We start from the raw sequence: 56,966 nt of genomic DNA, 5'->3' as shown, positions 1-56,966 counted from the left end.
AGAGCCGATTATCTGGGGAGACGAAACGATGCCTGAAACGAAAGGTATGACGATTTTGCTGATGAATGATGCGCATGAGACAGGGTTGTCGTGCGCAGCGCATTCACCAGCGAAAAGAGCATTGCGCCAACGGTAAAAGCGACACAGGGCGCTAGGATAATGGTGAGTAAGATGATTTGGTCAATCATGATATTCACCCACTTATTCCGCGCCGTCGTCCTGAGACTCTGATTCGTTCAGGTCTTTGATCTGAACATCAGCAACATAAAACTCTTCACTCTCTTCGATATCAAACGTCAGTCCCGCCGTTAAGACTGCAGCCTGCACGTTATTGTGAATTTCATACTGTGCCTGCGCTACGGCATTTGACAGCATGAGTCCAACAAATTTTTCCAGACTAATTTCCTGTGCACTTACCGTCGGCGCTGCAATTAGGCCAGCGACAAGTGTGGTGGCGAGAAGTGATTTTTTACTAAACATGGTAATTTCCTTTTGGCTTTATATTTAATAGCGTTACTGCTTAAGTCGCAGACACTATTGCGATAGTTGTGCCAGATCAGGAAAAAACTTTTATCTTATTGTTATTTAATGATTTTTTTGATTTTTAAGAATGATTGAATAATGTAGAAAAAACGCCAACACTGCAAAAGATGGTATTTTTCGCCACCCAGTTAGCTAAATTCACTACTGCGAGACTGGGTAAAGGATTCGGCTGCTGCTTGCGCCTGCAACACCGCATTCAATGCATCCTTCAGTAGAGTATGATCTGCGTCGCGCTTGGTGCCATGCTGGCTCAGATGACGACGCCAATGTCTGCCTCCCGGCTGTCCCTGAAAAAGTCCCAGCATGTGGCGGGCAATATGCCAGATGCGGCAATCCGATGCGGCGATTTCTTGTTTAGCATAGTCAATCATTTGCTCAACAACCTGCTCTCTACCGAGCACCGACGGTTGTTCACCATAAATAACATGATCGACCTCAGAAAGCATAAAGGGGTTGGCATAGGCCTCGCGGCCAATCATCACGCCATCAACATGTTGCAGATGTGCTTTGGCCTCCTCCAGCGTCTTGATACCACCGTTAATCGAGATATGCAGGTCTGGAAACTCGGATTTGAGCTGGTAAACCCTGTCATACATCAAAGGAGGGATCTCACGATTTTGCTTTGGACTTAATCCCTGTAGCCACGCCTTACGAGCATGCACAATAAAGGTCGTACAACCAGCGGAGGCAACGGTGTCGATAAAGCGACTAAGATCCTCATATTCATCCATATCATCAATACCAATACGAGATTTCACCGTGACTGGAATGTCAACTGCAGCCTGCATTGAGGAGACGCAATCGGCAACCGTCTGTGGTTCGGCCATCAGACACGCACCAAAACGACCATTCTGCACGCGATCAGACGGACACCCTACGTTGATGTTTACCTCATCATAACCTCGGTGCTGAGCCATCTCGGCACAACGCCTCATATCACTGACATCACTGCCTCCCAGCTGCAACGCGACAGGGTGCTCCTGCTGATGAAATCTAAGGTAGTCTCCTTTCCCAAAGATCAGCGCCCCCGTCGTCACCATCTCTGTGTATAACACCGAGTGTTGAGTGAGCAAACGCATGAAGTACCGGCAATGACGGTCGGTCCAATCCAGCATTGGGGCAACGGAAATAGCGCGGTTCAAATGACTACCCGGTGAATTGATGAACAAGGCGGCGCATTTTAGCTCAACTACCGATACAGCTCCAGTCAGCTTTACTCTTAAGGTCAGATACCTTCTGTGCTGACGCTACGAATACTTTTTCTTAAAGCAATGGTTAGGTACACTACGCGACCTTCGGGTTTGGTAGGGAATTCCAGTTGATGCGACATCTGTTCAGCAACATCATCGGCGTATTGTCGATTCTTGGTTACGGGATCAATACGCTGTTCTGGGTTATCCCGCTATTAATTTTTTCGTTTTTTAAACTGATCATTCCCATTCAGGGATTTCGCAAAGCCATCTCGCACTTAATAGATGGCTGCGCCACCTGTTGGATCTCGGTCAATAATTTCAATCAACGTGTGACCAGCCGCACACGGTGGGATGTACAAGGAACCCAGGACTTGCGCCCCAATGATTGGTATCTGGTCATATCAAACCATCAATCCTGGGTCGACATCGTTGTATTACAACGCATTTTCAATCATCGCCTGCCATTTCTAAAATTTTTCCTCAAGAAAGAGCTGATCTGGGTGCCTTTTCTTGGGCTCGCCTGGTGGGCTTTGGATTTCCCATTCATGCGTCGCTACAGCAATTCGTTTTTAGCCAAGAATCCACATCTTAAGGGTAAAGACTTGGAAACAACGCGTAAGGCTTGCCAGAAATTTCGCTTTAAACCCGTTAGCGTGATGAATTTCGTTGAGGGCACGCGATTTACGCAAAGCAAGCATGATGCGCAGTCATCCCCCTACAAGCATCTGCTCAAACCGAAGGCGGGAGGTGTCGCATTTGTACTCAGTGCGATGGGAGAGCAACTGCATAAACTGGTCGATGTGACAATCCATTACCCGCAGGGCGCACCGTCGTTTTGGGACTTTGTGTGTGGAAAAGTGCGTAACGTGCAGGTAAGAGTGAACGTACTGCCGATAGAGGAGCTGTTTTCCTCCGGCACATTTTCAATGGAATACTTTGATCATCCAGAGCAACGCATAAAATTTCAGGCGTGGCTTAATCAGCGCTGGCTCATCAAAGATCAGCTCATCGAACAACTTATCACGAGATAATCCCCGACATGATGTATTTAAAGGGTCTGTTTGTTTTCCCTGTGCATTTAGCGCTGCAATTAGTAAATCTTGCATTGTGGGCCATACTGGTCATTTCTTTCGGACTGATAAAGCTGATTATTCCGTTTAAGCCTTTAACCCGCGTATTAAATACTGTGATGAATTTCTGCATGCTGGCATTTGGAAAATGTAGTGTGTTTTTCATCCGTCTGTTCAATCCCGTTACATTCGACTATAGGGTACATGGCGAAATTCGTCGTCGCGGATGGTATTTGATGATGGCCAACCATCTCAGCTATCTGGATATCATTTTGCTGATTGAGTTTTCTTCAGGGCGTATTCCTGCGCCTAAATTTTTCCTGAAAAAAGAGCTTATCTGGCTGCCTTTTGTTGGGCTTGGCGCGTGGGCGCTGGATATGCCATTCATGCGCCGTTACAGTAGCGCTTATGTCACCAAGAATCCTCACCTGAAAGGCAAGGACATTGAGACAACCCGACGCTATTGTGAGAAATTCAAAGCACACCCAACAACGGTGATCAATTTTGTTGAAGGCACCCGCTTTACATACCACAAGCACCGCAGCAAACGAAGTCCTTACCAGTTTTTGTTGCCGCCTAAGGCTGGAGGAATAGCCTTTACGCTGGCCGCAATGGGTGAACTGTTTACCAACATTTTGGATGTCACGCTTTACTATCCTGACAATACAGCCCACCCAATGCTGGCGATGCTAAGTGGAGCGATGCGTCGCATATGTCTGGACGTGAACATTGTTGAAGTTGATAACAACGTTATCGGCGATTACTTTAACGATGAACATTTCAAGCAGGCATTCCAGGGCTGGCTGAATAATAAATGGCACGATAAAGATACGGTGATTGAACAGTTGCTGGAGAACCAAGGATGATAGATTTAACAACCCCTCAAGAGTGGCTGCTTCAAGGCCTATCGGCTGTCGGTCTCGATATCTCGCCAGAACACACCTTATATAAAATAGGCGCATTGCTGACGATGGGGCTGATTAGCTGGTGTTGTGCCAAGGTTTTTCGCTTGCTGCTGCATTATAAGATCATCAAAGTGGTGAGCAAAACGTCGCCGCATTGGGATGATGAGCTGCACAGCCACGGCTTTTTCATTCGCCTCGGCCACCTTGTACCAGCATTGGTCATTTATCTGTTAGCGTCACCACTACTGCACCAGGATGAAACACTTCTGACTAACATCCAAAAGATGTCAGTGCTCTACATGTTACTTGCCTCGCTCTATGCAGCCAGTGCGTTACTTAACACTATCGAAGATTTGTATAACGAATCTCACTTGTCGCAAAAAGCACCGATCACCGGCTTCATCCAGGTAACAAAATTGGTGTTGGTGATTATTGTTGGGCTGTTATCTATTTCACTACTGATGGAAAAGAGTCCCCTTTTGCTGCTTTCCGGCCTGACAGCAGTAGCAGCGGTATTATTATTGATATTCAGGGATACCATATTAGGCTTTGTAGCAGGGATCCAGATTGCAGCAAACCGTATGGTAAACACAGGAGACTGGCTGGAAATGCCAAAATACGGGGTCGATGGTGAGGTGCTTGAAGTCGGTCTGACCGTAGTAAAAATACAGAACTGGGACAAAACCATATCAACCTTACCTACCTACACCCTAACATCCGATTCAGTGAAAAACTGGCGTGGCATGTCCCAGTCAGGTGGTCGACGGATAAAGCGCGCCATTAAAATTGATATTCAGAGCGTGACGTTTTGCGATCAGGATATGCTAGACCGCTTTAAACGTATACGTTTTATCAGTGAATACATTGACAGAAAAGTGCAGGAACTGGCCGAGTACCGCCAACAACAAAGCATTGATGAAAGCGACCTGGTAAACAGTCGTCGCTTAACGAATTTAGGCACGTTCAGGGCATATTTGACCGAATACCTGAAGCATCATCCCAGTATCAACAAGGAAATGACGTTGATGGTGCGACAGCTGCCACCGAGTGAAACCGGTGTATCACTAGAACTCTACTGCTTTAGTGCAAATAAGAACTGGGTCGCGTATGAAGGGATCCAGGCTGACATCTTTGATCATGCTCTGGCAATGCTGCCAGTGTTCGATTTGCGAGCCTATCAGCGCGTCAGTGACCGAACTCACTGATCGCGCCGTTGGCACTATTTTATATGGCTATCGCGAGCAATAAACAGCCAACCAGGCCTGTCACACCAAAGAAACCGTATTCGATTTTTTCCTTCAGACCGGCCTCAGGCTGAGGCATAAAGCCCATAATAATGCTGGTCATACCCAGCACAAACGCGACTAACGCAAATCCGAATAAAATCGCATCTCCCCACAGACTCATTTTCGCTCCAACCGTTAATTATCTAAAACGCGCGTATTATGCCGAAGATGGCGGTCACTGTGAATGCCGCAAACGCCTGTTTTCTGCCCAGATGTGGACATTTTGATCATCATCAAACAATTTCCCTGTTATCACATCACTAAGTGCAGTCTCCTGTAGAGGGTTTTACGTGAGAAATTGCACAAACATCCACGCTCCTGCCGCAAACATTACGGCATTTTCAAGAAAGGATACCGCGCCTAATGGCACATTGGAGTCGCCTCCGACGCACGCACATTTAAGTTCCCGTTTATCAATGTAGACCGCTTTAAATACAGACACTCCGCCTATCCCACCAATAAATAGCATGATGATCATCGACAGGGCTGGCCATAGTCCGCTTACCATCAACACTCCGCCCAGCGTTTCTGCAAACGGATACACAAACGCATACGGCACATATTTTTTGGCAAGTAGGTCATAGCCTAGAAAGCTGTTCGCAAAACTGTCTACATCCTGCAATTTTAATAGCCCAAGCATACACATAGAGAAGCCGATAAATTGCATAATCATGTTTGACCACAAGACCTGCGTGGCATTGAAAGCAAGTCCGGCAGTCAATAATGCGGCAACCGTAAACAAAGACAGTACCGGGAAGTAGCTGGTCTCATCTGACTCCCCCTTACCAAAATGCGCTTCCAATGCGTCAAATCCACCAATGCGTTCACTCCCAATAAACACCTGTGGTGTAGTTTTTACGCCCAACTTTTCTTTTAAGTTGTCCACTTCCTGTCGGGAAGTAAGCGTGCGGTCGTCCACTTCATATCCTTTACGAGTAAGCAGATCTTTGGCACGTAAACCAAACGGGCATACATGGTCGTCCATTTCCATTCGATACAGTGTTGCTTTGTTCGACATCATTTCTCCCTAAAAGAACAGAATGATTAAGTGGTCATACTCACCAATTGTTAGGCAAATAATTAACTCATTGATTCAATTATTACTCTCACTCTCTAATAAGGATCGTTAACATACTGTTTTTAATAACTTTTAATAACTGGCAAGGAGGTTGCAACGGGTCATATGTTCGCGTAAATACTGTTGAGGAAATTATGAAACGTACATTGATTGCTGCTTCCATTTTACTGACCGCCGGCGTTGCTCAGGCTAATGATTGTAATATCGACCTTGACGGGTCACTGACATTTGAAAAAGGTGTCCTTACCGTCAGCAGTCCAGGCTCAGCAAAAATGACTATCACCCCTGATTATACTCTGCTTATAGATGGGCAGGCCTACAGCACTAATGCTGACCAGCAGCGCGCCGTTGAGGATTACTACAACAGTATGTCGAAAGCCTTGCCAATGACTGCAGATATTGCCGTTGAAGGTGTTCAGCTCGCTACTACAGCGCTCAACGAAGTATTCGGTGAACTGATAGGTTACAACGATGATGCAGTACTAGAGTTAAATGAAGCGCTGTCTCGCATCGGCGAAGACGTCAATAACAGTTTTTACGCTGAAGACGGCAGTCTGCACATTCGGTCTTCGGATTTCGACAATGGCGTGTTTGAAGATCACTGGGAAGCAGAACTCGAACAGGCAATCGAGAAAGCTGTATTTTCATCAATGGGAAAGCTATTGATCGCCGTTGGCACAGAAATGCTATTCAGCGGCGGTGATGGAAACGCGTTCGAAGCACGCATGGAAAATTTTGCAGAAGATCTGGAACAGAGGATCGAAAACCAAGCTGATGGTCTGGAGTTTAAAGCAGAGCAATTATGTGATGTGCTACACATCGCCGATATTGCAGAGGCTGATTTAAACAGGGAGTTCAGTGAGCTATCAGACTTGAACCTGCTAGAAGTCACCCGCGACTCTCACCGGATGTGATATTCTTGCCCGACATTTAACGACATGTTCGGGCAGTATGAAAATTAGCATCGTCGGCTGTGGCTGGCTTGGGTTGCCCCTCGCCAGTCATTTCATTTCAAATGGCCATATCGTCAGTGGCACAACACGAAGTACTGAAAAATCATCAGCACTTCGTCGTGCCAATATTACTGCCTATCAGTTCACTTTGGGTGACGACCTGTCTGACAAAACACTCGACTCGCTGTTTTGCGTTGACGCATTAGTCCTTAATCTGCCGCCCGGGCGAAGAACCATGGACGAGCAGTGGTTCACCGAACACATGCAACAATTCATCGATATCAGTCATGAGAGGGGCTGCAAAAACCTGCTTTTCGTCAGCACAACGTCTGTGTATGGCAGCGCGGAAGGCAAGGTCAATGAGCATTCCGCCGTTTCTCCAGATACCGCTTCAGGCAGGGCTCACGTTGCGCTCGAAAAACACCTGTTTGAGGTTTTTGCAGAGCACGGGGCGGTGATAAGGCTTGCCGGTCTGGTAAATGAGACGCGACATCCGGTGAAGTTTTTATCTGGTCGCGTAGACATTCCCAACCCCAATCAATGCGTAAATCTGGTTCATCAACACGATGTCATTGCCGCTATTGACGCGATCATTACAGCTAACAAGTTTGGTAAAACCTATGTGTTGTGCAGTCATGAACATCCTTCCCGTAAGGATTACTACACCTGGGCGGCAACACAGTTAGGGTTACCCAGACCGGCATTCACAGACGAACAATCGAGTGATGTAACTGGGAAATTAGTCGATGCGGGTGAGAGTCTGCGTACACTAGAGTTGGAGCTTAACTACCCAAGCCCCTACGATATGATTAGCAGACCTGATTAAATCAGGTCTGCATTAGCACGCTTTACCCTATGAGGGCGGTGCCGAAATACTTCAGTGCCACCGTATTTACAAAGATCACCAACAAAATTAGCGGAATAAAGGTACCGACGGAAAAATCCACATACTTTTCAAACCAGCTACCGCGGTATTTTGGGGAGCCCTTGTCGAGTTCAGCGTTAAAATTAGCTTTCTTCCAACGATAAATTACGAAGATGCAGATCAGCAGACCGTTCAATGGCAGCACGGTATCGTAAAACACGTCGTAAATCACATCGAACAATGACTTAGACTGTCCTGCATAGCTGACAAATTCTGTCAGCATTGGACTAATACCGAAAGATAGGGCCGCCAGCGACGCCATCACCACTAACATAATACCCAATACCACCAGCGCTTTTTTACGGCTGACCTTACGCTCATCCATGTAGGCTGCAACCGGCACTTCAAATATAGACACGAGCGAGGTAATCGCCGCAAAAAACACTAACAGGAAGAAGAAAGAGGCGACAAAGCTGGCACCAACGTAGCCAATTGTGGCTTGCAGTGCGAGGAAGATCTTAGGCAAGAAGGTGAAAATCATGCCGACTGAGGATTCACTCAATTCATCAGGATTGGTAGCAGGATTAAATGAGAAAATCGCCGGCAGGATCATCAATCCGGCGATAAATGCCACTGCCGTATCGGTCAATGCCACCAACTTTGCTGACCCAGGCACGTCGTCTTGATCACTGATGTAACTACCATAGGTGATCATGATGCCCATCCCTAGTGACAGCGAGAAGAACGCCTGAGACAGCGCACCATTGACCACGGCAGCGTCAATTTTACTGATATCAGGAACCAGGTAGAACTTGACCCCTTCCATCGCGTTATCCTGCGTCAACACAAATACGACCAGGATAATGAGCATCACAAACAGCGTCGGCATAAGCAGCTTGGCTGCCTTTTCAATACCCTGTTTAACACCGCCTTGCAGGATCAGATACACCACGGCGAGTACTGCCACCATATACACAAAGATCCAAGGCGCGTTGACAAATTCACCGAAGGTATTGGGGTCAGCAAGATACGTTAAGTTACCCGTAGCAGACTGAAACAGATAGCCGAATAACCATACGGTAATAACCAAATAAAACACCGCAATCATAAAGGGGGTGATGATCGACAACCATCCTGCCAGCTTCCAATGACCGGCCCCGCTAGACAGCGTGGAATACGCACCCAGCGGATCTTTATGGGTTTTACGCCCTACCGACATTTCAGCCATCATCACGGGCAAACAAATCAGAAAAACAAAGATGGCATACATCAATAGAAACGCACCGCCACCATTCTTTGCGGCACCGACGGGAAAACCAACCAGGTTGCCGATACCTACAGCCGAACCGGCTGCGGCGAGGATAAAGCCCAATCGTGAGCCAAATTGTTCGCGCGAAGCGCTCATACACTTGTTCCTATGTCGTTATCATTATTATATCTGTGGGCTGTGCGCCCTTTTTTGTGAGCGGAATGTTAACAGCCACACAAAAAAAAGTCTCTGTCTCGGAACACAGATTTTCGCACCAAAGGAACAATTGCTTACCAGTCTATAGCCTGTCCCTGCCAGTCAAGATAAAAAGGTCCCTGCTGTGGGTCCAGATCGGGTAAAAATGACAACAACTGCTGTGCAGTAAAGGCCGGAGTGAAAAGCTTTTCGGGTTTGACGTTGCGCTGGAACGGTTTGGACAACGCTGTATCCACTGTGCCTGGATGATAGGCCACCAATGCCACATTTTTAGCGCGCCGCTGATATTCAACCTGGGCAGTTTTGATAAACATGTTCAGGGCGGCTTTGCTGGCTCTGTATCCATACCATCCGCCTACCCGGTTATCGCTGATACTGCCCACTCTCGCACTGAGCACCACGCAGTGCGCTGGCCCCTGATCAGAGAAATGTTCTGCCGCGTGTTTGACCCACAGAGAAGGTATGATGGTGTTAACCGCAAAATAGTGGCTGAGTTGATTGGCGTTTATATCCTCTAATCGCTTTTCTGGTTTGATGCCTTTTGTATCATCATGCAAGGTCCCTACACAGCAAATCAGCGTTGTCAGTTTGCCATATTCAGAGATGATGTGGTTGAGGCATATCTGAATCGAGGGTTCGCTGTAATCCTCGATAGCATAGGGCCTAATATTACCTGCTGTTGCCTTACACTGCTGTCTGCCCACAGCAATGACCAGCGACGACGGCGAAGCGCTTGCCAGGGCGTTGACCAGCGCTGCACCAATGCCTCCCGACGCACCAACAACAACGTTTACCGTGCTCATGATTGCCCCTTGAGCTCACAGCGTGGACAGCGTTTTTGACCGGTCAGCCAATAAGAAATCCGATAGCGATGTTTGGCAAACAGAAGATACGCCTTATCAGCAAACCATCGTATAACGGGCCAGCGCATCCAGCCATAAACCCACCCTTTGCCGACCAGACGCCAGGCGTGATAGGTCACGTCCAGCCCCTGTATAACTGAGCCGTCCTGCCATTGCCCATGGATACGATCATTAAGATGCTGCCAATTCAGATCCGGAAAGCGCTGCGAAAAGTCATCCGCCATGATGTCTTCGAAACGCAAACACCCATCCCTATTTAGCTTCATTAGGTGTGACATTTCTTTCATACACAGCGGACATTGGCCATCATAGAAAATTGTCAGAGTGTGTTGATAATTATTCATAGTAATAAGTATTACGCTAAAAAAAGCCAACCGGATGACTTGATAACATGTCAGAATGTTACCAAGTACTGGACAATTCTTTTTCGCAATACGAGGCCCTTATGGCAACTATTCAACAGGCTACCCTGGCAGGCGGCTGCTTTTGGTGTATTGAATCAGCATTCAACTCTGTCGACGGCGTGATAAGCGCCTTTTCCGGTTATGCGGGCGGAAACACAGACAATCCAACCTATGAACAGGTATGCACAGGCGACACTGGGCATGCAGAAGTCGTTCGCGTGAATTTCGATGCAGATAGCATCTCTTTTAGGGAAATTCTGGAAATTTTCTTTGCATTACATGACCCAACGCAGCTAAATCGGCAGGGCAATGACATCGGCACTCAATACCGCAGTGCGGTGTTTTATCACGACGAGGCGCAGCGACAGGAAGCGGAAAAAATCATTCAGGAAATGACCGAACAGCAAATCTGGGAAGCGCCTATCGTTACCCAGGTAGAAGCACTACATAATTACTATCAGGCTGAAGATTATCATCAGGACTATTTCAGTAACAATCCGCAAAACCAGTATTGCAACATGGTCGTGGCACCGAAGCTGGCGAAATTTAAGAAGACCTTTGCAGCCAGACTTAAGTAACGTCCTTCACGTGTGGTGTCGCGAACCAGGCTGGATTGATATCCAGCCAAAATAATAGCGGCGCCATCGCCTTGTATCTTTGTTCATTGGATGCACACGCAATATTCTTTTCGTAATTGCGTTTCCACGGGTCGTTTATCAGCCAAATACGCTGCTTATCGATGGCAATACCTTCCAGTGACGCGTTGTCCATCAATTCGAATGCCGGACACTGTTCGCTTAACGTAGGTGCCTCAAACGCCAAGTCAACGAAGATGGTTGGCTGAACACCGGCAGCATCAATAAACCAAAGCTGGTTATCGTTGCGCGCAGCAGCAACCAGATAATGCACCTGTGTTGGCGCGTGGTAATACGCACTCAATCCATTAATGGGGTGATTGCCCTGTTCAAATACAGGGGTGTGTAATTCTGGTGCCTGCACTTGAACAAAATCACTGGAATCCCAAAAGTCAGCATCAATATCAACGCTGAATATGCGAGGCTGGCCATGAGCATCTTTTTCCAGACCCAGATAGAGAGTTCGCGACGTAGACAATTTATCCGAACCATTGATAGCAAAGGTCATTCCCTCGATACCATCATTAGGAAAGTCCCCTACTTCCATCTCGGCGGCAAATTGCAGCGGTCTGACATGGGTCATGGTCAGCACCCCTTCACGGTTACGCTTAACCCTGACCAATAAGGTCGGATAGTCGGTAGAGCCGGTATTCTGAAAACGTTTCTGACACCTCGTCGTCAATGCGCCAGTGCGGGTGGCATCCTCAGTAACAAGAATAAACACTGAGTCATCATCAGGATCGACCACCAGCGCCTCAAAATCGGGTTCATCTCTAAGGTATGGGCCAAAGCAGCTGCGTCGCACGCCGCTGGCGATGCGCATCGGGCCACTATCTGGTAGGAGTTTTGCAACCTGAGCACCCTGCGCGGGCGGGCTTATTTGATGTAACCTGAGCCGTTGTTGCTCTACAGCAGAACCGTCCGAAACTGACATCAGAGTGTTACGCCAGAAGATCAGGCCCGATGTTTGCGGATCCAGCATCACTTCCCCATCAGCATCGACGATCCATTGTCCCTGCAGGGTGTATTGGGGGTTTTCAGGCTGTGACGGCTCGTTAACGTCCGGCGCGTCGGAACACGCTGACAGCACAAAGCCAATCAAAAAGAGCGCAGCGATGCGAACAACCATGCAAACATCTCAGTAGTGTAAAAGGATGGGTGAATCTAAATGATCTGTTTCGTCATGGTCAAGGACAAAGGTGGGTTTTTCATGCTAACACGTTGATTGCTCAACCACTTGTAGGGCAGACTGGAGACTTTACATACTATCCGGTGGGGGAACGTGACAGATCCGAATCAAGCAGAGCTGCCCTTATTAATTCTGGGTCCCATGCTCAGACGGGTGGATTCGCAGCAGGTGGTCCTGCAGTGTGCGACATCTCAGCCGTGCCAGATCACCCTGTCACTGACCGAGTATTCCCAGCAGGGGGTGCTATTTTCGCAACAGCTTGATTCTGGACAACACCGCTGCATCCCATTAGGGCAGAGGGCTTACCTGCATTGGATACAGGTGACACTTGACTCACCTTTGCCTGTTGACACAAAAATTCACTACGACCTGTCATTTTCCATCGAGGATCGACACCCTGCGTCGTTACGCGAACTGGTTCCGACATTGTTATATGAAGAGCACAGCGACTGTCACTTTTTTTACCAGACCTCGCTTACCAACGTGATGCATGGCTCTTGCCGCAAACCACATTATGACGGCGATGATGCACTGGCTGGCCTGGATGGATTGATGGCTGAAGAACTACAAGGCGGCAAAAAGCGTCCCGACCTGTTGATCATGACCGGCGATCAGGTCTATACCGATGATGTATGTGGTCCCCTGCTTCAGGCTATTCATCAGACTGTACAACTATTGGGTCTGCATGATGAAAAATTAGAAGGCGCTGTCGTAAACAACGCCAGCGAGCTGTTTTGTCATCCACTCTCGTTCTACCAACGTGAACAATTACTTCCAGGCCTTGAGGCAAATGAAGGCGTAGCAAGCACGTTCTTTGCTGCCAAACGAAAACCGGTTTTCACCTCAGTCAACGCGCAGAACCATTTGATCAGTGCGGCGGAAATGATAGCGATGTATTTGCTGGTGTGGTCACCGCAGCTTTGGCGTTATATCGAGATAACGGATGACTGCGTAGCACAGAAATACAAGCAGAGATTCGCCCGTGAGAAGGCAGTACTGGAAACGTTCATTAAGCAGCTCGAGTCTGCGCAGCGCGTTTTCGCACATATGCCAACGTATATGATTTTTGACGATCATGACGTTACCGATGACTGGAACCTGACGCGTAGCTGGGAAGAGGCCGTATATGGCCACCCCTTCTCAAAGCGCATTATCGGCAATGCATTACTCGCCTACTCTCTTTTTCAGGGCTGGGGTAATGACCCAGAGACGCTCGCCCCTCTGGCCGAGCGCATTAGCGCTCATTTCAGCAAACAGGGGATAGCTGAACACGACGCGCTGCTCGATGAACTATATGAATGGCCACATTGGGACTATAAACTCGACACCTCTCCTGTCGTGCTGGTACTGGATACCCGCACTCAGCGATGGAGGTCTGAATCAAATGGCAATAAGCCGTCTGGTTTGATGGACTGGGAAGCCTTGTGTGAACTGCAGCAGAATATGATAGGTCAACAGTCGGTGATTATGGTTTCAGCAGCGCCGATTTATGGCGTGAAGCTTATTGAGGCTATTCAGAAAGTGTTTACCTTCTTTGGTAAGGCATTGATGGTGGATGCCGAAAACTGGATGGCGCACAAGGGTACGGCCAGCGTTATTCTTAACATATTCAGGCATATTCGCACGCCGCCACTGTTTGTGATCCTGTCCGGTGATGTGCATTACTCATTTGTGTATGACGTGTCGCTGCGCTTTCGACGCAACAGTCCTCGCGTCGTTCAATTTACCTGTAGCGGCATTAAAAATTGCTTCCCAAACACCCTACTGCGCTGGCTGGATCGCCTTAATCAACTGTTATTCGCAGAAAAATCACCGTTAAACTGGTTTACGCGACGTCGCTACATGCGTATCAGCCACCGCTATCCAGAGGGCCATGAAAATACCTCATTACTGAACCAGCCGGGGCTGGGACTACTGGAAATCTCCAATGACCAAAAAACGGTCAACTGCTCAGTAATCGATGCGAAAGGCCATCGCACCACATTTTTGGCAGACGACTAACCCATCAACGATTTTGTAATCATGGCCACCGCCAACACGCTGAGTATGCCCTTCAAGAAGCGTTGAAAAACCTTATCTTCTACTTTACGCCTGATTACCGTGCCAAGCCATGAACCCACGATAGCAGCGATAATCAGCGCTACCATCAACCATAAATAAGGGGTATAGACAAAACCCGCTACCACAAAAGCCGCCGTTTTCAGAATATGAGTAACCAGCATCATCATCGCGCTGGTTGCCACGATTTGGTCCCGACTGCTCAGTTGTTTGGAAAGTAGGGTAAGTGTAAGTGGCCCGGTAGCACCTACTACGATACCTAATCCGGTTTGCAAAAAGCCCGCAGAATAAAAAGTCTCTGCGCGCCGCAGCATGGCACTAAAAGGCTCGTTCCATAGCGTTAGCAGAATGTAGGAGCCAATAATCAGCGGTAACCAGCGTTCAGGCAGTAGCGTCCAGATCAGCGTAAACACCGCCACGCCGGCGATAGAGCCCACTACAAAGGGGAACAAGAAACGCCATTGCACTGCCCGCCAGGCAAACCCTGCCCGTGATGCATTGCTGGCCATCTGCGCGATGCTGTGCACAGGTACAACCGCTGCTGCAGGTAATACGAACGGCATCACCGCAATCAACATCAACCCGCCGCCAATGCCCATAATCGCGGCCACAACAGATGTAAAAATACTGAATGGTACGAGTAACCAAACCAAGCTCATCGCGCTTCCATTGATCGAAATCTGAGTCATTAACGTTGAATCCGGCAACAAGGTTACGCAAAATACACGCCCTTTGACCACCCATGGAGCAAAAATGTCAGATCCAGCGTTTCACATTGGCTTATTTTACGGCTCGACGACCTGTTATACAGAGATGGCTGCCGAAAAAATTCAGGCCGAGCTGAATCAGTTGTTTGATGCTCACGTTGTCGAACTGTTTAACATCAAAGACACCCCGCTTACCCGCGCCGAGGCTTATGACATTCTGATTTTTGGTATTTCAACCTGGGACTTTGGTGAATTACAGGAAGACTGGGAGTCCCACTGGGACGATATCAAATCACTGAATCTGCAGGATAAGGTGGTTGCGCTGTACGGCCTGGGGGATCAAATTGGCTATGCAGACTGGTTTCAGGATGCACTTGGCATGCTGCATGACGAACTTGCCGTTTTAGGATGTCATTTTATTGGTTACTGGCCAAATGAAGGCTATGAGTTTGCCGCCTCAAAAGCACTTACAGAAGATAAGACCCAATTTGTTGGCCTGTCACTGGATGATGAGAACCAGTTTGATGTCACCGACGAGCGTATTCAGCAGTGGTGCACCCAACTTTTGACTGAACTGGAAGACTGATCACGCGCCTTTAAATCGCTGCTGTGCAGCTTTCGCTTTGGCCGTTTTGAGTCGTTCAACATGCTCTATCAGCGAGTCGGTGGTGTTCTTGAGCAGCTCCAACTCTTCCAGCGATAAATCGTCTAGCTGTTCAAGATTGTACTCAATGGTATTGATGATTTGTTTATATGGCCGTTGCATGGGGCGCATGAAGTAGGCAGTTACCGTCGCCATAATCGCCCCAAAAAACACCAGTGAACCAATAACAATCCAGGCTCCCCCGATAAATACTGCTGCGCCAGTTTTCGGCATATCTGCAATCCCTGCAGTTGAAAAGGCGGCGATTCCCCAGTACAGCGCGCGTCCATAGGATGTGATGCTGCTGCCCTGCGCTTCCTGCTCGGCAACGTATAGACCTGCCGCAAATAACAGCCACAACACAATTAACAATAATGACGACTTAATGATTGGCGTGTGAAGAATGACATCATGAGTAAAGCGTTTGCCGCGATTCAATAGTCCATGGGGTTGTTTACGCATCAATCTTGCTCCCTGTAATTGAAACTACCTTTAGGTTAATAGATGATCATAGAACGTAAACGGATTAATACACGACTTCCACTGATAATGTTTATCCGTTACCAGCCAAAACTGAGAGGAACCTTAAGGTTTTTAATTTAATTGATGGGTGACCATGACGTCTTCTTATCCCAAATCTCGACTGCATCGCCATTTTTATAGAAATGGTCCAAGTCATCGCGACGGCGCTGATGTGACCTTTGGCGACATCGTGAAGATTTTCGCATTCAGAACCGTAAATATTGGCAGGTGGGTCACCGCCCACGAACAACAAATCGCCGCTAACCTGTTTTTTGACGCGCTGTGCGATCTGATGTCTATCTTATGTGTGCCAGAGCGTGTTATTTCGCTAAATGGCACCTTGTCGCTGGCGTTTGGAAAAGGTGGGCAAAAATTTAGCTCTGCGCATTACAATGCTGCGACACGCACCCTGGCCTTAGCAAAAAATGCCGGTGGTGGCGCACTGGCCCATGAGTGGTTTCACGCCTTCGATCATTTTATCAGCACCCGCTTTTTTACGTCGGCCAGCCATCACGACTTCGCTTCTGCGCTTTGGCTAAAAAACGCTCAGGTAAAAGAGCACCCACTCAATCAACGACTTGAAGCATGCTATCAGCATATTTTTTTACAACCAGATAGCGACCAACCCAGCGATCTGTTTGTCAGAAGCAGTGCTGCCGACCGGGCGATGGGGACATTTTATTATGCTCAGCCACAGGAGGTTTGCGCCAGAGCGTTTGAAGCCTTTATTCAGGATCAGCCTTTGAAAAACGCATTTCTGGTCCAAGGTACCAAGCAATCTGCCGAGGCTCAGGTTGGAATTTATCCAGAAGATGCTCACAGAAAACGCATTGGCCATTACTTTATGCGTTATTTCTCGTTATTGGGTACTGCATTGGAACGACAAGACGGGTAATTTTTTAACCTAACCAATTAAAAAACATCCGACCTGTTAAAAAATTGGCAAATTCGTTTACATCCCCCCTACCTATTTTTTATTGAGGCGATATACTACGTCGTCTGATGTAACTAAACAGTATCGAGATGAAAAGAAAAAAGCATACCTCTGCCGATGACGACGCACAAATCGACATGACTCCTATGCTGGATATCGTGTTCATCATGTTGATCTTCTTTATCGTGACAACATCGTTTGTCAAAGAGAAAGGACTGGAGGCAAATCGCCCGAAAGAAAATCAGCAGTCCACCAAGCCAAGTAAGGCTTTGTCTATCCGGATTAGCGAAACCGGTGAGATACAGATGGATAACCGCGTGGTTGACATTCGTCGCATCGTGGCAAACATTCAGAGTTATCTTGCTGAAAATAACACTGACGCTGCAGCGATTCTGGCGCACAAAAACACCGAGCATGGTGTTGTGGTTGAAGTAATGAACCAGGCGAAAGAAGCTGGTATACAGCAGGTTTCTGTACTCGTTCAGTAGAGCACGATTGAAAGACAATAAAAACCGACGCCTTAGCGTCGGTTTTTTTATGTCAGGGATTTATCTGTTTCACGTGCCAGTTGGCCTCTTGCCATGTATAACTCTCTCGCTGTTGAGGTGAGGCTTTCAAATCCAAAAACTGCACCTCAGTTGGCACAATCCGCAGCACGCTAAAGTACGGAGACAGTACATCGATATCCGCGTTGCTCGGTTCATCCTCGGTGACCTCACGGCCAGGATGAGGCCAGTAAAACTGGCTGCGAGTACCAGCAGATAAGCTACTCCAGAAAGGTGTCAGTGCTGTTTTCGTTATCACCTCATTATGAGTATCAACCACGTTTGTGGTATCCGTCTGTGCATCAATCAAAATGGCAGTGTTACCTTTAAAGCGGTATTGCTCCCGACTTTTCGTAAAGTACCACACCACGCAGGCAGCCGGGTTACGCTGTAGTTGAGTGAATTTTTCACTGCGGGTATCTGTCACAACCAGCAATCCGTCGGATTCGTCACTGAATCCACGGAATACTACAGTACGATTGTCCGGCATGCCGTCCAGACCAACCGTTGCGAGCTGAAAATATTTGGCTTCCGGCTTACTGCGTGATAAATGCAGACTTCTGGTTAGACGCTGTTTCCATGGTGCTGACATGCAATGTTTCCTGAGGTTGTGACATGAATACAACTGTTTGTCGCTTATTCGCGTACAACAGCATATCAGATCACTACACTCATAAAGCATAATGGTCTATCGCAATATGATAATGGCACTGCTGCTGTTTGCGTCATGCAGTACGGCACAGGTTAATTCACTGGCCGAACTCATGTGGCAACACCGTGTTTTGGTCATTGATAACATGACTAAAGCGCACATGCTGCTAACATCCAATAAGGCAGCAATAGAAGAGCGAGACATTCTATGGTTTGTCATCGACAACGACGAATTGATATCCAATGCCCCATTTGCAATATCCGCCTCGCTGAAACAGCTACTTCACGCGCTTATCAAACGGGAGGCATCTGCTGTGGTACTCATCGGCAAAGATGGTGGGGTTAAAAAAACCGACAACTCACTCAACCTGAATGTATTGTTTGCTGTCATCGACCGAATGCCGATGCGCCGCGCTGAGATGGCGCAGCAATCACTAAAGCAATAATTTAGTCAGATGATGACGTGGGCCCACGGGCTACGCGGGGCGTACCACGGTCTTGTCTCAGTTTGATCACGATGCTGGCCAGGTTACTGATATTAAATACGCTGCCGAATATACTGCCTACCATAACGGCGTAAATTAAGCCCAGCACTTCGGCCACAATAAACCACTGCCGAATACGCGTGGCATCCTGCAGTACGATAGATCCTACTGTGAAGATGAGCGAAGAGGCATAAGCCACCAAAATCAGCCAGCCGTGCTGTAATGCAAACCATTCATAGGCAAGAAAAGCCAGGTTTGCCGCAACAAAAAACCACAGAACGCCGTAGCTGCGATAGCGCATGGCAATAATATTTCTGACACTGGCCAACAAGCAGCCTATTCCGGCCGCCATGGCGCCAAGCAAAAAGAAATGGGTACTGACACTGGCCAGCGCCAGCGCAGATATAAACCGATAGCGGTTGACGTCGTTCTGTCGGTAGCCAATAAAATTGAGTACCACAGCTAACGCGCCAAAGGCCTCAGCAATAAATGGCATATCTGTATTGTCCTGTCTGAAGGTCAGCCGAACTCGTTGCGCAGTCGACTAACAGCGTTATGCGTTAAGGGCAGTTGAATGTCGTCGCTGTAATGATCAGCCGGATGTCCGTAGAGTCCAAAACGTCCTTCTTTAAACATGCTGACGATAACCACATACTTGGGTGCAGGATCGATGTCCTGACTGATAGGGTCGACAACCGGCACATCATAACGACCCAGACGCATCATTGCTATGGTTTTACCATTGTGTTTAACCAACCGCTGAAAAACTGGACTGGGAATGATCGCGTAGATGGCGAATTTAGGTACCGTGAAAGCGACCCCGTGCAAGTCAAAGTTGACCAGGTACAGGGAGGACGTCAAAGACTGGATTGAATCAGGTAATGCAAACTCAGCCATATTTGTACAGTCTCACGGCAATAGGCTTACCTCAAGAATGGCTCACTGGTACTCCCACTGTCAAGTTATGCTTGATGCTCAGAAATTAAGGTAAAAATTCCGGCATAGTCTTTTATACGCATCACTATATCCGCCATCTGTCTGATGGATAACGAGGCTAGCAGATTGACAGGGTCTGTATTGATGGGAAAAGTTCAGGAGCTTTCGAATGGGTGGTTTACCCGCCCGGCTACTCACCTGTAATTCTCTTGTAAGATAAAGGTGTTGCTGAGTGGCCAGATGAGTCAGTTCATCAGCCTGTGCAATCGGTAACACACAATAAAACTCGCCCTCATCAGTAAGCAGTTTGCTTACGCTTTCGCTAAGTTCAGCAAGCGTCAATGTTTGCTGGGTGCGTGCTCGCTTCCTGGTTTCATCAAGCCCATGATAAGCGCGGGTTTTTCTGTTGGGAATATCAAAAAAAGGAGGATTACTGACAATCAGATCGAAGCGCTCGGACGTGTTCGAGCTGAAATCGATAATGCTGTCGTGCAACACCGAAATGGATGCTGACCAACGACTGGCGAGTGCATTACGCTGCGTCTGCGCTACGGCGTTCTTATCGATATCCAGCGCAATGATGTGACTCTCATTCGAACAACGTTGCGCCACCATCAGCGTGAGCACGCCGCTTCCGCAGCCAATATCTAATGCGTTTCGGGCGTCGGATTTATGTACCCAGCTACCAAGCATAATGGCATCGGTGCCAACTTTCATCGCACACAGGTCGTCGTCAATATGAAACTGCTTAAATGTGAACCCCACGATAGCGTTTCTATGCAAGCATCATCAAAAAACCTGCAAACGGATCATATTGGCCGCTACAGTTGCAGCAGATACCGGCTTGTATTTTGCCAATGGACCGAACATCAGAGGCGCTAACAGACGGGAGAAATGAATGCCAAATAGCTCTGCTGGACGGGAATCATTTCTTTCGCCCAGAAGTAATGATGGTCGCACTGCGGAAGGGTTACGCAGGCCGGGCATCGACAGAATCGCATTCTCCAACTCTCCCTTGACGCGCAGATAAAAGTTACTACTTTTGGCATCGGCTCCGACCGAAGAGATCCATACGAAACTTTCTGCACGCTGGCCTCTGGCAAGCTGCGCAGCGATATGCACAAACTCAAAATCAACCCTGCGGAAGGCTGACTTTGAGCCGGCTTTTTTCATCGTCGTGCCAAGGCATACATATACATGGTTAACGCCAAAGTATCCCTGATAATCCTGCAACTGCTCAAAATCGATGACCAGCGGGTGCAGCTTTTTCATTGGGTCATGCCACTGGCTGTGCTTGACCGGCTTTCTGAGCAGACACGTCACCTGGGTATAACGGGAATCGAGCAACAATTGCTGCACCAGCGCCGAGCCCACCAGACCAGTTGCCCCTAATACAACGGCCGTATAGGTTTTGTCTTGTCCAGCATTGTATACTTCTACCACACCACGATCTCCGCAGGTACCACGATAACGAGATTCATATTACACTGGCCCGCGATCCGATCACTAGCCAACAAAAATAATATGATGAAGAAATATTTTATATGCATGCTCGCTGGACTTTCGTTTAGCGCAGGCGCAGAAAAGCTCAGCATAGAGCGCATCATGGCTTCCCCTGCACTGGATGGGAAGGCACCTAGAGAGCTACAAGTAGCTCCAGACGGAAAGCGCGTTACCTTTATTCAGGGCAAGCAAAATGATTATGAACGCTATGACCTGTGGGAATATCACATTGAAAGCGGTGAAACCCGCTTGCTGTTTGACGCCGATGATTTACATAGCGGTGATGAACAGCTGTCTGACGAAGAAAAAGCACGGCGAGAGCGCATGCGAGTATATGGTAGCGGGATCCTGAGCTATCAATGGTCACAGGACGGCACAGCGCTGTTGTTTCCGCTCGGTGGCGACGCCTACTATTACAAGCTTGGTGATAAAAAAGCCCGTCAACTGTTGGATACACCAGAGTTTGAAACAGACGTAAAACTCTCTCCGAAAGGCAATTATCTGTCATTTATTCGCAATCAGAACCTGTTTATTCTGGATATTGCCAGTGGTGAAGAGCGGCAACTGACCCAAGAGGGTGGCGGTAACATTAAATTCGCCATGGCGGAGTTTGTTGCTCAGGAAGAAATGAGCCGCATGACGGGTTATTGGTGGTCACCCGATGAGAGTCATATTGCGCTCACCCGGGTTGATGAGTCACCAGTACTGGAAATCACCCGTTCTGAAATCTACGCCGATGAAATTAAAACAATCACGCAAAGATATCCCAAGGCAGGAACACCAAATGTACTGATTGATTTAGGTATCATGTCGGTGCAAAGCGGCAAAACTCGCTGGCTTGACCTAGGTGAAAACAAAGATATCTACCTCGCCAGGGTGGCGTGGAATAACGATGGGTCAATGCTGACCTATCAGTGGCAAAGTCGAAACCAGCAGCAATTAGAATTACGTGCAGTATCAGTGAAGGATATGACGCAGTCTATACTGGTCAAAGAAAACAGCCCCACATGGATTAACCTGCATGATGATTTGGTATTTTTAAAAGACAACAAACATTTTATCTGGGCGTCTGAGCGAGATGGTTACAAGCATCTCTACTTATATCAACTCGACGGTACACTGCAAAAGCAACTGACTGCGGGCAGTTGGATAGTCGATAGCATAGAAGCGGTCGATAATACGCGTAGACTAGTATATTTCAGCGGCCGTAAAGATACTCCGCTTGAACGCCACCTTTACGCTGTCAGCTTCGACGGCGGCGAAATCGACAGGATCAGCAGTCGCTCAGGCATGCATGGGGTAAGCTTCAGTAAAGACGCCAGCGTCTATGTTGACCGCTTCTCGACAGCGAATACACCACCGCAAGTTAGCCTGCACAGCGCCGATGGCAGCATGCTGACGTGGCTGGAGCAGAATGCTATCGACGACGCGCACCCTTTACACAAGTATCAGGACGAGTGGGTTGCACCAACGTTTGGCTCAATCAAGGCCGACGATGGCACGGATTTGTACTACCGTCTCTACACGCCAATGGATATCAGTAGCAAGCGCCCGGTGATTGTATATCTTTACGGAGGCCCGGGGGCACAGATGGTCACCAACGGTTGGGGACGACGCGGTTTGCTGGTTCAGCACTGGGTGAGTAAAGGTTACGTTGTTTTTACCCTGGACAATCGCGGTTCCGAAGCACGCGGTAAAGCGTTTGAAGATCCGCTGTATCAGAAAATGGGGCATGTCGAAGTGGACGATCAGGTTGCTGGGGTGAAATTCCTGCGCACATTACCCTATGTTGATGCCCAGCGGATTGGCGTATACGGCCATAGCTATGGCGGGTATATGGCACTGATGACCATGTTCCGTGCCAATGAGTATTTTCAGGCAGGCGTGGCGGGAGCTCCTGTGACGGACTGGCGTTTGTACGATACCCACTATACCGAACGTTATATGGGTAACCCCAATGAAGTCGACAAAGCCTACACCGATGCCTCAGTCTTTCCTTATGCCAAAGACTTAAAAGGCGACTTGCTGATATATCACGGAATGGCCGATGACAATGTCTTGTTCACTCACAGTACCAAGTTGTACAAGCACTTGCAGGATCTGGCATTGCCGTTTGAAGTAATGGACTATCCCGGTAAAAAACACAGCATTCGCGGTAAGCAAACCGGTATACATCTTTATCATACCATTACCAATTTCTTCGATCGGCACTTACAGCCGTAATGCAGGATCACATTCAAAGGCGCTTTTATGCGCCTTTCTTTTTATCCATTAATCAGTAAATGCACCCAAATACTCGCGCCATAGCCCAGTGCAATGACTGGGGTCCAGATCAGATGTTTAGCAAAGGTATAGTAACCTCTGGCCTGCCCCATCAATGCCACGCCTGCTGCGGAACCAATGGATAACAAACTACCGCCGACGCCGGCGGTTAATGTGACTAATAACCATTGAACATGAGGCATGTCGGGCTGCATGGTCAGCACGGCGAACATGACGGGGATGTTATCCACGAATGCCGACAGAATCCCTACCAGCACATTGGCTGTGGTCGCATCCAGATTGCCATACATGGCGTGTGAGACGATATCCAGATAACCAATAAAACTCAGTCCACCAACGGCCAAGATCACGCCGTAAAAGAAAAACAACGTATCCCACTCGGCGTGGGCAATTTTTGAAAACACATCAAAATCGTAAGGATCATCCGTTGAGCCCGGTGGGTTTTCTGTACCGTGGGTCCAGCCATGAGATCGGGTCCGCAAATAGAATCCATACAGTTTCAGATATCCCAAGCCAAGTAGCATTCCGTACACAGGGGGGATTTCAAGGAAAAAGTGCAGGCAGATTGCAGTCATGATCGTCAGTAGAAAGAGTCCGACAATTTGTATTCCGCCATGCAAAATATCCGGCGCTTCAATCGTCGTACGAGCTGGCACGCCCCGTGGTACAAAAAAATGCATGACCGCGGCAGGGAGCAGAAAGTTGATCAGTGATGGAATCAGCAGGTCGAAAAATTCTATAAACTCGACCACACCTGCCTGCCACACCATTAATGTGGTGATATCACCAAACGGGCTAAATGCACCGCCAGCATTTGCCGCAACCACAATATTGATGCAGCACAGGCTGACAAATCTCGCATGGCCATTAGCAACAGCCATGACCACGGCACACAGGATCAGCGCTGTTGTCAGATTATCTGCAATGGGGGAGATACAAAAAGCCAGAACACCAGTGGTCCAGAAAAGACTTCTAAAGGTTGACCCTCTAGATACCAGATAGTATCTCAGGGAATCGAACACACCACGCTCGAGCATCGAATTGACATAAGTCATGGCGACCAGCAAGAAAAAGAACAGCTGCGCGTATTCCAGAAAATAGCCGTTCATGGCCGGCGCTACCAACGCGATTTGCCCTTTCGAGTGGGCATAAATCGCGATTAACAACCAGACCAGGCTGGCACCGATCATGATGGGCTTTGATTTGCGCAGATGAATTTTATCTTCAAGGATAATAAACACATAGGCAATCAGGAATATCCCGAGAGACGCAATTCCGACCCAGCTTGAGGTCATATTGAGCGCCGCACCTGCGTGAGACTCTACATTCAAAGCCGTTCCATTCTGTTGATTGAGCGAGACGGCAGCATATCAACGATACGAGCCGAAAGACTTGATCGCTATCAAGCAAGAGCTGGTGCAGTAGAAAAATTGTGGACGGTAAAAATAAGAAACGGCCTCAAGGGAGGCCGTATCTCAATGGCGGGGTGTTGAAGCCCGCCTACCATGTTGAACTGTGTGTCCGTCTAGCAACATGACGTTCAAAGTGTGTGCAACGAGTCTCCGTTCGTTGCCAGGGCGGTATCTGCTTAGATTCGCTCCTGAATAACTGCGTGGATAGGTGAGCCTTCAAGACCTTGCTCTGAAATCCACGCTTGCAGTGTTTTTCCATCCTGCTCTGGCTCGTCCAGGGCAGACTTAGGCATTTTCTTCACCAACAGCTCTCCTGCTTCAACCGCGTTGTTCAGCATTGCTGTGCGGATAAGGCTGTTGCCACCGCAGGTTACGCCGCTGTAGTAATCCTGCAGCTTAAGGCGATAGTCAGACTGGACTTTACGCATTTTCTTACGCAGTTCGCCTTTGTCATCGGCCTGTACGATGGCACAGATGTTTGACAGTGCATCTTCGATGCTGGCATTGGCAGAGCCTGCAAACAGGAAAGACAGAGAAACAAGGGCAAGTGACGCTTTAGTGAACTTTTTCATGGGGTAATCCTCAACATGGTATTTTAATTTCGGCTGTCGCCGTTCAACGAGGAGCAATACACCGCAGAAACGTATGCGGAAAAATCCTTAAGGTGATACATAGGTATAGTAAGTGATAACTTTAGTGTGCTTGTTTGGAAGGCTTAGATGCATGCCCCCCTGCTTGTCATGCCCGCGCAGGCGGGTATCTTATTAACGACGTCGCCACCTTAGCAGCCCTCTAGTCCGCTCTACCCCATCTGACTTGTAATCATCAGGCTACACATGTCTGATGAATGTTTCCTCTCTCAGGAGCACTTCTGTGCGTCATACTTTTCCTTTTATTCTGGCACTAGCACTGTGTGCATGTGGCGGTTCTGGCTCAGATAGCCCTACACCCCAACCACCTGCAGCGGATACTACCGCCCCCGTGATCACGTTAAATGGTGAAACAGTAATCAATCACGAGCAGGGCACCGCATTTAGCGATCCTGGTGCCACCGCCTCGGATGACAGAGATGGCAGCGTGACCGTGTCTGTCTCGGGCTCGGTGGGCAGTGCTGCAGGAACATACACACTCACCTACAGCGCATCTGACAGTGCGGGAAATACAGCCAGCATAACCCGCACCGTTATTGTTGCCGATACGACAGCGCCGACAATAACGCTGAACGGTGATGCACTGGTGTCGATTGACGTTGATGATATCTACGTCGAACAGGGTGCTACTGCAGTAGACCTTGTTGATGGTGAAGTCAGTGTAAATATCTCAGGCACCGTTAATACTGCGCTTGCCAATGATTATTCTCTCACCTACTCGGCAATTGACAGCGCAGGTAACACTGCCACAGCGATTCGCACAGTGCGTGTTACAGAGGCCTCCAATAGTGATGAATTGTCTGTGCTGAGTCAGGGCATCGTCTCCGATACCTGGGACGCAGGACTCAACGCCTTCGATGAAGCCATTGGCTATGGTGAATGTAATAACGACGGTGGTGCAGCCTGTCCAAGCATCAGTTGGACAACCATAAATGATCAGGAAAGGGGTGACGTGCTTGAGATTGAGCACGCCAGTAGCGGTGCATTTGCAGGTTTTTTCATCAAGTCCTCGTCACCGGTTAACCTTGCAGATTTTCGAGATGGTGCGCTGTTATTTGATATCAAAACCCTGTCAGGTGATGGCCAATACACCCTGAAGCTTGACTGTGTATACCCTTGCACCTCAGGAGACCAGTTCATCAGCTTCGCGGTAGACGAAAACTGGACTGCTATCACTGTGCCGTTACTGCAACTTGAACAGGCAGGGCTAAACCTTTCTCAGGTTGATACTGGCCTGGTTATCTGGGCGACCGCTCACACAGGTAACCGTTATCGACTCGATAACATCAGATTTAGCCAAACCTATTCTGACCCCTCTTCAATTTCCCCGGATACTCCCCCACCGGCAAATGTTGAATATAACCTTACTCGCCTTGGGGCGGGGAGCTTTTCAGATACGATAAATCCTGCCAGCTACCGCTGTGTGTATGATTATGGAAGCTGGATCTATAACGCCGGTGTCGTGTCACCCGGAATTGCGGACTGCGATACGTCAACGGGTACCCCCATCGGTGAGCCTAACCCTTTATTTCCACATGTAAGCGGTGAAGCCGCTACACAGCCAGTTGCCGCGCACCGATGGTGGGGATCTGTCTCGTTCAATGGCGAAATGACCATTGGCGATCCTAATGATGCCGCTTACATTACACCCGATCCCATTACGGCGAGGGTGACCAATGCAGGCTTCAGAATGATGGGGATCCCAGGAGGACTGAATGTCTACGGTATCGACTACGGCTACCGCATTCCAGATCCGTTTGCCGAAGTCTTTGACGGTATGGCAATTGCCAACACAGAGTATGCCGACCTGCGGGCCTTCGCATCTCGTACCAGCGATGGCAGCATAACAGTGGAATGGCAGGCTCAGAATGAGACTGTCATGCGGGCAACCTTTGTACACGGTTCGCCGTATGTATTTGTCGATGTGCTGCAGGGTAATTTGCTGCTCAAAACGCTGCGCGAAGATGGCGGCGAAAAAGGCGTTTATTACCAGGATGATCGCAGCCTTGGAATATGGACCAGCGTGGCAGGCAATACGAATTATTATTTGGTGACGGGACAGGGCGACACCCAATTTGACAACGTGTCAGGCAACCGCATCTCGGTTTCTGATTCCTCGAATTCTTATACCATTGCTCTGATGCCCGCTGTTTCCACGCCTTCACAGGACATGATCGCGCTATTTGCAGAACACGCGCAGACAAAAGTTGCGGATGTGCAGATAGATTACACCGTCGATAAAGACAGCTATGCCGTCAACATCACCCACCGTTACCTTAAAGCAGATGGCAGTCCGGCTGAGACCCTGGCAGGACTACAACCGTTGCACTGGAAGCATGTCACAGGCACGCTTAACGACACGGGCTATTCAGTGCGTAGTGCTCGGGGCATCAGTAAATTCATGGTAGCAAGTGAATTCAGCTATCAGTTGCCACATGTCGGTGTATTACCTGCCCTGCCAACATTCACTGATTCGCTGGATACTGAGGTATTGACTGAGCTGATTAATGAATTTACCGCAACGTCCTCAACACAGTGGAATACCTACACTGATACCTACTGGAGCGGCAAGCAGTATGGAAAAGTGGCTGAGCTTATTGCTATTGCAGATGCAGTCAATTTGGATGAGCAGAAGCAGCAGCTGTTGAGCTGGCTGAAAGCGGAACTGGAGAACTGGTTTACTGCCGAGACCGATGAGCAGCTCGATACAGAAAAATATTTTGTTTACGACCAAACATGGAACACGTTGCTGGGTATGGAAGAATCCTTCGCCGCTCATCAACAGCTGAATGATCACCACTTTCATTATGGGTACTTTGTGCGGGCGGCCGCTGAAATTTGTCGACACGAGGCCCAATGGTGTTCTGATGACCAATATGGCCAGATGATAAAACTGTTGATCCGCGACTATGCAGGCGGACGGGACGATCCGCTTTTTCCCTATTTGCGACATTTCGATCCCGCCAATGGTTTCTCCTGGGCATCGGGTAATGTGAACTTTGTACGCGGCAATAATAATGAGTCGACCTCTGAAGCTGCCAATGCGTATGGTGCAATGATCCTGTTTGGACAAATTACTGGCGATCAGGAAATGATAGACAGAGGCACATATCTACATGCCTCCACAGCCGCCGCGTATTGGCAATACTGGAATAATATTGATGGCTATCGGGGTAATGACGATGAAAATAATAATTTCCCTAGCGGATACGACAGAATCACCACGTCAATCGTATGGGGCGACGGTGCTGTCTTTTCCACCTGGTTTAGCGCAGCGACGGCGCATATTCTTGGTATACAGGGATTGCCGACCAATGCTCTCAATCTGCATATTGGTGTTCACGCAGACTATCTGACTGATTACGTTACGCTCGGACTCAGTGAATCTGATAATGGCAAGCCATCCGGATTGATTGCCGATCAATGGCGCGACATATGGTGGAATATCTGGGCCATGACGGATGCGCTTGCCAGTATAGAAGATTACGAGACGGTCAGTACGTACACGCCTGAAGCCGGAGAATCGAAGGCCCACACGTACCACTGGCTGCATACATTCAAAAAGTTGGGGCATGTGGCAATGGGTACCGGTCAGCTTACCGCCGACTATCCTTCTGCTGTGGTGTTTAGAAGCGCAACTAATATGCACTATGTCGTATACAACTTTGAGGAGACGGAACGCAACGTAACCTTTAGTGATGGTACCGTTGTCCAAGCCCAGCCCGGCACATTTACGGTGGTAGAAAAATAAGAAACGGCCTCAATGGAGGCCGTATCTCAATGGCGGGGTGTTGAAGCCCGCCTACCATGTTGAACTGTGTGTCCGTCTAGCAACATGACGTTCAAAGTGTGTGCAACGAGTCTCCGTTCGTTGCCAGGGCGGTATCTGCTTAGATACGCTCCTGAATAACTGCGTGGATAGGTGAGCCTTCAAGACCCTGCTCTGAAATCCACGCTTGCAGTGTTTTTCCATCCTGCTCTGGCTCATCCAGGGCAGACTTAGGCATTTTCTTCACCAACAGCTCTCCTGCTTCAACCGCGTTGTTCAGCATTGCTGTGCGGATAAGGCTGTTGCCACCGCAGGTTACGCCGCTGTAGTAATCCTGCAGCTTAAGGCGATAGTCAGACTGGACTTTACGCATTTTCTTACGCAGTTCGCCTTTGTCATCGGCCTGTACGATGGCACAGATGTTTGACAGTGCATCTTCGATGCTGGCATTGGCAGAGCCTGCAAACAGGAAAGACAGAGAAACAAGGGCAAGTGACGCTTTAGTGAACTTTTTCATGGGGTAATCCTCAACATGGTATTTTAATTTCGGCTGTCGCCGTTCAACGAGGAGCATTACACCGCAGAAACGTATGTGGAAAAATCCTAAAGGTGATACATAGGTATAGGGAATAATAACTTTGGTATGCTTGTTTGGAGGGCTTAGATGCCCGCCCAAAAGCATTGCGGGCAAGACGATGAGGGATGCCCGCCCAAGAGCTTGCGGGCAAGACGCGGAACTCTTTAGTCATGCCCGCGCAGGCGGGCATCGGCTTAACAGCAGCTTGGAGCACTGCGGGCACACGATAAAAAGTTACACAACTCCCTGGCCCGGACATATCCTCGGCGACGCAGCATGGTCGCTATCCCCGCGGACTTTGTAGATATATTTATCTTTGTTGATGACTTGCCGTAATTCCCTGCTCTGGTTTCTTGCAGTTAGCAAGTAATCGGCGATGTCATAGGCCAACTTTTTTTCGAGAGTGAATCTTACCTGCCCGTTGGGCTCAACAATGCCCACTGCGAGTCCATAGGAAATTTTAGTTAATGGCGGGCGGATGACCGCAACAAGAGGCGTGTCTTCATATTTCAGGCCCGCCGCATCAAATATCCGTTTGGCATTGTTCATGGTATCGACGGTGTTACTGATGGCATCTATATGGCGTTCAAACACCAAATCGTCAGAGACTTTGCGGGATGCAATAAATACTTCGTAATCATAGTCGGTATTCGCGCGCACATACCGCCCATGCCATTGCCACTGTTGACCTCCCGCTTCGATGGTCTCCATCGCTGCGTCTCTGAGGGCCACATACGAGCGTGTTAACGTGACCGGCTGTCCTGCTTTTCGTCCATCACGCATTCCCTGAATCAGCACCTGAATGGTGTCACAGCCACTGTTGACACCGGTAAAATTCAGATTCTGCAAACCAAACTCATATTTTACGCTGCCACCTGCAGGCAGGTCCTGCACGTGAAACTCTCCCGGCGCCCCGTCAATCAGCGCGTTAACGCCATTTACCGAGATATCGACGTAATAGCCATTCGCCTCATCGGGCAATGCTTCATTAGCCTGAATCACGAAATGGGTATAGCCAATCTTACGCGCATCAGCATGTTGCTTCAGATACTCCACATCAGGGATAGACCAGCTATCTGAGCCAGTTTGCTGGGCGACAGCATGAGCTATCCAGTAACGGGATACCGTGTTTGTAAAGTCTGGCGTTTTGGCAACGCGAAGAATATGTGGAGTCTCATCATCCCAGATACATCCCGACGAGCTTGTACAAGAATATCGGGTAAAGTCCTTACGTCCTTCTGGCATTTTTAACGCTTGGGTAAAGTAGAATTTTACTTTTTCATTGCCCATAAAACTGTCCAGTGTGGCCGGGCTTATCCATGCTGTAACGACCTCATTCTTGGCGGGAAACGCAATGGTGTCAACGAAGTTACCTGCTTGTTGTCTCACCAGTTTACGATTGTTGCTTCGTTGCTGCAGACCAAAAAAGACCTCTTTATCGTCCACAAAAGCCAAATCAGTCTCTGGTTCAAATTTAAATTCAAAGTCGATGGTTTTAGGCAGTAAGGCAGCATTACAGTTATCTAACATGCAGTTTTTAATACGTTCTGAAAAATCAGCCAGACAGGCCCGGATTTGTTCATCCTGTATACTTCTGATCTGTTCATCAAGATAGGCAACAGCGCCTTTCTGTTTCTCCGCTTTTCCTCCTGCCTGTACTTCAATTTGGTTAGACCACATTGTCTGCAGGTTAAAACCGGCCATACTGGACTCGCCCGAAAGGCACAAGTTTTGTGCGACTTTCATAAGCTGCCAACCTTTAAGTTGATCTTCGGTTAAATCGTTTGGCTCGGGGTCTATCATGAAAAATATGACAACGGCGATTAAAATAACGCCGATAGCGGCGGCGAGATACTGGGGTTTCATTCCTTGCCCTCTTTATCAGTGATTGTGTTTCTATCGTCTCAGAGAAATCAGCAAAGCATCCCACGGCGTCGCCACGCACTCTTTAAAACAATAAAACAACCACTTACGTAGGCCGAGAAACTTTAAATCTCCGGGCATTCTGGCTCGCTTGGCCGGAATGCCCCTTAACTGAAATAATAGTCGACATCGCCAACTATGGTAGGGACTGGTACAAACAAATACGTTATCAATAGCCGGGAGGGTATGCATCAGGTTTTGGGTATTGATAATGGTATCCAGCGTATCAGTCGACTTTTCATCTTTAATCAGCTGGTCCGGCATGGCACCAAGTTGCATTAATATATTCTGCATCACCTGTGCTTCTGAGGGCGGGTACTTTCCTACCGCTCCGCTTAGCACAAAGATATGCACGCCCGGTTGAGAAGCTGCGAATTGCCATGCGCCCGTCGTGCGGCGTTCAAGGGTGCCACTGGGACTGCCATTCTCGCGCACGGCAGCGCCAAAAATGACATACACATTTGTTGTCATTAGATTGTCATCCTTATAGTCCTGCGCTTGATAGTGAACCTTTTTCTATGGCGCATCAAGGCATCCGGTTCGGTAATACTGAGGTGATCTAACATTTTCACATAACGTAATGGCGTAGCACGATTTCAAATATAAGAGAAACTTATGTCCGCTATGTTTATTGCAATTACTGTCGTTTGGTTAGCTACGACAGTGCTTATTTCTCTTGGCATTGGCCAGTCAACACGTGCTAAAAAAAGCGCCAAACAAACGGAAAGACAACGTTAATGGATAGCGTTTCGGCCACTGAGCTTAGCACTCGTGTTCGGGGGGAATTGCGCTCAAGCCATGCGGGTGAAACAGGGGCCGTGTGGATCTATCGTGGTATCCTGTTTGTACAACGATTCCGATTGGATCGAGATGTCCGGCGATTTGCCTCGCACCATCTGGATACAGAGAAGCAGCACTTATGCGAGTTCGAGGCGATTATTCACAGCTTTCGCGGCAGCCTCTTGTTGCCGTTTTGGATGTTGGCAGGTTATCTCACCGGGTCGATACCAGCGATGCTCGGCGCGGACTGGGTATATTACACGGTCTATCGTGTTGAACGGTTTGTCGACATCCACTATCGCAAGCAAATCACACTGTTAGAGATGAATGGCAGTGAAGCTAATCACCAACTTATTATGATGTTGCAACATTGCAATGCAGATGAGATTGCACATAAGGATGAAGCACTTTAGGCGATGCAAAGAACGCCTACCAGGGCAATGCAATTATGGGGGGATCTTGTAGAATTGGGTTCAAAGACTGCTGTCTCTCTGGCAAAGCGACTCTGACCAGAGCAGATATGGGAAGTCGTAACAGAACCAGACCACCACGCCAGTGTGCTGCATGCTCATCAACGGCCAGCATCCTGTATCGCGTCCGGGGCAGTGCCGTCGATGACTGGCAGCTAATGTGCAGCAGCTGCCAGAGAAACCTCAAACAACACACCTCCACATATCAATATGGCGGTACGTGGAAACAGAAAAAACGCAATTGATTGATAGCGCTTATCCAAACATCTGGTTCGCCAGGGTTTTCTGGAATGCCACCACGGTATCCTTGTTCAATTCAACTTCCAGCGGTTCCGACTGACCTGAGATCCAAATTTTAAGCTCTGCATCCATATCAAAATGCCCCGCCGTCTCAATCTTGAACTGAGTAATCGCGCGATACGGCACGCTGTGATAGTCGACTTTTTTGCCCGTCAGTCCCTGTTTGTCGATAAGGATCAGGCGCTTATCGGTAAACACAAACATATCCCTGACTAACTTTAACACCTGACTGATCTGTTCCGAGTCAGCCAGTATTGGCGCCAGCTCTTCGCGCACGTCATCGATGTTGACTTCCGAGGCATTGCCCATCAAAGCATCAAGAAGGCCCATAATTTTTTCCTAAAAATTAGTGATTGACGCGGTAACTATGGCATAAAAAATCCGCCGATGAAAAAGGCTAGAGTCAACAATTAATTTATGCCAGTCTTGCCAGCAGTTTTTCTGATTAAACAGCCACTTTATTATGCTTACTCTTGCTGATATTCAGGCCGCCGCTGCGCGCATTGATAAGTACATAAAAAAAACGCCCGTATTTGAATCCAGACTGCTCAACCACTGGCTGGGTCACCGCGTGGTTTTCAAAGCGGAGTGCTTGCAGCGCACCGGCGCATTTAAGCTGCGCGGGGCAACCAACTATATTGCCTCGATGGCGCAACGCGACGCTTTACCTGCAGCCATCGTCGCGAACAGCTCAGGCAATCACGCTCAGGCAGTTGCCTATGCGGCTAGACATTTTAAGATACCCGCGACCATTTACACCACCAGCCGAATCTCTACCGTAAAGGCGGCCGCAACGCGTGCCTATGGTGCCGAAATAAACATGTTCGGTACCAGACCTGAGGCAGATGAAGCCGTCGCTGAAGCAGCAAGGCATGACGGGGTTGAGTGGATCCCTCCATTTAATCATCCGGATATTATTGCGGGTCAGGGTACGGCGACGCTGGAAGCACTTAATCAAACCGGTCCGGTTGATGCAGTATTTGCACCTTGTGGTGGTGGTGGACTGGTGTCAGGTGCACTGGTTGCAACGCGGGAAATGTGTCCAGCTGCCAGCGTGTTCGCCGCGGAACCGCTGAATGCCAATGATGCCGCCCGCTCGTTACGAGAGGGAAATATTGTGTCGCTCGACGGCCCGCCAGACACATTGGCCGATGGTGCTGCCACACCAAGCGTCGGTGAACATACTTTCCCCTACTTACAGCGTTTGGACGGCCTGTATGAAGTGAGCGAGCAGCGCATCGTATACTGGACGCAGTGGCTACATCATCTGCTTAAACTGCACATTGAACCAACGTGCTGCATGACAATGGAAGCCATTGTGCAGTGGTTGAAAACCCAGAATGGCCCCAAGACCGTATTAGTCATCCTGTCAGGTGGAAACATTGACCAGCGCTCTATGTCCAGGGTCTGGCAAAATGATCAGTTACACACTCCACCGTCACTTAGTGAATAAATAACGAGGCACACTCATGAATAAATTGCGTCAAGCGCTTCTCTTGACCCTGTTGACACTGACAAGTTTTTTATCATTTGGTCAGGATTTTATCCTACATAACGTTCAGGGCCAGACGCTGAATAATAAAGGCGAACTGATCAGCTTCACGAATATGGTAGTGGAGCAAGGCAAAGTAGCCATGCTTAACGTATCTGATGAACAGCTTGCTGAAATGCAGCTGAAAAAAATAGACGGACAGGGTAAACATGTTCTACCGGGTTTGATTGACGCGCACGGCCACATCCTTAGGTTGGGTGAGACCCTTCTGCAGGTCGACGTACGCGATTTACCAAGTGCCACGGCCACGGTCGAAGCGGTTGCCGAGTATGCCCGCAAGCACCCACAACAAACCTGGATTACGGGAAGAGGCTGGAATCAAGTGTTATGGCCAGGCAAAGCCTATCCCACCGCGACGCAGCTTGATGAATTTATTGCGGATAAACCGGTCTGGCTTGAAAGGGTCGACGGGCACGCCGGATGGGCAAACAGCAAAGCGCTTGAAATGGCGGGTATTACCAAAGACACCCTGGATCCACCCGGTGGAAAAATTATACGAGACGACAATGGCAACCCCACAGGCATATTGATTGACAATGCCATGAAGCCCGTTGATGAATTGCTGCCGAAAAAGGACGAGAGCCGCTATCAGGCTCAGCTTGATGCCGTTGGCAGTCACTTGCTTAGCTTGGGTATTACCTCGGCACATGACGCCGGTATTTCTAAAGCGGAATATGATTTTTACCAGAGTCAGGTTAAGCAGGAAGCGCTGCCGTTCCGCGTCTACGCCATGCTATCGGCGACTGATCCGGCGCTACAAGACATGCTCAAGGCAGGCTACATCGAACGTGATGATGACATGCTGTCGATCAGGAGTGTGAAGGTATACGGGGACGGGGCCCTCGGCAGTCGCGGCGCGGCCATGCTGGAACCCTATTCAGACGCGCCACACAATCACGGCCTGCTGGTCACTGCAGAGAAAGATCTTAAGCCACTGTTCGATACGGTTATTGGCGCCAATTTCCAGCTCAATTACCACGCTATCGGAGATAAAGCGAATCGTCTGGCGCTGGATCAGTTCGCTAATACCTTCTCCGTAGTGGGTGGACGTGAACTGCGCCATCGCGTAGAGCATGCGCAGGTGATTAACGTTGACGATATCCTACGCTTCAAGGCGCTCAACATCATTCCTTCCATGCAACCCACCCATGCTACCAGCGATATGAACATGGCCGAGGACCGCGTCGGCAAAGCACGACTGGCAGGCGCTTATGCGTGGCAAACCTTCTTGCAGCAGGGCTCCCCTGTTGCTTTCGGCTCAGATTTCCCGGTCGAGCTCGCCAATCCGTTTTACGGTCTACACGCCGCAGTTACACGCCAAAATCGCGATAACATGCCTCAGGGCGGTTGGATAGCGGAAGAAGCCGTTACGCTACAGCAGGCATTCAGAGGCTTTACGCTGGACGCTGCATACAGCGCCCATCAGGACGATGTCATTGGCACTCTTGAAGTGGGTAAGTGGGCTGACTTTATTGTCGTTGATCGGGACCTGTTCAGCATTCCTGCAGAGCAGATTTGGCGGATACAGGTACTGCAAACCTGGATCGCTGGAGAACGACGCTTTTCGCGGTAAATTCAGTTAGCAATTATATGGCCGCACCATGAACAAACAACCGGGTGCGGCGCTCGCCCAGTCAGGTAACGCCGTCTGTGTGAATCCCAGCGCTTCATAACATCGCAAAGCAGCCTTATTGTTCTGATACACAAATAGGGATGCCGGCTTAGCCCGAAAAGTGCGATTAGCCTGCGTTAGCAACGCCATGACTAATGCTTTACCCAGCCCTTTTCCACGTAACGATGGTGATACGGCAAGCCGGGATAAATGAATATGCGTCGGTTTTGTCGTGAATTGGCCGAAACCAGCCAATTTATCATTGTAGGTAAAGGCACAGTTAACGACGTTATTGGCTGTTAATTGCGATTTAAGCTGTGTCGCTGATTGGGGTATGGAAAGGTTAGGTCCAGCCCACTGTGTGAACTGCTCCTGGTTAGTAAACCAGGACAGCAGCTCACACCAATCGGCCGTATCGGGCTTTTTGATCAGTAAAGTGTTTTTATCCAACGTTCTTCATTGATAAATCGCCAGCTCCAATCTGCCCACTCTTCTGGCAGTCCCTTTTCGATAATTTGTTCAACGCCCATGCCCTGACGCTTAAGATCCTGCACGTACGCATTGGTTTGCTTGATCATGTCCAGCGTTTTAGCGTAATCCTGAGGCGTTGCAAGACCACCATGGCCAGGAATGATGATGGTGTCATCGGTCACCTTATCCAGCAGTGTTTCAATCGCGGCGATGTAGCCTTTCACTGTGCCACCCGCCCCAAGGTCAATATATGGGAAACGGCCGTTAAAGAATAAATCTCCTGTGTGCAGCACGTTTTGCTGTTCAAACCATACCGCACTGTCGCCATCAGTATGGGCTTCAGGCAAGTGGAATACATGGATGGTTTCACCATTAAAGTGGAACTTTACACCGTCTTCGTAGGTGACCACGGGCAGCGTCGCTGGTGCAGTTTTATCATCGGACGCCAATCGGACCCGCACATTTTCATGGGCAAATATGGTTGCGTCTTTATGCTCATGGAAGAATGCATTAGACCCGGTGTGATCGCCATGATAGTGAGTGTTCACTACATAACGGGTAGGCGCCGGACTTATCTCAGCTAAGGCCGCGGCGATGCGTTCAGCAAGGGGCGCATACTGATCATCAATAATCAGGATCCCATCTTCTCCTGCTGATACACCAATGTTTCCACCTGAGCCTTCCAACATATACACCGAGCCTTTAATCGGTGTTGTTTTGATTTCAACATTCGCAAAGCGATCGTCGGCAGCGGCTGTCAGCGCAATAAACGAACAGGCAATAGCAAGTTTCTTGAGCATCATGAAAATTCCAAAGTGTTAAATGACTTATCTAGTATGCACATAAGGCATCAGAAGATCATTGTTCACTTAGCAGGTTAGCACCTCTAGCTTGGCCCGATTGCGTCGCGATAACGTCAGCTGCTCACCATTACTTAAAATGACCTGATAGTCGCCCTTATCGTTCGGTCTTAACTCTGTGACCATATTGCGTCTGACGATAGACGAGCGGTGGATACGTACAAAGTGCTCAGGATCTAATTGTTCGTCCAAAACCGACAGCGTCTCGCGATGCAGTACCACTTTGCCATCAGACAGGTGCAGCTCGGCATAGTTGCCGGCTCCGGTAATATACATAATCTGATCGACATCAATCAGGCGAATTCTGCCCGGTTCCCTGATCACCAGTCGCTCCCGATACAGCGACTTTTGCCCCAGTGTTGCCAGTAAGGAGCTTATCTGTTTTAAATCCCCGCCTTGTATGCTGTCGCTAGTGCGGCGTTGCCTGACCTTCTCTAGTGCACGATAAAATCGGTGATCGTCAAAAGGCTTAAGCAGATAGTCAATCGCATTGAGTTCAAACGCTCTTACTGCATGTTCGTTGTAGGCCGTCACAAAAATAACGGTACAGGATGCGGGCAACGCCTTGGCAACCTCTAATCCGGATAGTCCTGGCATCTCGATATCCAGAAAGACGATATCAGGTGAAAACTGAGCAGCCTCACGAATCGCCGCGTTGCCATCCTGTGCCTGACGCACCTCGCTGATATCATCCACATCGGCTAACAGCATCATGATAGTCTCGCGAGCCAATGGTTCATCATCAGCGATCAAAACTTTTAACATGTCGCTCTCCTATCGGCAGCGCTAACAAGGTTTCAAACAATCCCCCGTTTAGCGGTCTTAATTCCAAAGTAAAATGTCGGTACAGGCGGGCAAGGCGCTCACGGGTATTGTTCAGACCAATGCCATACCCCTCATGCTGATCGTTCACTGCCACCTGGTTAGTCAGTTTGATGCGTAGCTCGTCAAAATGGCGTGTGACCTCCAAGTCCAGCCTGTTCATGTTCGACTCTAGCTGCGAGCCATGCTGCACTGCATTTTCCACCAAGGGATGCAGCAGCATATTGGGGATTTCGACGTCGAGGCAGTCTTCATCGATACTGATTCGAGTATTCAATTTATCCGCAAAGCGCATTTTTTGTAGGGCAAGATAGCTATTAATAAATGAAATCTCATCTTTCAATTTAATGTCTTCGGCATTCTTTGATTCCAATGTTTTACGCAACATTAGACTCAGTTCAGACAGGGCAGTTACCGCTTCTTTTTCCCGCTTCAGTCTGACCAGACTGGCAATGGTATTCAGGGCGTTAAATAAAAAGTGAGGGTTGAGTTGTGAGCGCAGCGATTTAAGCTGTTCATGCACCAGTTCACTTTGCAGACGTCTCAGTTGTATGCGTTCATCCACGCTTTTATGGTAATAAGAGACCGCCAGACTCATGGCGACAATGCCCATATACATCAGTAGGTCGATAATTGATGTGCCGCGTATGACCTGCACTAAGTGAGCAGGGTATTCGCCGATTGGCGTGCCACGAATAACATATTGCATCAGCAAGGACACGATCCAATACGCCAGTAGCAACAATACCATTGCAACGACATGGTTGAGTATCTGTACACTGGTCTTAATACGTTGCCTGAAATGATAGGCGCTCAAGGCAAACACCACACCCGAGATCCAGATGTAATTCAAAAACCATGGACTCATCATGGTCCATAACCTGGACCACTGATACTCGCTACCTACTTCAGACGCTACGCGACTCTGCATATATGACACAACGGTTAGCGCAGCCAGCCAGAATAAAATGTTGGTTGCCCAGAAAAACCGCTTAGGAAAATACTCCGTCACCCATCCTCCATCGACATAAGCCAAATGTTGTTTCGTCCCATAAGACAGTGTTGACCATTATCCACCATCTTTCTACGTTTTTTTTTCGTACAAAACATTTCGTAACAAATCTGGTGCGTCTCGTCTGCAAAAAAGAGTAGCGTCGACAAGTGCTTGTCGACAAGCAGGTTCATCCCGTAAAACGTGCCACTTATCCAACTTTTTATTCGAACCGTCCCACTTTACCCTGAATTTCTAGCCGTCCATCACTTACTTACCTCTCCTAGTGGCTCACTGGTAGTGGCCAGCATAGCCGCGGCATAGATTAGCGTCAGATAACTCGCGTTATCGATAAAACCAACAACGCGCAATACCTGACCCGCTGTCTTGTATTGTTCTGGGAGAAACAACATGTTTACGAGTTCTAAAATTGCCAGAAGTGTGAAGCTCGCCTGCGTGTGCGGTGCAGCTGTTTCACTATTTGGCTTGCATGCCAATGCGCAGGAAGCTGCAGATGAAGACACCGCCAATGTGGAAGTCATTTCTATTACCGGCAGCCGGGTTCGTGCGCCGGGTGTAGAATCTACTAGCCCGATTTTTTCGCTTGGTGCGGAAGAAATTGGCTATTTACAACAGCCAGAATTTGAACGAGTGATCCGTTCACTACCATCGACCATTCCTGCTGACGGTGGCAACGTCAACAACGGCACTGCTGGGGCTGCCACCATTGACCTTCGCGGTCTGGGTGCTCAGCGTAACCTGGTTCTGCTGAATGGACGCCGCATGGTGCCATTTAACTTTAATGGACAGGTCGACACTTCTAATATTCCAACCGCACTAATTGACCGGATTGATGTTGTCACCGGCGGAGCCTCTGCAGTGTATGGCTCTGATGCCGTTTCGGGCGCAGTGAACGTGATCCTGAAAAACAACTTTGAAGGTGTTCAGGTTGATTTAAACCATCAGCAAAGTGACGAGAGCGATGGCGAGCAAAGTAATATGTCGGTGACCATTGGTTCGGGCTTTGATGAAGGCCGCGGTAACGCAGTGCTCTCTTTGTCATGGATGGACCGAAAGCCTGTACTTCTGGGCGACCGTCCGCTTGGCCAATTCGGTATCAATTCAAATACCGGCTCAGGGCTGGCCGAATTCAGAGCCGGTGAGGAAGCATTGGCTCCCCCCGCAGGATGTGGTGGCCCGAATGTCGTTGACCTTTCGGGTAGTGGTTCAACCACGGCCATTCCGACACGCTTTGAACTTATTGGTACGGGAGTCAGTGGCCAGTTCCGTGAGGATGGCACATTAGGCAGCAACTGTTCACTTTTCAACTTTAATCCGTTTAACTACTACCAGACCCCATCAAACCGCTGGGGGGCCACCGCCATGGCACATTATGAAGTGAACGAGCATGCAGAAGTCTATTCGACGTTTAACTTTACCAATACCACTGTGGTTCAACAGGTTGCGCCATCTGGCACCTTCGGCTCGCAGTTCACACTGCCTTTATATAATCCGTTCATCGGTGATCAGGCGCTGCAATTTATCCTTGATGGTGCCAACGGCGCCGTAGCTGACGGGTCGCTGCTCGACGGCGGTAGCTGGGATGATGTCAATGGTAACGGCGTGGTCGATAGCGAAGACTCTTTGGAAGTGCGCCTCAGACGTCGAACGCTTGAACTTGGTACCCGTTCAGAGCGCTACGATTCGGAAATCTGGCAAATACTGACCGGCGTACGTGGGCAACTGTGGCAAGACTGGAATTATGATGTGTCCTATCAATATGGTGAAGCCAACCGCACAACCGTGCGCGACGGATACACCAACCTGGGCAACATACAAAATGCCTTGGATACCCGTGATGGCGTCACCTGTGCAGTCGGTGGTACCTGTGTGCCAATCGATCTGTTTGGTGGATTCGGCACAATTTCCGACGAGATGGCTGCCTATTCGCGAGCCATTGCACTGCAACAGCAAAAATATGAGCAGGAAATCATTCAGCTAATTGTCGACGGTCCGGTCGAGTTTATCGAATTACCAACCGCTGGTCTGCCTTTATCAATGAGCTTTGGTTATGAGCACCGTTCAGAGAAAGGTTTGCTGGAGCCAGATGAGTGTCTAAAAGAATCTCCAGCCAGCTGTCAGGGCGGCGCAGGCGGTAACCTGCTGCCCATTAACGGTGGCTATAAGGTTGATGAGTTCTTCTTCGAAGGGATCTTGCCGATATTTGACGGTCAGGCATTTGCTGAAACCATGGATATTGAGTTTGGATTCCGTACCTCAGATTATGACACCGTGGGCAGTGCAGACTCATGGAAAATCGGTATGAACTGGCGTCCGGTTGAGTCAGTCCTGCTGCGCGTCATGCAACAGCGTGCAAACCGAGCTCCAAATGTAGGTGAACTGGCATCACCGGTTACGACAGGGTTGGACAATGCGGTTATCGACCCCTGTTCTGTCGCCAATGCCGGCAATATTGATGAGAATCTGCGTCAGCTATGTATCTCCACCGGCATGCGTGATGCTCAGGTGGGCGTGATCCCAGATATTATCTCTGGCCAGATCAACACATTCAGCGGGAGTGATCCGCAAAATCCTCCTGGTCCGGAGCAAGCAGATACCTTCACCGCAGGTGTTGTATGGACGCCGGAATTCAGCTGGGCCAGTAACGCGATGTTGTCAGTAGATTATTATGACATTGATATTCAGGACATCATCGGCCAGTTCTCAGCTCAAGAGATCCTGGATGCCTGTTATCAACGTGGCGATACCACAGAGTGTGCCAAGATTGTCCGTGTAGGCGGCGATTTGACAGGCTCATCAGCGGGTGTGCAGCGCTTTACGACTAACCTGAAGTATCTACAGGCAGAAGGCGTTGAAATTACTGCTAACCTCGGCTTCGACCTGGGTGATAGCGGTGATTTGGAGCTCAGTGCGACAATTAACAAATATCTGACTCAGGAATCACAGAGTTCGGATACGGTGCCGGTGCTTGATTGTAAAGGCTACTTCGGAACCAGTTGTGATCCGCTGTCTGACCTTCGCTGGATACAGCGTACCACATGGAACTACGATGATTTGACCGTATCACTGCTTTGGCGTCACATCAGCTCAGTGGATGTAGAGCCTGGTGAGGCCTCCCTGCGCTTCGAAGAATTCCGCACGATTGACAGCTACGACTACTTCGACCTGTACGCCAGTTATGTGGTAACGGACAACATTAAGTTCACGCTGGGTATTGATAACCTGTTTGATAAAGATCCACCGGTATTGGGTAACGATATTGGTGATACCAGTTCAAACTCCGGTAACACGTTCCCAAGTAACTTCGACCCTCTGGGCCGCTTCTACAAAGCGGGAATTCAGATGACGTTCTAATTCATTACTACTTGCAAAAATGGGACTCATTTGAGTCCCATTTTTTTAACCCAGGTAGGCAAATCGCGGTACAGATTGACCATCAACGATCACCTGCTCCACGAACATCTCTAGGGGACGTGCCCATAGTCCTCGCTCGCCATAGCAAGGTCGATAAACCACCAGTTCAGACTCGTCTTCAGAGTGTCTGGCTACACCTATTACCTCATACTCATTACCTTTGTAATGACGGTACTTTCCGGGTTTCACTGTCAGGTTCACGGGCGTTTGTCCTTTAATAGTTCTTACAGATGCAATGGGAGGAGGTTAAATCAAATATGCAAAATATGGCAATGACAGCGTTTCATTTAAGCGACAAGAAGCCGCAATCAACTTGTCAGTGGTGGTGTGGTTTGAACGGAAAACTAGTCCGTCACTCGCGCGATAGCGGTGGTCTGCTTCAGACAAGGAGCTGACGTTCATAACACAATCAAAATAGCGCTAAAAGTTGGTTAAACTAGCGGCATTCTGAATTTAAAAAGTCTCTGGTAATGCTCAAAATTTTATCTCTTTGATTATTGAAGCTATGGTCATCCTTGACCAAGGTGTAGTGCACCTTGTTCCCTTCTATTTTTCGCATGGCATTAGCGAGCGCGTTAATTTCTCTAATTGGGATCACTTCGCTGTCAGCTGGAATAAATAAAATAGGCCGTTGACCAATTTTATGGACGCGGTTAATCAAATTTAATCGCTCCCCTTTAGAGGCTAATTCTTCAGTAGCTCGCTCGCGTGACCATCCCCTCAACATATATAAGGTATCGGCATACGAATCCCACATTTCTTTTATTTTTTTGTCTGGATTTTGGAACGAGACAGCAATATTTGCATTATCATAAACCACACCACATTTAACTTCTGGGTTCTCAAACAGCCCAGAAATAGCCATATGCCCTCCCATACTGTGACCAACGTATGAAATATGTTCTGGATCTACTCGGTAGGTACTAATAATTTCCTCTCGCTGAAGAAACTTGGTCGCTGAGCTTACGTCATTTTCAGCGTTTATGAACGAAAACTCTCCCTCAGCCCCCCAAGCCCCTCGGTAGTGAAAAAACAGAACGTTCCATCCTGCATCCCTCATTCCTTGTGCAATGTCTAGGTTTTTTTCATTCCCTGGATAGCCATGCAACAACAAAATGGTTGGGTGAGGGCCCTTTCCCTCTGCTCCATAAAATATTGCTGGTAAACGACTACCGTTTGAATTAATTGTCAATTCAGCCGAATACTTTGGATGCTCTTTGTTATGCCGTTGACTAGAATCACTAAAAGCAAAAGTAGATGCCGTGAGCAACACGACTGCTAAAAAAAACTGGATTTTCATGAAGAATTCTCTTGGTTTAAAAAAGCGCTTAACTTCAAGCTTAAATACTTAGATTGGACATATTGTTATCAGTCTGCGTCCAAGCTCTGACAAGGTCAATAAACTCGGCGATCTACATCGCATTTTCTTATTAGGTCATCGGTACCCACTCCAATGTCGGCAATGCGCCCCCATTCACGAACTGAAGGTCCAGTTGACTTGCTGCTGAACGTCCTTTGTTGTCTCACATTCAGCATTTACTGGCTCAAATAGACAATTTGATTAGTGATTTTACAAGGCACTGCAGTATAGGCGTATCGCTCATTAGTGAAATAGGTTTTGAATTTTGCCAAGATCAGCAACACCTACGGAGCTTCCTGACAGCGAGCACTGAGGGGCATCAAAAGACAATTTGCTGACATTCAAACCGAAGTTTCGAAACTAGGAAACTGCTAGAAATTCGGCGGAGATAAGGTGGATGGAGATTGCGCTATACTCAACATTCACCGGTTACTTATAGGGTCGAATTTACGTGCGCCAGAATACTTATTTCCAAATTATGGTTCTCCTTAACGCCTTACTTTTTTTTGCGGCAATGCCAATTTCCGCCTCTGAAAATGTTGCAAGTAAGATGATTGAAACTGAAGCAGGGGAACTGATTTTGTCTCAGACGCTAGTTGTCAATTCTAATATTGAAAAAGTTTGGGAAGCATATACGACTTCTTCAGGCTGGCAATCATGGGCGGCACCAAAGGCCGAAATTGAATTAAAGGTAGCTGGCACCATTAAGACACATTATGGGCCTGATAAGTCAATTGGTGACCCTGGCACAATAACTTTAAACATTGTTAATTATGTGCCTTTCAAAGCACTCACTTTGCAGGCTCAACTGTCAGAGCACTGGCCAAATATAATGAAAGAAGATGCTGAAAATCTGATGAATTTGATCGTATTTGAGGAACTGAGTAATGACAGAGTTAAAATTAATTCTTATGGGGTCGGCTACAGAAACTTACCTGAATATTTAGAATTAATGAACTACTTCATACCAGCCAACGAATCTCTTCTAGAGAAGTTGAAAAACTATGTAGAGAAATAACTCTTCTTTGCCATCATAGTCGGAATGCTTTCAAAGCTTATAGACGTGGTGTTTAGACAATAAGCGGCAGTTCAGTTCATTGAGTTGAGAAAGCTGGTAAATGACATACAGTGCCATCCAACAATACGCGCCGAACTCTCGTGCTGAGAGGAATCATTAAAGCGCACCGCTTATCTTGAGTTATATAAAAAGGCAAGCTTTTTACGGTAATAACTTGAATCGCCGTCTGCTTTAACAATAAGTCTACTGGCCAGATGGCAGAAGCTGATGGCGCTAATTACGTATGTGAGTCTCTCTTATCTATGACATTTCTAATAAACAAGGTTGTTAAAACGCTTTTCCTAACAAGTTTGCTATTGTCTTTAACCTCATATGCTGACTCGTTGGAATTCCCCAGAGGTCTTTGGGAAGGTATTAATGAGAATGATTTCCACTACAATGTACTGGAGATTAAGGACACGGGAGTTCATATACTTCACAGGTTTTTTCTAGCCTCAGACACGGTAGAGCAATATGAATTCACAGATAAGGACGTAAGGTGCAATCGAGGGACTTGCAAAATACGCATCGCCCTTCCCGCTCAAAATACTACAACTGAATTGACGGCATCAACGGTCCTCGGTGCGAGGAAAATTCACATTATCGAAACCTTATTTGATGCTGAAGATACTGCTACTAACTCTTATCAATATACTCTCCATGCAAAGTCAGGAAAATCAACGATAAGGGAGTTGATGGAAGGCTTAGGCTCACCACCTGGTGGTCGCCATGACGATGAGGAAAGCTTACTTGGATTCTGGTTCGGAATAATAAATATAGATGGTCGAGACGGGCCAGACTTAGTTTTCATTGATATTAACGAGAAAGAGTCGTCTCGTTTTTCCGTTTATCAGTTGGGCCAATGGGGAAAGTATCAGGCAACCTTCAACTTAGATGAAAAAAATAAACTGGGTAATGCGGATATCATTAATGCACGATATCGAAGTCTCACTACTACTCTGGTTTTGCACAGAAACGCTGTAAACGGATTGTGGGGTAATGTATTCACATACGATGGAGATGAACCAACTTGGATTGGGAGCCTTGTTGTATCAAGATGGCTTAACACTTTTTAGCCTGTCCATATACGATCCAAATATTTATCAGAAACCTGCTAGTCAACATAAACCAAGTTTTGAAATCAGTTGAGTTGACCACCAGTGACTCGTTCATGTAATCAGCAGATCAGACTAATACCGAGCACTGCGGTTCTACGTGCACTTGAACCACACCATCTTGCACTGTTCTAAGAGATTATCTATATTGTAAGAAATTTACTTACACGAGCTGAGAAATGGCACGAACAATTACGTTTCAACCAAGTCGCAACATGAGTGATTTCATCGAAGGAATGGTAAATTCCGGCGATTACAACAACCAGAGTGAAGTGATTAGAGCCGCTCTAAGGTTACTGCAAGAACAAAATGCTTCTTCAAAGTTAAATCAATTGAGGCTACTAATTGATGAAGGAGATGAAAGTCCAGATGATGTGAACTTTTCCATGTCTTCACTCAAAAAGCAGCTAGACGATAGATAATGTCAGAGTATCGAATATCGAAGGCAGCATCGAAAGACTTGTTTCAGATTGGTCTGTATACTGAAGCCGAATGGGGTAGAGATAAACGGAATGAATATCTGGATTCCCTCGAGCAAAGATTTATTGAGCTAGCAAGCAACACTTCGTCAGCATTAGCCAGACCAAGAGACGATATCAAAGCTGGCTGTTTTTCCTCTTCTGTAAACAGGCACATAATTATCTTCAGAAAGTTCGACTATGGCATCAGAGTTATCAGAGTTCTTCATCAATCAATGGATTTCACCCGTCATGTAAGATGAGGCCGGGTGTCTGCTACACGTACCAAGGAGATCCTGATATTCATCAGGATGACGGGCGGCCACACTTACCAGAGTGATCAACTGGTGAAAGTACTCTATAGACACACATCGTCACTGTTGTAAAACCTTCTACTCTTTAAACGCTATCAAGAGTCTGAACTCACCATCAGCCTTTGTTACTCGCATACCCCAGCCGGACTGGTAGCATATTCGCTGAATCAGATGCAGCCCCTGACCGATACCTGGGCTATCTTGTCGTTTTACACCCGGTGCAATGATGTCGTTGTCGACACCGTCAGAGACTGGATTGCTGATCAGCAGGGTATCGCCCTGCAACTCAATAGTCAGTGACACCTTACTAGCGTGCCGTGTAACATTGTCGAGCAGGTTTCTGAATACTAGGGTCAATAGATTTCGATTAGCTGTCACCCGATAATCTGACGGCACCGATAACGTCAGCGCCGATTCCTGTAGCCTGGAAAAAGCACCATGGTTTACCAGACAGTCCTCTATCAGTGCCAATAAGGGGAGTTCATCACGCTGTGCAGATTCGTTTCTGGCAAGTGTTAGTAAGATATCTATGATTTGTTCCATTTGTGCACAACTGTTTTGCAAATGGTTGATAGATGTCTCGTCCAGTCGTTTTTCGGTTGTCAGGTTTGAAACTGTCATTTTTAGCACGGAAACCGGTGTGCGCAGTTCGTGGCTGACATCACGGGTAAAATCGGTTTCTCGACGCAGTGCCAGCTGCAGCTGATTAACATTGTCCTGCAGCACCTGTGCAAGATAGCCAATCTCGTTGGGTTTGAAGCGGCGCTCGAAATACAAAGGCCTATCGCTATTCGTCTTTTTAAGGGTTTGGGTGATGTATTGCAGTGGCTTGACCAATGAATTAGAAAGAAATAGCGCAAGCAGGAGCGCAATCACACATACCAGCGCAACAACCGCCAGCATCCAGGGCAACAGTTTAGGTAAATACTCCCTGGAGATTTCATATTGAGTGACGTTGGCCGCCAATACCCAGGTCTGTTCGCTAAGCTGCACCATTGTAGTATGTATTGTCTCGTCACTGGGTAAAGGAAACTCAATCCTATTCGGAGATTGCTGTCTCATTAGCTGCACAGATTCTGGCAGCGCAGACCATGACGAATAAAGAGTCATAAACGGATGTCTGGGGGTGACAACCTCGCCGCGTTCTGCAAAGGATTGCTCAATATAGTGCGCCTCATTTTGAACCATGCGATTGAAAATATTGTCTTCAACAATCCAGGAATAACCCAGGATCATCAAACAAAACAGTACACTGACCGCCAGTGTGAAACCCAGCAATAGCCAGCGAGTAGTGTCTTTGATACTGGTCTGCCTCATTACTTATACCTGTAATCGGAACCCGATCCCGTGAATAGTCACCAGCATATTGCTGGCAAACGGCTTATCCAATACTTTCCTGAGGGTATAGATGTGAGAGCGCAGAACATCGCTATCCGGAAAGTCCTCGCCCCATATTTTTTGTATGACCTGCTGGCGGCTCACCGCAGCTGGATAAGCATCTACCAGTAGCATCAATATAGCGAAATCTGTGGCACTTAATGTCAAAGGCTGCGTATCGCGAAACGCCTGTTTGGTATGAGTATTGATGACTAAATCACCGATCACAATTTCACTTCGCTGCTGCACATGCTGTCGTTTACTTAACGCCTGACAACGCAACTGCAACTCAACCAGCTCAAAGGGTTTGGTCAGATAATCATCTGCACCCGCCGTAAAACCTTCTGATTTATCATCAAGACTGTCTCTGGCGGTCAGCATAATAATCGAAGGCGCCGGGTCGCAACGCTGTTTGAGCTGTTTGCATACATCAATGCCACTGATATCCGGTAGCATCAGATCCAGCACAACGACGTCATATGCACTGATAGTGGCCATTTCGACTCCCTGCCTACCGGTCGACGCGTAGTCGACAATAAAGCCGGCATTTTCCAAAAAGTCATAGACCTGTGTTGCAATAGCCTGAGTATCTTCGATCAGTAGTATGGATGTATGGTGCATTAGCCTGACTCCTGAGCCTTACCGGCAATGTGATGCTACCGCGCATTTATCAAGGTTAACACTGCCTCAATCCCGGTGTCCTTGCCTGATGCCAGACTTTTCTGGTCCTGAGGTATGATGACATGGGGCTGAACCCCCTGCACTGCGGTGTCACCACTGGGTCGCACCAACAGCTTAGTGGCTACATAGACACGAAGTTCTGAATGCGGCAAATTGAACAGATTGCCCTGAGCTGTCTGGTTGGCGAATCCACCGGTAGGTTGGCCAATCAAGGTAGCAAAGCCGTTATCTTTTAGCGTGGTAGCAAATACAATGGCAGAAGAATAACTCACCGGACTGATCAGCAGGTAGGTATCTCCCGTGAACCTCACAGATTCGTCAACCGGTGTTTCCCACTCATCCCACTTCTCATTAAGCAACTGCCCCACTTCACCCCGATAGTTGAATAGTCCGCGATTGTCATGGTTTAGTTTTTCAGTTACTCGGGAAACCAGTTGAAAAGGCTTATTGGCAATATGCCGGCTTAAGTAAGTAACCGTGTCGGTATTACCGCCTGTATTATCCCGTATATCGATAATCAGAGAGGTCACACTGCTGGCTTTTATCTCAGCAAAGGTATCATCGATAAAATCTTCAAACCAGTCTGGCTCAACGTCGAAATGGCCTACATAAAGATACCCTACACTGTCATTAAGTTTGCGGTAGTAAAAGTCAGTCTGCTCCTGCAACTGGGTCTGCTGGCGCTGCCAACTTTCCGGTCTTTCCATTTCCATAACCTCGCGCTTACCATTAACAAGCACTTCCATTGAGAACGCATCCATAACACCAAAAACTGCCCATGACATGGGTGCAAACCGCGCCGCTACAGTTTGTTCTCGCAAGATACGTGTTTCACCACCAACGTACCGCTGTGCATACTCGATAATATGCTCTGCCGACACGCCATTAATCGACATAATCTGTGTGCCTGCTGCCAAACGAGCCGAGCCATCAGTGTAGTCGCCCTTAATGAATAATCCTTCGGGGTTGCTTTGCACTTCAAATGGAAAGGCAACGGCGCCCTGCTCTTTTAGAACAGTAAACTCCTGATAGGGCCAAATTAAGAACGTATGACCATCGTTAAATGCATGAGACAGCTGACCAACCTGACGAAAGAATTCAACGCGGGTTAGAGGCTCTGTCAATGCACTTTTCAGCTGCTCAGCTTGCGCTCTGATAGCAGCAATCTCAGTATAGCGCTCTGGTGCTGGGTGACGCTCCAGCACGCCAGCAATGAATGCATCCACGTCTTCTTTTAACTGCGCAACAGGGATCTTTTTTGTAAGCAGCGCTTCGTTTGATAACGGAGGAAATATCTCCAGATGTGGACGGCTACATGCAGACAACAGCGCTAAGCAGCAAAGGATTAGCCAATGACGGTGTTTCATAATCTTACCTCCTGAATAACGCCTGCATAGTAATGCAGCAAATGTGAAGAAAATGTCGAGGGAAAAAACAACGGTCTTCACAAAACTTCGACATAGAAAGTTCTACTCTGCCGGCGATTAACATTCAGGAGTCACATCATGAGAATCTTTATCTCACTTTTACTCATCTTATTGTCATTAACTGCGTCTGCCAAAGACACACAGAAACGCATCGCTTTGCTGATTTCCAGCTATGCTAGCGAAGCCAGCCCTGAACTTAGCTACGATCTGGAAGAGCTGGCTCAGGCTTACCTGGTTTTACACGACAATAGCACTTCTCTGGACATCATCAGCCCCAAAGGGGGCCCTGTGCTGGTCAAAAACAACAAGGACAATCTTGTCTATATTCAACGCTTTAAGTCATTGGCACTGGATAAGCTTCATAACACTACCAGCGTCGCTGATGCCCGCTACAGCGACTACGACGGCGTGTTCATAATTGGCGGTGGCGGCGCCATGATGGATTTGCCAACAGATGCAGACACGCAGCGTTTTCTTACCCAATTTGCCAACGCCAATGCCACTATTGCAGCGGTGTGCCATGGACCGGCAGCAATAGTTAACCTGACACTGAGTGATGGGCGCCACTTTATTGCCGGTAAACGCGTTAATAGTTTTACCAATCGCGAAGAACAGGCGTTCAGTGCTGAAAATATCGAGCAGTTTCCTTTTCTTATTGAAGACAAAATTCGTCAGAACGGCGGTATTTTTGTTGCCAACGCTCCAATGCTGCCTTTTGTGTCGGTCGACGAGAACCTGATTACTGCGCAGAACCCCGGCTCAGTAGCAAGCGCGGCTGAGGCTGTTGTCGTGGCGCTAGGGCAATCGCCTGTTGCGCGCGAGCCATTTAAAGATGAAGCAACTCTGAAACTGATTTCAACAGCACGCAGTACAGGTTCAGTAACGATTGACCTTGCTCTGGCAACCGATGCAGACAAATACGACCTCAACTATCTGGCGTTATACGGTTTTTACGCCTATCGGCTCGCCCATGAGGAAGACAAATCAACAGAACTGCAGCTCATGCAAACCATTGGCAAGCACTTTCAACACCCTATGTTTGACAGTGCTCTGATCAGGAACTTGCATGAACAGGGCAGCGCGGAGCGCGCCCGACAGGCATTACGTGTGTTTAAACAGCGTTATCCAGAGCATGAGCAGGTCACAGCGCTAACGGCACTTTTAGCTAGCTAATCAAACGAAAACGTTACAGAGAATGATAATGAAAAATCTGGTCATCAATCTGATCATTATGATGCTTTTCCCAGTCTCCCACATCGCTACCGCTGGCGGTCAGGAAGATATCCGCATGGTGCTGGAAGATTACTTTTATGGCTCCTCCCATAGCGACCAGGCTCGATTAACGAATGCCTTTCATGCAGACGCGCCACTTTTTCTGGACCACCCCGATAAGCCTTATTGGAAGGTCAGTGCATCTGACTATATCAGCTGGCACAAGCAGGAAAACCGAGGAAGCTTTAATGGCCGTGAGTCACGTGTTCTGGCTATCGACATCGCCGGCGATATTGCTACAGCTAAGGCAGAAATCACCGTGCCGTCAAAAGGGCAACGCTATATCGATATGTTTCTTTTGAAGAAGCTAGATGCAGGTTGGAAGATCATCAGTAAATCAGCAATTTCTCAACAGCCGTCATGGCAACAGAAACGCATTCTGTTTATTGTGTCCAATGCGCATTTTCACGGCGAGACTAACCTGCCCACAGGCGTCAGCTTCTCTGAGATAGTCAACGCGTATGATGTATTCATTGCACACGGTTATCGGGTCGACTTCGTCAGTCCCGATGGTGGCGCCCTGCCGCTTGCCTATATCAATACATCAGAACCCATGCATAAAAAGTATCTTTATGATGCTGATTTTATGTATGCCATAGGTAATACACTCAGGCCAGAGCAAATTAGCCCTGAGCATTATGCAGCTGTGCACTATGTGGGTGGCACTAATGCCATGTATGGTGTTGCAGATAATACTGAATTACAGCGTATCAGCATGACCATATACGAAAAGTACAATGGCATTATCTCCTCGGTTTGCCATGGGACCGCAGGCATTGTACATTTGCGCCTGAGTAACGGTGAGTATTTGGTCAAGGACAAGCGTATCAGTGGCTACCCGGATGAGTATGAAAATCCGCAAAAACCTTATTTCAAGGAGTTTCCATTTCTTATTACTGAAACAATTGAATCTCGGGGTGGAAGGTTTTTGTATAGCCCAAGAAATACCCCACATGTTGAAATAGATGACAGAGTTATCACCGGTCAGAATTATTTATCTTCAGCCGGTGTGGCGTTGGCAATAATCGAACAACTTCAAATAGGGACAAACTAACTATGCCAGTAGACCTTCTCTTACAGCCCGTTTTTGCAATGGCAGGATGGACATTCGTCATGATGGTATGGATGTATGCCACTCGCCTACCGGCCATGATGAAGCTCAAGATACACCCACAAAAGGGACAAGATACCCGGGAATTAGCGCAGCTTTTACCAAAGGAAGTATCGCGCGTTGCCAACAATTACAATCATCTGTTTGAACAGCCCACTGTGTTTTATGTGGTTTGTATTGCTATTGTACTGATGGAACACACTGACACTGTGCATATCTATTGCGCGTGGATTTATGTCATGTTGAGAGTCTTTCACTCTCTGGTACAGGCGACCATCGATAAGGTAATGCTGAGATTTACCCTGTTCTCACTATCCTGGCTGGCACTGGGCGTAATGATAATGCGCGAGATTTTATCTATGTTGTAAACCCATGAAATAGGAGTGACGAGGGTTCATCGGAGACGTAAGTGTCTATAACACTTCGCTAGGCTAGAGGAATGGAAGCGCGCCACGCGGGCGCGCTACATTATTAACTTAACGCTTCTGGAACAACAGCGTCATTCGGTTTGATTCACCGATTTTGCTGTATTTTTCTTTATCGTCAGTACGTAATCCTGGAGGCAGGTTCCACACGCCACCATCAACGTTATCGCGGATAATGGTGTCGTTAGGATTATTGTGGAAGTATGCTTCTGCGACCAAATCAAAACCGGCAGCCTTAGCAACGGCAATCACATATGACTTGGGCAAGTAGCCTTTACGTGCTGTTTGCGCGGGGTCATATCCTTCGGGTGCTTGGTGCTGTACCACACCCAACGAACCACCTTTTTTCAGCATGTGATTAAACTGGTTGAACGCGGCAGCCAAATCACCACCATTTTGCAGGCCGTGCAGGCCTCGGAATGTCAGCACCACGTCAGCGTCTTTGGTTGCCTCATCTACTGCGCCGTTAGGATCAAAGTCCGCAACCACAACATTGCCATATACTGGGCTGTTATCTGCCATTTTTTTATCAAAATTAGCACGCGAGCGTTTACGGTAGTCAGAGGCATCATCCTTAGGGTAATGGGCTGCGACCAGCTGTCCTTTGTCATGTAACATTGGCGCCAGAACTTCTGTGTACCAGCCGCCACCAGGCATAATTTCGACAACCTTGTGCTCTGGTTTAACGCCAAAAAATTCGAGGGTTCGGTATGGCTGTCTGAACTCGTCACGCTGTTGGTTGGCTTCACTACGATGAGAATTATCCATCCCTTTGTGACCATGCTCATGAGCCAGAGAGAGCGAAGAGAACGACGCTGCCATAACAAAACAAAGTGGTAATAATTTGATTCCCGATTTCATGCTTGTTTCCTGTTATTGTTGAAGCTTCAATTATGTTACTCAAATTTGACCCTTTCAGGTCACATTCTGTCTGGCACGATATCCCTGACTGATAAGCAGCAATACTTGTCCGATAAGGATCACCATACTAACCATCATCAGTCCTCGCCAGCCCAGATAATACAGGGCGACACCTGCGGAAAGTGCAGCAACCGCCTGCGAGCCAAAAACTGCCAGTTCATTCATACCCTGTACGCGAAACCGCTCTTCTGGTCTGTGAGATTGTGGCAAAAGCACAGTGCCGCTTAAAAACAACAGATTCCAGCCGAGCCCTAACAGTACAAGCGCTGACCAGTAATTTAGCCATTCTGAGCCGCTGATAGCCAGCGCAATGGTCAGTGCATAGGCGCCCAATCCGAGCACTATGATGCGATTCACGCCGAAGCGTGCAATCAATAAGCCACTGAATAATGACGGCGCAAACATGGCGATGATATGGCTCTGAATGACCCATTTGGTATGTTCCAGTGAAAACTGCTCAATGACGTGCATGTGGATGGGAGTGGCCGTCATAATGAAACTCATAAGGGCATAACCGACCACTGCGCAGCTCACTGCAATAATAAAAAGAGGCTGTTTGACAATGGCTGCTATCGGCCTTTGCGGTTCGCTATGTTCCACCTGATTGGCGACAGTATCTTGAATGAATGAGAAAAGGAAAAAGCACATCATCGCCACGGCAGCGAGTAACAGGAAACTGCCAACATAATCGGCCTCAAACAAATCCCGTCCGCGAGTCGCCAGCTCAGGTCCTAAAATGGCTGCGACCAACCCGCCAAGCAATACAGTTGATGCTGCCTGCGGGGCTTTCTCAATAGGTACCGATTCCATCGCCGCAAACCGGATCTGCTGAAAAGTCGCCACACAACCGCCAAGCAGAAAACTGGCAAACACAAACAGGAAAAACGATTCCTGAATTGCTGCCCAACCGGCCAACGCGGCAATTCCCACTGCCGCCAGAGACGCCATACGAAATACCCGTCGACGTCCCACTTTACGCATGTACGCGGTAATGAGATAGATGCTGCTGGCGGTGCCAACAATCATCATCGCTACGGGCAAGGTAGCCAACTGTGATTTAGGTGCCAGCTGTGCGCCAAGCACGCCACCGACCAGCACCATCATTGCACTGGCACTCATTGCCAATGCCATGATAGCGGTCAGGAGCCAAACATTTTTGGGCACTGTCTGTTATCGTAAAAAATAGCGTGCAGCGAATGCCACAACAGGAGCAGCAGTAGGCTTGCCGTGTTGCCAGTCTCCTTTTTCAACGCCACTGCCGGCAATGTCCACATGGGTATAAGGCAGAGGCTTGTCCGAGTTATTGCCGTGTTGGTCTAGTCCTGACGCGATGGCTAAAAATGCCATCGGGAACTGATGGCCGCGCACAGTACCTACCGATGGCGCATTGTTTGATGACAACACGTCATCGGCCTGAGTGCGAGGCTTCACAAAATCAAAATCTTCTCTTCTGGAGCGTGACTGCTCAGCCGGGTCCGCCCATTTTTCACCAGCGGCAACCAGGTGCGTGGCCGTATCACGAGATAACGCCGGCCCATTCTCGACCAGTGCCGTGTACGGACCAAAGGCAATCGCCGCGTGACCGGTTAACGTCGCAACGGAAAAGATTTCCGGATTAACCGCATTTACCGCCTCTTCCCGCAAATGCGATAGCAGATCAGCCAGTACCAGCCTGCCCTCGGCGTCGGTATTACCAATTCGTACTCGCTGCCCAGCATGTCCAGTAATGATTTCATCTGGCACAAAAGCTTCTGAACCAATGCTGTTGCGAACCGCTCCGAGCATAGCCACCACACGGATCCCCTTCGGCTGATACTCAGCCAGGGTCTTCATCAGACCGGCCACGGCAGCAGCGCCACCTTTATCACGACTCATTCCGGCCATGTGTCCGCCGACTTTCAGGTCGGCCCCACCGGTATCAAAGGTAATGCCCTTACCAGCGAAAAACAGCGTGCGTTCAACCTCACCCTCACCACAATATTCAAGCTTGATAACCCTGGCATTGTGACGCTTAACCGGCACCGAGGCGCGGGCAACTGCATGCAGCAGCGGATAATCATTCAGGATAGTCTGATTGTCCTCGATAATTTCAACACTGACCGCACTGC

The 56,966-nt window shown here is 48.2% G+C and carries 60 protein-coding genes (1 of these 60 only partly in view); 24 read left to right on the top strand and 36 right to left on the bottom strand.

Features of this window, described 5'->3' with window-relative positions:
• Window positions 1–8: 8 nt before the first annotated feature.
• From G441_RS19705 to dusA, 3 genes are all read right to left on the bottom strand, one after another.
• Complete coding sequence (locus G441_RS19705) at window positions 9–188, bottom strand: hypothetical protein (RefSeq protein WP_156896373.1); 180 nt, start codon at window positions 186–188, stop codon at window positions 9–11.
• A 13-nt stretch (window positions 189–201) separates the two neighbouring features.
• Window positions 202–480: a hypothetical protein gene (locus G441_RS18715; protein WP_034475164.1), complete on the bottom strand. Its 279-nt coding sequence runs from the start codon at window positions 478–480 to the stop codon at window positions 202–204.
• Window positions 481–671: 191 nt separating this feature from the next.
• Window positions 672–1,706 (bottom strand): tRNA dihydrouridine(20/20a) synthase DusA, encoded by a 1,035-nt coding sequence (dusA, locus tag G441_RS0113450; RefSeq protein WP_026376831.1) that lies wholly within the window; start codon window positions 1,704–1,706, stop codon window positions 672–674.
• A 158-nt stretch (window positions 1,707–1,864) separates the two neighbouring features.
• Here dusA and G441_RS0113445 point away from each other — a divergent pair, with 158 nt between their 5' ends.
• The 3 genes from G441_RS0113445 to G441_RS0113435 are packed head-to-tail and all read left to right on the top strand — an operon-like array spanning window position 1,865 to window position 4,916.
• Window positions 1,865–2,767, top strand: coding sequence for an acyltransferase (locus G441_RS0113445; protein ID WP_034475162.1), 903 nt, complete (start codon window positions 1,865–1,867; stop codon window positions 2,765–2,767).
• An 8-nt stretch (window positions 2,768–2,775) separates the two neighbouring features.
• The gene (locus G441_RS0113440; protein ID WP_420806155.1) at window positions 2,776–3,672 is read left to right on the top strand and encodes an acyltransferase; all 897 of its coding nucleotides are present in this window, start codon (window positions 2,776–2,778) and stop codon (window positions 3,670–3,672) included.
• Window positions 3,669–4,916, top strand: a complete 1,248-nt coding sequence (locus G441_RS0113435; protein ID WP_026376828.1) for a mechanosensitive ion channel family protein — start codon at window positions 3,669–3,671, stop codon at window positions 4,914–4,916. Before G441_RS0113440 ends, G441_RS0113435 begins: the two co-directional genes overlap by 4 nt.
• Before the next feature lie 19 nt (window positions 4,917–4,935).
• On the opposite strand, the gene G441_RS0113430 is transcribed toward G441_RS0113435, so the two are convergent.
• Together G441_RS0113430 and G441_RS0113425 are read right to left on the bottom strand one after the other, a co-directional pair.
• On the bottom strand, window positions 4,936–5,118 hold the full coding sequence (locus tag G441_RS0113430; RefSeq protein WP_026376827.1) for a hypothetical protein: 183 nt from the start codon (window positions 5,116–5,118) through the stop codon (window positions 4,936–4,938).
• A gap of 165 nt (window positions 5,119–5,283) precedes the next feature.
• Window positions 5,284–6,015, bottom strand: coding sequence for a MauE/DoxX family redox-associated membrane protein (locus tag G441_RS0113425; RefSeq protein WP_026376826.1), 732 nt, complete (start codon window positions 6,013–6,015; stop codon window positions 5,284–5,286).
• Window positions 6,016–6,209: 194 nt separating this feature from the next.
• Between G441_RS0113425 and G441_RS0113420 the strand changes: the two genes are divergently transcribed.
• Together G441_RS0113420 and G441_RS0113415 are read left to right on the top strand one after the other, a co-directional pair.
• Window positions 6,210–6,989, top strand: coding sequence for a DUF2884 family protein (locus G441_RS0113420; RefSeq protein WP_051275604.1), 780 nt, complete (start codon window positions 6,210–6,212; stop codon window positions 6,987–6,989).
• A 37-nt stretch (window positions 6,990–7,026) separates the two neighbouring features.
• The gene (locus G441_RS0113415) at window positions 7,027–7,854 is read left to right on the top strand and encodes an SDR family oxidoreductase (RefSeq protein ID WP_026376824.1); all 828 of its coding nucleotides are present in this window, start codon (window positions 7,027–7,029) and stop codon (window positions 7,852–7,854) included.
• Window positions 7,855–7,876: 22 nt separating this feature from the next.
• Here the strand turns inward: G441_RS0113415 and G441_RS0113410 are convergent, their stop codons facing one another.
• The 3 genes from G441_RS0113410 to G441_RS0113400 all read right to left on the bottom strand — a co-directional run bounded on the left by G441_RS0113410 (window position 7,877) and on the right by G441_RS0113400 (window position 10,565).
• Complete coding sequence (locus G441_RS0113410; RefSeq protein WP_026376823.1) at window positions 7,877–9,298, bottom strand: sodium-dependent transporter; 1,422 nt, start codon at window positions 9,296–9,298, stop codon at window positions 7,877–7,879.
• Window positions 9,299–9,432: 134 nt separating this feature from the next.
• Complete coding sequence (locus G441_RS0113405) at window positions 9,433–10,161, bottom strand: SDR family NAD(P)-dependent oxidoreductase (protein ID WP_026376822.1); 729 nt, start codon at window positions 10,159–10,161, stop codon at window positions 9,433–9,435.
• Complete coding sequence (locus G441_RS0113400) at window positions 10,158–10,565, bottom strand: thiol-disulfide oxidoreductase DCC family protein (RefSeq protein ID WP_034475157.1); 408 nt, start codon at window positions 10,563–10,565, stop codon at window positions 10,158–10,160. Before G441_RS0113400 ends, G441_RS0113405 begins: the two co-directional genes overlap by 4 nt.
• 101 nt (window positions 10,566–10,666) lie before the next feature.
• Here G441_RS0113400 and msrA point away from each other — a divergent pair, with 101 nt between their 5' ends.
• The gene (gene msrA / locus G441_RS0113395) at window positions 10,667–11,203 is read left to right on the top strand and encodes a peptide-methionine (S)-S-oxide reductase MsrA (protein WP_026376820.1); all 537 of its coding nucleotides are present in this window, start codon (window positions 10,667–10,669) and stop codon (window positions 11,201–11,203) included.
• Here the strand turns inward: msrA and G441_RS0113390 are convergent.
• The gene (locus G441_RS0113390) at window positions 11,196–12,389 is read right to left on the bottom strand and encodes a hypothetical protein (protein ID WP_026376819.1); all 1,194 of its coding nucleotides are present in this window, start codon (window positions 12,387–12,389) and stop codon (window positions 11,196–11,198) included. The genes msrA and G441_RS0113390 overlap by 8 nt on opposite strands.
• Window positions 12,390–12,542: 153 nt before the next feature.
• On the opposite strand from G441_RS0113390, the gene G441_RS18710 reads away from it, so the two are divergent.
• Entirely contained in the window at window positions 12,543–14,450 is a 1,908-nt protein-coding gene (locus G441_RS18710; RefSeq protein WP_156896372.1) for a metallophosphoesterase family protein, read from the top strand.
• On the opposite strand, the gene G441_RS0113380 is transcribed toward G441_RS18710, so the two are convergent.
• The gene (locus tag G441_RS0113380; protein ID WP_026376818.1) at window positions 14,447–15,166 is read right to left on the bottom strand and encodes a sulfite exporter TauE/SafE family protein; all 720 of its coding nucleotides are present in this window, start codon (window positions 15,164–15,166) and stop codon (window positions 14,447–14,449) included. The two genes, G441_RS18710 and G441_RS0113380, sit on opposite strands and share 4 nt — an antisense overlap.
• Window positions 15,167–15,260: 94 nt before the next feature.
• Here G441_RS0113380 and fldB point away from each other — a divergent pair, with 94 nt between their 5' ends.
• Window positions 15,261–15,800, top strand: coding sequence for a flavodoxin FldB (gene fldB, locus G441_RS0113375; RefSeq protein ID WP_026376817.1), 540 nt, complete (start codon window positions 15,261–15,263; stop codon window positions 15,798–15,800).
• Here fldB and G441_RS0113370 read toward each other — a convergent pair whose 3' ends face one another.
• A complete protein-coding gene (locus G441_RS0113370) occupies window positions 15,801–16,319 on the bottom strand; it encodes a hypothetical protein (RefSeq protein WP_026376816.1) in 519 nt (172 codons plus the stop codon).
• Window positions 16,320–16,473: 154 nt separating this feature from the next.
• Between G441_RS0113370 and G441_RS0113365 the strand changes: the two genes are divergently transcribed.
• Both G441_RS0113365 and G441_RS0113360 read left to right on the top strand, forming a co-directional pair.
• Complete coding sequence (locus G441_RS0113365) at window positions 16,474–17,274, top strand: CLCA_X family protein (protein ID WP_026376815.1); 801 nt, start codon at window positions 16,474–16,476, stop codon at window positions 17,272–17,274.
• A gap of 128 nt (window positions 17,275–17,402) precedes the next feature.
• Window positions 17,403–17,801 carry an ExbD/TolR family protein gene (locus tag G441_RS0113360; RefSeq protein WP_026376814.1) on the top strand — a complete coding sequence of 133 codons (399 nt, stop codon included), beginning with the start codon at window positions 17,403–17,405 and terminating at the stop codon, window positions 17,799–17,801.
• Window positions 17,802–17,853: 52 nt separating this feature from the next.
• Here the strand turns inward: G441_RS0113360 and G441_RS0113355 are convergent, their stop codons facing one another.
• Window positions 17,854–18,450, bottom strand: coding sequence for a pyridoxamine 5'-phosphate oxidase family protein (locus G441_RS0113355; protein ID WP_026376813.1), 597 nt, complete (start codon window positions 18,448–18,450; stop codon window positions 17,854–17,856).
• Between the two features lie 112 nt (window positions 18,451–18,562).
• Here G441_RS0113355 and G441_RS18705 point away from each other — a divergent pair, with 112 nt between their 5' ends.
• Entirely contained in the window at window positions 18,563–18,955 is a 393-nt protein-coding gene (locus tag G441_RS18705) for a DUF4174 domain-containing protein (RefSeq protein ID WP_169726085.1), read from the top strand.
• A gap of 1 nt (window position 18,956) precedes the next feature.
• Here the strand turns inward: G441_RS18705 and G441_RS18700 are convergent, their stop codons facing one another.
• The 4 genes from G441_RS18700 to G441_RS0113330 form a co-directional block, all read right to left on the bottom strand.
• Window positions 18,957–19,490, bottom strand: coding sequence for a YgjV family protein (locus G441_RS18700; protein WP_051275601.1), 534 nt, complete (start codon window positions 19,488–19,490; stop codon window positions 18,957–18,959).
• A 23-nt stretch (window positions 19,491–19,513) separates the two neighbouring features.
• Window positions 19,514–19,891, bottom strand: coding sequence for a hypothetical protein (locus G441_RS0113340; protein ID WP_026376812.1), 378 nt, complete (start codon window positions 19,889–19,891; stop codon window positions 19,514–19,516).
• 78 nt (window positions 19,892–19,969) lie between these two features.
• Complete coding sequence (locus G441_RS0113335) at window positions 19,970–20,695, bottom strand: tRNA1(Val) (adenine(37)-N6)-methyltransferase (protein ID WP_051275600.1); 726 nt, start codon at window positions 20,693–20,695, stop codon at window positions 19,970–19,972.
• Window positions 20,696–20,719: 24 nt separating this feature from the next.
• On the bottom strand, window positions 20,720–21,373 hold the full coding sequence (locus G441_RS0113330; RefSeq protein ID WP_051275599.1) for an NAD(P)H-binding protein: 654 nt from the start codon (window positions 21,371–21,373) through the stop codon (window positions 20,720–20,722).
• A gap of 84 nt (window positions 21,374–21,457) precedes the next feature.
• On the opposite strand from G441_RS0113330, the gene G441_RS0113325 reads away from it, so the two are divergent.
• Complete coding sequence (locus G441_RS0113325) at window positions 21,458–23,656, top strand: S9 family peptidase (RefSeq protein ID WP_026376809.1); 2,199 nt, start codon at window positions 21,458–21,460, stop codon at window positions 23,654–23,656.
• Between the two features lie 41 nt (window positions 23,657–23,697).
• Here the strand turns inward: G441_RS0113325 and nhaD are convergent, their stop codons facing one another.
• Window positions 23,698–25,047 (bottom strand): sodium:proton antiporter NhaD, encoded by a 1,350-nt coding sequence (nhaD, locus tag G441_RS0113320; protein ID WP_026376808.1) that lies wholly within the window; start codon window positions 25,045–25,047, stop codon window positions 23,698–23,700.
• Window positions 25,048–25,304: 257 nt separating this feature from the next.
• Window positions 25,305–25,700, bottom strand: a complete 396-nt coding sequence (locus tag G441_RS0113315) for a DUF3718 domain-containing protein (protein WP_026376807.1) — start codon at window positions 25,698–25,700, stop codon at window positions 25,305–25,307.
• 301 nt (window positions 25,701–26,001) lie between these two features.
• Here G441_RS0113315 and G441_RS18695 point away from each other — a divergent pair, with 301 nt between their 5' ends.
• The gene (locus G441_RS18695; RefSeq protein ID WP_240485143.1) at window positions 26,002–29,529 is read left to right on the top strand and encodes a glycosyl hydrolase; all 3,528 of its coding nucleotides are present in this window, start codon (window positions 26,002–26,004) and stop codon (window positions 29,527–29,529) included.
• A 139-nt stretch (window positions 29,530–29,668) separates the two neighbouring features.
• Here the strand turns inward: G441_RS18695 and G441_RS0113305 are convergent, their stop codons facing one another.
• From G441_RS0113305 to G441_RS0113295, 3 genes are all read right to left on the bottom strand, one after another.
• Window positions 29,669–30,064 carry a DUF3718 domain-containing protein gene (locus tag G441_RS0113305; protein ID WP_026376807.1) on the bottom strand — a complete coding sequence of 132 codons (396 nt, stop codon included), beginning with the start codon at window positions 30,062–30,064 and terminating at the stop codon, window positions 29,669–29,671.
• Between the two features lie 294 nt (window positions 30,065–30,358).
• Window positions 30,359–31,990, bottom strand: a complete 1,632-nt coding sequence (locus G441_RS0113300) for a hypothetical protein (RefSeq protein WP_026376806.1) — start codon at window positions 31,988–31,990, stop codon at window positions 30,359–30,361.
• A 30-nt stretch (window positions 31,991–32,020) separates the two neighbouring features.
• Window positions 32,021–32,518 carry a YdcF family protein gene (locus G441_RS0113295; protein ID WP_026376805.1) on the bottom strand — a complete coding sequence of 166 codons (498 nt, stop codon included), beginning with the start codon at window positions 32,516–32,518 and terminating at the stop codon, window positions 32,021–32,023.
• 266 nt (window positions 32,519–32,784) lie between these two features.
• On the opposite strand from G441_RS0113295, the gene G441_RS18690 reads away from it, so the two are divergent.
• Window positions 32,785–33,240 (top strand): demethoxyubiquinone hydroxylase family protein, encoded by a 456-nt coding sequence (locus G441_RS18690; protein WP_240485142.1) that lies wholly within the window; start codon window positions 32,785–32,787, stop codon window positions 33,238–33,240.
• 16 nt (window positions 33,241–33,256) lie between these two features.
• Here G441_RS18690 and G441_RS19845 read toward each other — a convergent pair whose 3' ends face one another.
• On the bottom strand, window positions 33,257–33,484 hold the full coding sequence (locus tag G441_RS19845; RefSeq protein WP_169726082.1) for a hypothetical protein: 228 nt from the start codon (window positions 33,482–33,484) through the stop codon (window positions 33,257–33,259).
• 68 nt (window positions 33,485–33,552) lie between these two features.
• The gene (locus tag G441_RS0113280) at window positions 33,553–33,927 is read right to left on the bottom strand and encodes a PH domain-containing protein (protein WP_026376804.1); all 375 of its coding nucleotides are present in this window, start codon (window positions 33,925–33,927) and stop codon (window positions 33,553–33,555) included.
• 133 nt (window positions 33,928–34,060) lie between these two features.
• Between G441_RS0113280 and G441_RS0113275 the strand changes: the two genes are divergently transcribed.
• Window positions 34,061–35,050 (top strand): serine/threonine dehydratase, encoded by a 990-nt coding sequence (locus G441_RS0113275; RefSeq protein ID WP_026376803.1) that lies wholly within the window; start codon window positions 34,061–34,063, stop codon window positions 35,048–35,050.
• Window positions 35,051–35,066: 16 nt separating this feature from the next.
• Window positions 35,067–36,722, top strand: a complete 1,656-nt coding sequence (locus G441_RS0113270; RefSeq protein ID WP_084407370.1) for an amidohydrolase — start codon at window positions 35,067–35,069, stop codon at window positions 36,720–36,722.
• Window positions 36,723–36,728: 6 nt separating this feature from the next.
• On the opposite strand, the gene G441_RS19560 is transcribed toward G441_RS0113270, so the two are convergent.
• The 5 genes from G441_RS19560 to G441_RS19700 all read right to left on the bottom strand — a co-directional run bounded on the left by G441_RS19560 (window position 36,729) and on the right by G441_RS19700 (window position 40,318).
• Window positions 36,729–37,211: a GNAT family N-acetyltransferase gene (locus G441_RS19560; RefSeq protein WP_084407379.1), complete on the bottom strand. Its 483-nt coding sequence runs from the start codon at window positions 37,209–37,211 to the stop codon at window positions 36,729–36,731.
• The gene (locus G441_RS0113265) at window positions 37,190–38,035 is read right to left on the bottom strand and encodes an MBL fold metallo-hydrolase (protein WP_034475150.1); all 846 of its coding nucleotides are present in this window, start codon (window positions 38,033–38,035) and stop codon (window positions 37,190–37,192) included. The genes G441_RS19560 and G441_RS0113265 overlap by 22 nt, the downstream gene beginning before the upstream one ends.
• Before the next feature lie 66 nt (window positions 38,036–38,101).
• The gene (locus G441_RS0113260; RefSeq protein WP_026376800.1) at window positions 38,102–38,857 is read right to left on the bottom strand and encodes a LytR/AlgR family response regulator transcription factor; all 756 of its coding nucleotides are present in this window, start codon (window positions 38,855–38,857) and stop codon (window positions 38,102–38,104) included.
• On the bottom strand, window positions 38,835–39,926 hold the full coding sequence (locus G441_RS18685) for a sensor histidine kinase (protein WP_051275598.1): 1,092 nt from the start codon (window positions 39,924–39,926) through the stop codon (window positions 38,835–38,837). Before G441_RS18685 ends, G441_RS0113260 begins: the two co-directional genes overlap by 23 nt.
• A gap of 245 nt (window positions 39,927–40,171) precedes the next feature.
• The gene (locus G441_RS19700) at window positions 40,172–40,318 is read right to left on the bottom strand and encodes a hypothetical protein (protein WP_156896371.1); all 147 of its coding nucleotides are present in this window, start codon (window positions 40,316–40,318) and stop codon (window positions 40,172–40,174) included.
• Between G441_RS19700 and G441_RS0113240 the strand changes: the two genes are divergently transcribed.
• Window positions 40,317–43,280: a TonB-dependent receptor domain-containing protein gene (locus G441_RS0113240; RefSeq protein WP_026376799.1), complete on the top strand. Its 2,964-nt coding sequence runs from the start codon at window positions 40,317–40,319 to the stop codon at window positions 43,278–43,280. The two genes, G441_RS19700 and G441_RS0113240, sit on opposite strands and share 2 nt — an antisense overlap.
• 45 nt (window positions 43,281–43,325) lie before the next feature.
• Here the strand turns inward: G441_RS0113240 and G441_RS0113235 are convergent, their stop codons facing one another.
• Together G441_RS0113235 and G441_RS19350 are read right to left on the bottom strand one after the other, a co-directional pair.
• Window positions 43,326–43,535 (bottom strand): DUF1653 domain-containing protein, encoded by a 210-nt coding sequence (locus G441_RS0113235; RefSeq protein ID WP_026376798.1) that lies wholly within the window; start codon window positions 43,533–43,535, stop codon window positions 43,326–43,328.
• Window positions 43,536–43,776: 241 nt separating this feature from the next.
• Window positions 43,777–44,640, bottom strand: coding sequence for an alpha/beta hydrolase family protein (locus tag G441_RS19350; RefSeq protein ID WP_051275597.1), 864 nt, complete (start codon window positions 44,638–44,640; stop codon window positions 43,777–43,779).
• 511 nt (window positions 44,641–45,151) lie between these two features.
• Here G441_RS19350 and G441_RS0113220 point away from each other — a divergent pair.
• The 4 genes from G441_RS0113220 to G441_RS0113205 all read left to right on the top strand — a co-directional run bounded on the left by G441_RS0113220 (window position 45,152) and on the right by G441_RS0113205 (window position 47,593).
• On the top strand, window positions 45,152–45,718 hold the full coding sequence (locus tag G441_RS0113220) for an SRPBCC domain-containing protein (RefSeq protein WP_026376797.1): 567 nt from the start codon (window positions 45,152–45,154) through the stop codon (window positions 45,716–45,718).
• Window positions 45,719–45,972: 254 nt separating this feature from the next.
• On the top strand, window positions 45,973–46,833 hold the full coding sequence (locus G441_RS0113215) for a hypothetical protein (RefSeq protein WP_026376796.1): 861 nt from the start codon (window positions 45,973–45,975) through the stop codon (window positions 46,831–46,833).
• A gap of 254 nt (window positions 46,834–47,087) precedes the next feature.
• Window positions 47,088–47,294: a type II toxin-antitoxin system ParD family antitoxin gene (locus G441_RS0113210; protein ID WP_084407378.1), complete on the top strand. Its 207-nt coding sequence runs from the start codon at window positions 47,088–47,090 to the stop codon at window positions 47,292–47,294.
• On the top strand, window positions 47,294–47,593 hold the full coding sequence (locus G441_RS0113205) for a type II toxin-antitoxin system RelE/ParE family toxin (protein ID WP_026376794.1): 300 nt from the start codon (window positions 47,294–47,296) through the stop codon (window positions 47,591–47,593). Before G441_RS0113210 ends, G441_RS0113205 begins: the two co-directional genes overlap by 1 nt.
• 129 nt (window positions 47,594–47,722) lie before the next feature.
• Here the strand turns inward: G441_RS0113205 and G441_RS18675 are convergent, their stop codons facing one another.
• From G441_RS18675 to G441_RS0113190, 3 genes are read right to left on the bottom strand one after another with little or no spacing between them, the layout of a single operon-like run.
• Entirely contained in the window at window positions 47,723–48,961 is a 1,239-nt protein-coding gene (locus tag G441_RS18675) for a sensor histidine kinase (RefSeq protein WP_051275596.1), read from the bottom strand.
• A 3-nt stretch (window positions 48,962–48,964) separates the two neighbouring features.
• A complete protein-coding gene (locus G441_RS0113195) occupies window positions 48,965–49,642 on the bottom strand; it encodes a response regulator transcription factor (protein ID WP_026376793.1) in 678 nt (225 codons plus the stop codon).
• 35 nt (window positions 49,643–49,677) lie between these two features.
• On the bottom strand, window positions 49,678–51,069 hold the full coding sequence (locus G441_RS0113190; RefSeq protein WP_026376792.1) for a S41 family peptidase: 1,392 nt from the start codon (window positions 51,067–51,069) through the stop codon (window positions 49,678–49,680).
• Window positions 51,070–51,207: 138 nt separating this feature from the next.
• On the opposite strand from G441_RS0113190, the gene G441_RS19345 reads away from it, so the two are divergent.
• Genes G441_RS19345 through G441_RS0113175 form a run of 3 tightly spaced genes read left to right on the top strand, consistent with a single transcriptional unit; the run spans window position 51,208 to window position 53,880 of the window.
• Entirely contained in the window at window positions 51,208–52,302 is a 1,095-nt protein-coding gene (locus G441_RS19345) for a type 1 glutamine amidotransferase domain-containing protein (RefSeq protein WP_051275595.1), read from the top strand.
• A gap of 28 nt (window positions 52,303–52,330) precedes the next feature.
• Entirely contained in the window at window positions 52,331–53,455 is a 1,125-nt protein-coding gene (locus G441_RS0113180) for a nuclear transport factor 2 family protein (protein WP_051275594.1), read from the top strand.
• 2 nt (window positions 53,456–53,457) lie between these two features.
• Window positions 53,458–53,880 carry an MAPEG family protein gene (locus G441_RS0113175; RefSeq protein ID WP_026376790.1) on the top strand — a complete coding sequence of 141 codons (423 nt, stop codon included), beginning with the start codon at window positions 53,458–53,460 and terminating at the stop codon, window positions 53,878–53,880.
• A gap of 108 nt (window positions 53,881–53,988) precedes the next feature.
• On the opposite strand, the gene G441_RS0113170 is transcribed toward G441_RS0113175, so the two are convergent.
• The 3 genes in view from G441_RS0113170 to G441_RS0113160 are tightly spaced (at most 54 nt apart) and all read right to left on the bottom strand, a layout consistent with a single transcriptional unit that may run on beyond the window.
• A complete protein-coding gene (locus G441_RS0113170; protein ID WP_026376789.1) occupies window positions 53,989–54,798 on the bottom strand; it encodes a class I SAM-dependent methyltransferase in 810 nt (269 codons plus the stop codon).
• 54 nt (window positions 54,799–54,852) lie between these two features.
• Entirely contained in the window at window positions 54,853–56,022 is a 1,170-nt protein-coding gene (locus tag G441_RS0113165) for an MFS transporter (protein ID WP_026376788.1), read from the bottom strand.
• A 6-nt stretch (window positions 56,023–56,028) separates the two neighbouring features.
• Window positions 56,029–56,966: the 3' portion of a M17 family metallopeptidase gene (locus tag G441_RS0113160; RefSeq protein WP_026376787.1), read on the bottom strand. Its footprint extends 610 nt past the window's final position; the window shows 938 of its 1,548 coding nt (coding positions 611–1,548); its start codon lies beyond the right edge, outside the window — the gene reads right to left on this strand; it ends in the stop codon at window positions 56,029–56,031.

Origin of the sequence: Aestuariibacter salexigens DSM 15300 (assembly GCF_000429145.1) — a bacterium.
Lineage (GTDB): Bacteria > Pseudomonadota > Gammaproteobacteria > Enterobacterales > Alteromonadaceae > Aestuariibacter > Aestuariibacter salexigens.
Note: the sequence above shows the minus strand (reverse complement) of the source record. Positions and strands in the feature narration are given on the sequence as shown.

What these genes read in the sequence shown, in the direction of transcription:
- G441_RS19705 (WP_156896373.1), bottom strand. Translation starts at nt 188, where the DNA reads ATGATTGACCAAATCATCTTACTCACCATTATCCTAGCGCCCTGTGTC.
- G441_RS18715 (WP_034475164.1), bottom strand. Translation starts at nt 480, where the DNA reads ATGTTTAGTAAAAAATCACTTCTCGCCACCACACTTGTCGCTGGCCTA.
- G441_RS0113445 (WP_034475162.1), top strand. Translation starts at nt 1,865, where the DNA reads ATGCGACATCTGTTCAGCAACATCATCGGCGTATTGTCGATTCTTGGT.
- G441_RS0113440 (WP_420806155.1), top strand. Translation starts at nt 2,776, where the DNA reads ATGATGTATTTAAAGGGTCTGTTTGTTTTCCCTGTGCATTTAGCGCTG.
- G441_RS0113435 (WP_026376828.1), top strand. Translation starts at nt 3,669, where the DNA reads ATGATAGATTTAACAACCCCTCAAGAGTGGCTGCTTCAAGGCCTATCG.
- G441_RS0113430 (WP_026376827.1), bottom strand. Translation starts at nt 5,118, where the DNA reads ATGAGTCTGTGGGGAGATGCGATTTTATTCGGATTTGCGTTAGTCGCG.
- G441_RS0113425 (WP_026376826.1), bottom strand. Translation starts at nt 6,015, where the DNA reads ATGTCGAACAAAGCAACACTGTATCGAATGGAAATGGACGACCATGTA.
- G441_RS0113420 (WP_051275604.1), top strand. Translation starts at nt 6,210, where the DNA reads ATGAAACGTACATTGATTGCTGCTTCCATTTTACTGACCGCCGGCGTT.
- G441_RS0113415 (WP_026376824.1), top strand. Translation starts at nt 7,027, where the DNA reads ATGAAAATTAGCATCGTCGGCTGTGGCTGGCTTGGGTTGCCCCTCGCC.
- G441_RS0113410 (WP_026376823.1), bottom strand. Translation starts at nt 9,298, where the DNA reads ATGAGCGCTTCGCGCGAACAATTTGGCTCACGATTGGGCTTTATCCTC.
- G441_RS0113405 (WP_026376822.1), bottom strand. Translation starts at nt 10,161, where the DNA reads ATGAGCACGGTAAACGTTGTTGTTGGTGCGTCGGGAGGCATTGGTGCA.
- G441_RS0113400 (WP_034475157.1), bottom strand. Translation starts at nt 10,565, where the DNA reads ATGAATAATTATCAACACACTCTGACAATTTTCTATGATGGCCAATGT.
- msrA (WP_026376820.1), top strand. Translation starts at nt 10,667, where the DNA reads ATGGCAACTATTCAACAGGCTACCCTGGCAGGCGGCTGCTTTTGGTGT.
- G441_RS0113390 (WP_026376819.1), bottom strand. Translation starts at nt 12,389, where the DNA reads ATGGTTGTTCGCATCGCTGCGCTCTTTTTGATTGGCTTTGTGCTGTCA.
- G441_RS0113380 (WP_026376818.1), bottom strand. Translation starts at nt 15,166, where the DNA reads ATGAGCTTGGTTTGGTTACTCGTACCATTCAGTATTTTTACATCTGTT.
- fldB (WP_026376817.1), top strand. Translation starts at nt 15,261, where the DNA reads ATGTCAGATCCAGCGTTTCACATTGGCTTATTTTACGGCTCGACGACC.
- G441_RS0113370 (WP_026376816.1), bottom strand. Translation starts at nt 16,319, where the DNA reads ATGCGTAAACAACCCCATGGACTATTGAATCGCGGCAAACGCTTTACT.
- G441_RS0113365 (WP_026376815.1), top strand. Translation starts at nt 16,474, where the DNA reads ATGACGTCTTCTTATCCCAAATCTCGACTGCATCGCCATTTTTATAGA.
- G441_RS0113360 (WP_026376814.1), top strand. Translation starts at nt 17,403, where the DNA reads ATGAAAAGAAAAAAGCATACCTCTGCCGATGACGACGCACAAATCGAC.
- G441_RS0113355 (WP_026376813.1), bottom strand. Translation starts at nt 18,450, where the DNA reads ATGTCAGCACCATGGAAACAGCGTCTAACCAGAAGTCTGCATTTATCA.
- G441_RS18705 (WP_169726085.1), top strand. Translation starts at nt 18,563, where the DNA reads ATGGCACTGCTGCTGTTTGCGTCATGCAGTACGGCACAGGTTAATTCA.
- G441_RS18700 (WP_051275601.1), bottom strand. Translation starts at nt 19,490, where the DNA reads ATGCCATTTATTGCTGAGGCCTTTGGCGCGTTAGCTGTGGTACTCAAT.
- G441_RS0113340 (WP_026376812.1), bottom strand. Translation starts at nt 19,891, where the DNA reads ATGGCTGAGTTTGCATTACCTGATTCAATCCAGTCTTTGACGTCCTCC.
- G441_RS0113325 (WP_026376809.1), top strand. Translation starts at nt 21,458, where the DNA reads ATGAAGAAATATTTTATATGCATGCTCGCTGGACTTTCGTTTAGCGCA.
- G441_RS0113315 (WP_026376807.1), bottom strand. Translation starts at nt 25,700, where the DNA reads ATGAAAAAGTTCACTAAAGCGTCACTTGCCCTTGTTTCTCTGTCTTTC.
- G441_RS0113305 (WP_026376807.1), bottom strand. Translation starts at nt 30,064, where the DNA reads ATGAAAAAGTTCACTAAAGCGTCACTTGCCCTTGTTTCTCTGTCTTTC.
- G441_RS0113300 (WP_026376806.1), bottom strand. Translation starts at nt 31,990, where the DNA reads ATGAAACCCCAGTATCTCGCCGCCGCTATCGGCGTTATTTTAATCGCC.
- G441_RS0113295 (WP_026376805.1), bottom strand. Translation starts at nt 32,518, where the DNA reads ATGACAACAAATGTGTATGTCATTTTTGGCGCTGCCGTGCGCGAGAAT.
- G441_RS18690 (WP_240485142.1), top strand. Translation starts at nt 32,785, where the DNA reads ATGGATAGCGTTTCGGCCACTGAGCTTAGCACTCGTGTTCGGGGGGAA.
- G441_RS0113280 (WP_026376804.1), bottom strand. Translation starts at nt 33,927, where the DNA reads ATGGGCCTTCTTGATGCTTTGATGGGCAATGCCTCGGAAGTCAACATC.
- G441_RS0113275 (WP_026376803.1), top strand. Translation starts at nt 34,061, where the DNA reads ATGCTTACTCTTGCTGATATTCAGGCCGCCGCTGCGCGCATTGATAAG.
- G441_RS0113270 (WP_084407370.1), top strand. Translation starts at nt 35,067, where the DNA reads ATGAATAAATTGCGTCAAGCGCTTCTCTTGACCCTGTTGACACTGACA.
- G441_RS0113265 (WP_034475150.1), bottom strand. Translation starts at nt 38,035, where the DNA reads ATGATGCTCAAGAAACTTGCTATTGCCTGTTCGTTTATTGCGCTGACA.
- G441_RS0113260 (WP_026376800.1), bottom strand. Translation starts at nt 38,857, where the DNA reads ATGTTAAAAGTTTTGATCGCTGATGATGAACCATTGGCTCGCGAGACT.
- G441_RS0113240 (WP_026376799.1), top strand. Translation starts at nt 40,317, where the DNA reads ATGTTTACGAGTTCTAAAATTGCCAGAAGTGTGAAGCTCGCCTGCGTG.
- G441_RS19700 (WP_156896371.1), bottom strand. Translation starts at nt 40,318, where the DNA reads ATGTTGTTTCTCCCAGAACAATACAAGACAGCGGGTCAGGTATTGCGC.
- G441_RS19350 (WP_051275597.1), bottom strand. Translation starts at nt 44,640, where the DNA reads ATGAAAATCCAGTTTTTTTTAGCAGTCGTGTTGCTCACGGCATCTACT.
- G441_RS0113215 (WP_026376796.1), top strand. Translation starts at nt 45,973, where the DNA reads ATGGCAGAAGCTGATGGCGCTAATTACGTATGTGAGTCTCTCTTATCT.
- G441_RS0113210 (WP_084407378.1), top strand. Translation starts at nt 47,088, where the DNA reads ATGAGTGATTTCATCGAAGGAATGGTAAATTCCGGCGATTACAACAAC.
- G441_RS0113205 (WP_026376794.1), top strand. Translation starts at nt 47,294, where the DNA reads ATGTCAGAGTATCGAATATCGAAGGCAGCATCGAAAGACTTGTTTCAG.
- G441_RS18675 (WP_051275596.1), bottom strand. Translation starts at nt 48,961, where the DNA reads ATGAGGCAGACCAGTATCAAAGACACTACTCGCTGGCTATTGCTGGGT.
- G441_RS0113195 (WP_026376793.1), bottom strand. Translation starts at nt 49,642, where the DNA reads ATGCACCATACATCCATACTACTGATCGAAGATACTCAGGCTATTGCA.
- G441_RS0113190 (WP_026376792.1), bottom strand. Translation starts at nt 51,069, where the DNA reads ATGAAACACCGTCATTGGCTAATCCTTTGCTGCTTAGCGCTGTTGTCT.
- G441_RS19345 (WP_051275595.1), top strand. Translation starts at nt 51,208, where the DNA reads ATGAGAATCTTTATCTCACTTTTACTCATCTTATTGTCATTAACTGCG.
- G441_RS0113180 (WP_051275594.1), top strand. Translation starts at nt 52,331, where the DNA reads ATGAAAAATCTGGTCATCAATCTGATCATTATGATGCTTTTCCCAGTC.
- G441_RS0113175 (WP_026376790.1), top strand. Translation starts at nt 53,458, where the DNA reads ATGCCAGTAGACCTTCTCTTACAGCCCGTTTTTGCAATGGCAGGATGG.
- G441_RS0113170 (WP_026376789.1), bottom strand. Translation starts at nt 54,798, where the DNA reads ATGAAATCGGGAATCAAATTATTACCACTTTGTTTTGTTATGGCAGCG.